At 61.3% G+C, this 53589-nt stretch carries 48 protein-coding genes and 1 pseudogene; 26 read left to right on the top strand and 23 right to left on the bottom strand.

Going from position 1 to position 53589, the window contains the following annotated elements:
- Positions 1–252 precede the first annotated feature (252 nt).
- Positions 253–1629, bottom strand: a complete 1377-nt coding sequence (locus HGO40_RS19565; RefSeq protein WP_250964361.1) for a glutamine synthetase family protein — start codon at positions 1627–1629, stop codon at positions 253–255.
- A 278-nt stretch (positions 1630–1907) separates the two neighbouring features.
- On the opposite strand from HGO40_RS19565, the gene HGO40_RS19560 reads away from it, so the two are divergent.
- From HGO40_RS19560 to HGO40_RS19525, 8 genes and pseudogenes are all read left to right on the top strand, one after another.
- The gene (locus HGO40_RS19560; RefSeq protein WP_250964360.1) at positions 1908–2684 is read left to right on the top strand and encodes a gamma-glutamyl-gamma-aminobutyrate hydrolase family protein; all 777 of its coding nucleotides are present in this window, start codon (positions 1908–1910) and stop codon (positions 2682–2684) included.
- A gap of 40 nt (positions 2685–2724) precedes the next feature.
- Positions 2725–4083, top strand: coding sequence for a glutamine synthetase family protein (locus tag HGO40_RS19555; protein ID WP_250964359.1), 1359 nt, complete (start codon positions 2725–2727; stop codon positions 4081–4083).
- Between the two features lie 58 nt (positions 4084–4141).
- Positions 4142–5506 carry an aspartate aminotransferase family protein gene (locus tag HGO40_RS19550; protein WP_250964358.1) on the top strand — a complete coding sequence of 455 codons (1365 nt, stop codon included), beginning with the start codon at positions 4142–4144 and terminating at the stop codon, positions 5504–5506.
- 197 nt (positions 5507–5703) lie between these two features.
- Positions 5704–6801 (top strand): polyamine ABC transporter substrate-binding protein, encoded by a 1098-nt coding sequence (locus tag HGO40_RS19545; RefSeq protein ID WP_250964363.1) that lies wholly within the window; start codon positions 5704–5706, stop codon positions 6799–6801.
- A gap of 186 nt (positions 6802–6987) precedes the next feature.
- A pseudogene (locus tag HGO40_RS19540) lies at positions 6988–8085 on the top strand (polyamine ABC transporter substrate-binding protein).
- A 60-nt stretch (positions 8086–8145) separates the two neighbouring features.
- Positions 8146–9288, top strand: a complete 1143-nt coding sequence (locus HGO40_RS19535; RefSeq protein ID WP_122567462.1) for an ABC transporter ATP-binding protein — start codon at positions 8146–8148, stop codon at positions 9286–9288.
- Positions 9285–10205 carry an ABC transporter permease subunit gene (locus HGO40_RS19530; protein WP_250964357.1) on the top strand — a complete coding sequence of 307 codons (921 nt, stop codon included), beginning with the start codon at positions 9285–9287 and terminating at the stop codon, positions 10203–10205. Before HGO40_RS19535 ends, HGO40_RS19530 begins: the two co-directional genes overlap by 4 nt.
- Positions 10202–11089 (top strand): ABC transporter permease subunit, encoded by an 888-nt coding sequence (locus HGO40_RS19525; protein ID WP_250964356.1) that lies wholly within the window; start codon positions 10202–10204, stop codon positions 11087–11089. The genes HGO40_RS19530 and HGO40_RS19525 overlap by 4 nt, the downstream gene beginning before the upstream one ends.
- 487 nt (positions 11090–11576) lie before the next feature.
- Here the strand turns inward: HGO40_RS19525 and HGO40_RS19520 are convergent, their stop codons facing one another.
- Both HGO40_RS19520 and HGO40_RS19515 read right to left on the bottom strand, forming a co-directional pair.
- A complete protein-coding gene (locus HGO40_RS19520) occupies positions 11577–11918 on the bottom strand; it encodes a carboxymuconolactone decarboxylase family protein (RefSeq protein ID WP_250964355.1) in 342 nt (113 codons plus the stop codon).
- A 103-nt stretch (positions 11919–12021) separates the two neighbouring features.
- Complete coding sequence (locus tag HGO40_RS19515; RefSeq protein WP_250964354.1) at positions 12022–14427, bottom strand: penicillin acylase family protein; 2406 nt, start codon at positions 14425–14427, stop codon at positions 12022–12024.
- Between the two features lie 254 nt (positions 14428–14681).
- On the opposite strand from HGO40_RS19515, the gene HGO40_RS19510 reads away from it, so the two are divergent.
- From HGO40_RS19510 to HGO40_RS19500, 3 genes are read left to right on the top strand one after another with little or no spacing between them, the layout of a single operon-like run.
- Complete coding sequence (locus tag HGO40_RS19510; protein ID WP_250964353.1) at positions 14682–15398, top strand: hypothetical protein; 717 nt, start codon at positions 14682–14684, stop codon at positions 15396–15398.
- Positions 15391–16380, top strand: coding sequence for a KpsF/GutQ family sugar-phosphate isomerase (locus HGO40_RS19505; RefSeq protein ID WP_250964352.1), 990 nt, complete (start codon positions 15391–15393; stop codon positions 16378–16380). Before HGO40_RS19510 ends, HGO40_RS19505 begins: the two co-directional genes overlap by 8 nt.
- A 28-nt stretch (positions 16381–16408) precedes the next feature.
- A complete protein-coding gene (locus HGO40_RS19500; RefSeq protein WP_250964351.1) occupies positions 16409–17425 on the top strand; it encodes an AEC family transporter in 1017 nt (338 codons plus the stop codon).
- A 29-nt stretch (positions 17426–17454) separates the two neighbouring features.
- Here HGO40_RS19500 and HGO40_RS19495 read toward each other — a convergent pair whose 3' ends face one another.
- Entirely contained in the window at positions 17455–18030 is a 576-nt protein-coding gene (locus HGO40_RS19495; RefSeq protein WP_250964350.1) for a DUF6436 domain-containing protein, read from the bottom strand.
- A gap of 108 nt (positions 18031–18138) precedes the next feature.
- On the opposite strand from HGO40_RS19495, the gene bipL reads away from it, so the two are divergent.
- The gene (gene bipL / locus HGO40_RS19490) at positions 18139–19086 is read left to right on the top strand and encodes a phospholipase BipL (RefSeq protein ID WP_250964349.1); all 948 of its coding nucleotides are present in this window, start codon (positions 18139–18141) and stop codon (positions 19084–19086) included.
- Between the two features lie 131 nt (positions 19087–19217).
- On the opposite strand, the gene HGO40_RS19485 is transcribed toward bipL, so the two are convergent.
- Complete coding sequence (locus HGO40_RS19485; RefSeq protein ID WP_250964348.1) at positions 19218–19961, bottom strand: DUF2059 domain-containing protein; 744 nt, start codon at positions 19959–19961, stop codon at positions 19218–19220.
- A 152-nt stretch (positions 19962–20113) separates the two neighbouring features.
- Here HGO40_RS19485 and HGO40_RS19480 point away from each other — a divergent pair, with 152 nt between their 5' ends.
- Together HGO40_RS19480 and HGO40_RS19475 are read left to right on the top strand one after the other, a co-directional pair.
- The gene (locus HGO40_RS19480; protein WP_250964347.1) at positions 20114–20746 is read left to right on the top strand and encodes a 2OG-Fe(II) oxygenase; all 633 of its coding nucleotides are present in this window, start codon (positions 20114–20116) and stop codon (positions 20744–20746) included.
- Between the two features lie 2 nt (positions 20747–20748).
- The gene (locus tag HGO40_RS19475) at positions 20749–21240 is read left to right on the top strand and encodes a 2-thiouracil desulfurase family protein (protein ID WP_250964346.1); all 492 of its coding nucleotides are present in this window, start codon (positions 20749–20751) and stop codon (positions 21238–21240) included.
- Positions 21241–21467: 227 nt separating this feature from the next.
- Here the strand turns inward: HGO40_RS19475 and HGO40_RS19470 are convergent, their stop codons facing one another.
- Positions 21468–22841 carry a GTPase/DUF3482 domain-containing protein gene (locus HGO40_RS19470; protein WP_250964345.1) on the bottom strand — a complete coding sequence of 458 codons (1374 nt, stop codon included), beginning with the start codon at positions 22839–22841 and terminating at the stop codon, positions 21468–21470.
- Complete coding sequence (locus HGO40_RS19465; protein WP_250964344.1) at positions 22834–24201, bottom strand: DUF2868 domain-containing protein; 1368 nt, start codon at positions 24199–24201, stop codon at positions 22834–22836. Before HGO40_RS19465 ends, HGO40_RS19470 begins: the two co-directional genes overlap by 8 nt.
- Before the next feature lie 86 nt (positions 24202–24287).
- Here HGO40_RS19465 and HGO40_RS19460 point away from each other — a divergent pair, with 86 nt between their 5' ends.
- The gene (locus HGO40_RS19460) at positions 24288–24800 is read left to right on the top strand and encodes a dihydrofolate reductase (RefSeq protein WP_250964343.1); all 513 of its coding nucleotides are present in this window, start codon (positions 24288–24290) and stop codon (positions 24798–24800) included.
- 119 nt (positions 24801–24919) lie between these two features.
- Here HGO40_RS19460 and HGO40_RS19455 read toward each other — a convergent pair whose 3' ends face one another.
- A complete protein-coding gene (locus HGO40_RS19455; protein ID WP_250964342.1) occupies positions 24920–26311 on the bottom strand; it encodes an L-cystine transporter in 1392 nt (463 codons plus the stop codon).
- 242 nt (positions 26312–26553) lie between these two features.
- On the opposite strand from HGO40_RS19455, the gene HGO40_RS19450 reads away from it, so the two are divergent.
- Complete coding sequence (locus HGO40_RS19450) at positions 26554–27609, top strand: HAD family hydrolase (RefSeq protein WP_250964341.1); 1056 nt, start codon at positions 26554–26556, stop codon at positions 27607–27609.
- Positions 27610–27967: 358 nt separating this feature from the next.
- On the opposite strand, the gene ilvD is transcribed toward HGO40_RS19450, so the two are convergent.
- From ilvD to HGO40_RS19430, 4 genes are all read right to left on the bottom strand, one after another.
- Positions 27968–29809 carry a dihydroxy-acid dehydratase gene (gene ilvD, locus HGO40_RS19445; protein WP_250964340.1) on the bottom strand — a complete coding sequence of 614 codons (1842 nt, stop codon included), beginning with the start codon at positions 29807–29809 and terminating at the stop codon, positions 27968–27970.
- Between the two features lie 268 nt (positions 29810–30077).
- The gene (locus HGO40_RS19440) at positions 30078–31283 is read right to left on the bottom strand and encodes an MFS transporter (protein ID WP_250964339.1); all 1206 of its coding nucleotides are present in this window, start codon (positions 31281–31283) and stop codon (positions 30078–30080) included.
- Between the two features lie 205 nt (positions 31284–31488).
- Positions 31489–32685 (bottom strand): class I SAM-dependent rRNA methyltransferase, encoded by a 1197-nt coding sequence (locus HGO40_RS19435; protein ID WP_250964338.1) that lies wholly within the window; start codon positions 32683–32685, stop codon positions 31489–31491.
- A gap of 231 nt (positions 32686–32916) precedes the next feature.
- Positions 32917–33456: a type 1 glutamine amidotransferase domain-containing protein gene (locus HGO40_RS19430; RefSeq protein WP_250964337.1), complete on the bottom strand. Its 540-nt coding sequence runs from the start codon at positions 33454–33456 to the stop codon at positions 32917–32919.
- Between the two features lie 233 nt (positions 33457–33689).
- On the opposite strand from HGO40_RS19430, the gene HGO40_RS19425 reads away from it, so the two are divergent.
- From HGO40_RS19425 to HGO40_RS19415, 3 genes are read left to right on the top strand one after another with little or no spacing between them, the layout of a single operon-like run.
- A complete protein-coding gene (locus tag HGO40_RS19425; RefSeq protein ID WP_250964362.1) occupies positions 33690–34505 on the top strand; it encodes an HDOD domain-containing protein in 816 nt (271 codons plus the stop codon).
- A 30-nt stretch (positions 34506–34535) separates the two neighbouring features.
- The gene (mutM, locus tag HGO40_RS19420) at positions 34536–35348 is read left to right on the top strand and encodes a bifunctional DNA-formamidopyrimidine glycosylase/DNA-(apurinic or apyrimidinic site) lyase (protein ID WP_250964336.1); all 813 of its coding nucleotides are present in this window, start codon (positions 34536–34538) and stop codon (positions 35346–35348) included.
- Positions 35349–35402: 54 nt separating this feature from the next.
- Entirely contained in the window at positions 35403–35723 is a 321-nt protein-coding gene (locus HGO40_RS19415; protein ID WP_250964335.1) for a multidrug transporter, read from the top strand.
- Between the two features lie 163 nt (positions 35724–35886).
- On the opposite strand, the gene HGO40_RS19410 is transcribed toward HGO40_RS19415, so the two are convergent.
- The 5 genes from HGO40_RS19410 to HGO40_RS19390 form a co-directional block, all read right to left on the bottom strand.
- Positions 35887–36138 carry a YfhL family 4Fe-4S dicluster ferredoxin gene (locus HGO40_RS19410; RefSeq protein ID WP_003195146.1) on the bottom strand — a complete coding sequence of 84 codons (252 nt, stop codon included), beginning with the start codon at positions 36136–36138 and terminating at the stop codon, positions 35887–35889.
- A 133-nt stretch (positions 36139–36271) separates the two neighbouring features.
- Positions 36272–36751: a pantetheine-phosphate adenylyltransferase gene (gene coaD, locus HGO40_RS19405; protein ID WP_250964334.1), complete on the bottom strand. Its 480-nt coding sequence runs from the start codon at positions 36749–36751 to the stop codon at positions 36272–36274.
- Between the two features lie 178 nt (positions 36752–36929).
- On the bottom strand, positions 36930–38525 hold the full coding sequence (locus HGO40_RS19400; protein ID WP_250964333.1) for a GMC family oxidoreductase: 1596 nt from the start codon (positions 38523–38525) through the stop codon (positions 36930–36932).
- A gap of 149 nt (positions 38526–38674) precedes the next feature.
- On the bottom strand, positions 38675–39220 hold the full coding sequence (locus HGO40_RS19395; protein ID WP_250964332.1) for a twin-arginine translocation pathway signal protein: 546 nt from the start codon (positions 39218–39220) through the stop codon (positions 38675–38677).
- 27 nt (positions 39221–39247) lie between these two features.
- Positions 39248–40678 (bottom strand): coniferyl aldehyde dehydrogenase, encoded by a 1431-nt coding sequence (locus tag HGO40_RS19390; protein WP_250964331.1) that lies wholly within the window; start codon positions 40676–40678, stop codon positions 39248–39250.
- 147 nt (positions 40679–40825) lie between these two features.
- On the opposite strand from HGO40_RS19390, the gene HGO40_RS19385 reads away from it, so the two are divergent.
- Together HGO40_RS19385 and HGO40_RS19380 are read left to right on the top strand one after the other, a co-directional pair.
- Complete coding sequence (locus HGO40_RS19385; RefSeq protein WP_250964330.1) at positions 40826–41497, top strand: TetR/AcrR family transcriptional regulator; 672 nt, start codon at positions 40826–40828, stop codon at positions 41495–41497.
- 34 nt (positions 41498–41531) lie between these two features.
- A complete protein-coding gene (locus HGO40_RS19380) occupies positions 41532–42386 on the top strand; it encodes a sulfurtransferase (protein WP_250964329.1) in 855 nt (284 codons plus the stop codon).
- A 160-nt stretch (positions 42387–42546) separates the two neighbouring features.
- On the opposite strand, the gene HGO40_RS19375 is transcribed toward HGO40_RS19380, so the two are convergent.
- The 4 genes from HGO40_RS19375 to HGO40_RS19360 are packed head-to-tail and all read right to left on the bottom strand — an operon-like array spanning position 42547 to position 47026.
- Positions 42547–43545, bottom strand: coding sequence for a hydrolase (locus HGO40_RS19375; RefSeq protein ID WP_250964328.1), 999 nt, complete (start codon positions 43543–43545; stop codon positions 42547–42549).
- Positions 43546–43576: 31 nt separating this feature from the next.
- On the bottom strand, positions 43577–44188 hold the full coding sequence (gene rsmD / locus HGO40_RS19370; RefSeq protein ID WP_122567412.1) for a 16S rRNA (guanine(966)-N(2))-methyltransferase RsmD: 612 nt from the start codon (positions 44186–44188) through the stop codon (positions 43577–43579).
- On the bottom strand, positions 44188–45678 hold the full coding sequence (locus HGO40_RS19365; protein WP_250964327.1) for a M16 family metallopeptidase: 1491 nt from the start codon (positions 45676–45678) through the stop codon (positions 44188–44190). Before HGO40_RS19365 ends, rsmD begins: the two co-directional genes overlap by 1 nt.
- Positions 45671–47026 (bottom strand): M16 family metallopeptidase, encoded by a 1356-nt coding sequence (locus HGO40_RS19360; RefSeq protein ID WP_250964326.1) that lies wholly within the window; start codon positions 47024–47026, stop codon positions 45671–45673. The genes HGO40_RS19365 and HGO40_RS19360 overlap by 8 nt, the downstream gene beginning before the upstream one ends.
- Before the next feature lie 344 nt (positions 47027–47370).
- Between HGO40_RS19360 and ftsY the strand changes: the two genes are divergently transcribed.
- The 4 genes from ftsY (at position 47371) to rpoH (ending at position 51464) form a co-directional block, all read left to right on the top strand.
- The gene (gene ftsY, locus HGO40_RS19355) at positions 47371–48810 is read left to right on the top strand and encodes a signal recognition particle-docking protein FtsY (RefSeq protein WP_250964325.1); all 1440 of its coding nucleotides are present in this window, start codon (positions 47371–47373) and stop codon (positions 48808–48810) included.
- On the top strand, positions 48807–49478 hold the full coding sequence (gene ftsE, locus HGO40_RS19350) for a cell division ATP-binding protein FtsE (RefSeq protein WP_060740190.1): 672 nt from the start codon (positions 48807–48809) through the stop codon (positions 49476–49478). The genes ftsY and ftsE overlap by 4 nt, the downstream gene beginning before the upstream one ends.
- A complete protein-coding gene (ftsX, locus tag HGO40_RS19345) occupies positions 49475–50497 on the top strand; it encodes a permease-like cell division protein FtsX (protein WP_250964324.1) in 1023 nt (340 codons plus the stop codon). Before ftsE ends, ftsX begins: the two co-directional genes overlap by 4 nt.
- A gap of 112 nt (positions 50498–50609) precedes the next feature.
- Positions 50610–51464 (top strand): RNA polymerase sigma factor RpoH, encoded by an 855-nt coding sequence (gene rpoH / locus HGO40_RS19340; RefSeq protein WP_003177476.1) that lies wholly within the window; start codon positions 50610–50612, stop codon positions 51462–51464.
- A gap of 195 nt (positions 51465–51659) precedes the next feature.
- Here the strand turns inward: rpoH and mtgA are convergent, their stop codons facing one another.
- On the bottom strand, positions 51660–52382 hold the full coding sequence (mtgA, locus tag HGO40_RS19335) for a monofunctional biosynthetic peptidoglycan transglycosylase (protein ID WP_250964323.1): 723 nt from the start codon (positions 52380–52382) through the stop codon (positions 51660–51662).
- Between the two features lie 73 nt (positions 52383–52455).
- On the opposite strand from mtgA, the gene HGO40_RS19330 reads away from it, so the two are divergent.
- Complete coding sequence (locus HGO40_RS19330) at positions 52456–52827, top strand: DUF423 domain-containing protein (RefSeq protein WP_250964322.1); 372 nt, start codon at positions 52456–52458, stop codon at positions 52825–52827.
- A gap of 9 nt (positions 52828–52836) precedes the next feature.
- Here HGO40_RS19330 and HGO40_RS19325 read toward each other — a convergent pair.
- Positions 52837–53589: SGNH hydrolase domain-containing protein (locus HGO40_RS19325; protein ID WP_284739170.1), on the bottom strand; the 753-nt coding region annotated here is incomplete at its 5' end.

Here is a 53589-nt window from a genome sequence, read left to right as displayed (position 1 = left end):
GCCTGGCTCGGGGGCGGCGACAGGGGCGACCGCGCCCGGAGCACGTGGTGGGGGTAGGTTGCGGGGGCGGGTGGGGCTGCGAAGCAGCCCCGAAACCAGCCGCCGCCGTGGTTCAGGTTGACCGCTTCAGCATTTTTGGGGCTGCTGCGCAGCCCAGCGGGAGCAAGCTCCCTCGCCACAATGTTCGGCGGCAGACATAAAAAAACGCCGCAGGCCATAAGGCCTGCGGCGTTTCTTTTTGACCGCAACCGCTTACACGGTATGCAGGTACCAGTTGTACTCAAGGTCGGAGATGGAGTGTTCGAACTCCTCCAGCTCGCTTTCCTTGCAGGCCACAAAGATATCGATGTATTTCGGGTCGATGTACTTGGCCATGACTTCGCTGTCGTCCAGCTCACGCAGGGCATCGCGCAAGTTGTTCGGCAGGCTTTGCTCGTTCTGCTCGTAGCTGTTGCCTTCCACCGGCGCACCGGGCGCGATCTTGTTGACCAGGCCATGGTGCACGCCCGCCAGCACGGCGGCCATCAGCAGGTAGGGGTTGGCATCGGCGCCGGCGACGCGGTGTTCCAGGCGTACGGCATCGGCCGAGCCGGTGGGTACGCGCAAGGCCACGGTGCGGTTGTCCAGGCCCCAGGTCGGCGAGTTCGGCACGTAGAACTGTGCGCCGAAACGACGGTAGGAGTTGACGTTCGGGCAGAGGAAAGCCATCTGCGCGGGCAGGGGCTCGAGCACACCGCCGATCGCGTGACGCAGTGCGGCGTTCTGCTCGGGATCCTCGCTGGCAAAGATATTCTTGCCGTCTTTATCCAGAATCGAAATGTGGACGTGCAAACCATTGCCTGCCTGGCCCGGATACGGCTTGGCCATGAAGGTGGTGTCCATTTCATGGTCGTAGGCGATGTTCTTGATCAGGCGCTTGAGCAGGACCGCGTAGTCGCACGCCTTGATCGGATCGGCCACGTGGTGCAGGTTCACTTCGAACTGCGCCGGGGCACTTTCCTTGACGATGGCGTCGGCGGGAATGCCTTGCTCCTTGGCCCCTTCCAGAATGTCCTGGAGGCAATCGACGTATTCGTCGAGGTCATCGAGCAGGTAGACCTGGGGCGAATGCGGGCGTTTGCCGGAAATCGGCGAGCGGGGCGGTTGTGGGCGTCCATTCACGTTCTCCTGGTCGATCAGGTAGAACTCCAGCTCGAATGCGGCGCAGATGGTCAGGCCCAGTTCATCGAACTTGGTCACGACCTGGCGCAGGACTTCACGCGGGTCGGCGAAGAAAGGTTCGCCTTCGAGTTCGTGCATGGTCATCAACAGTTGCGCGGTAGGGCGCTTCTGCCAAGGCTCATTGCACAGGGTGTCAGGGATTGGATAGCAGATCCGGTCGGCATCACCGATGTCCAGGCCCAGGCCGGTGCTTTCCACCGTAGAGCCATTGATATCCAGAGCAAATAGAGAGGCCGGCAGGTTGATGCCTTTCTCGTAAACCTTGTGGAGGCTGGTGCGTTCTATGCGCTTGCCGCGCACCACACCATTCATATCCGCAATCAGAAGGTCAACGTACAGAACCTCAGGATGTTCCTTAAGGAACGCGTTCGCTTCGTTAAGCTGAACGGCACGCGGGGGTACCGACATGATGCAACACCTTTGTTGTTAAAAATATCAATCATTGATCTCTTCGAAAGCCAGTCAACCCGAACGGCATGCCGAAGTCAAGCAGGGCCTTTTTTGCCCTAAAAAAGCACCTGCGAGGCTTTTTTGGGGCAATTTAAGGCGTTTTTTTCCCTTTAGGGGCCTTGGCGCCCGCAGGCTTGAGCGGGCCGTGTTGTATTTTTTACGGGGGTGTTGTGTAAAAAAATGAACAAGGCTAAGCTCGATTCAAACCCATAACAGCAATAATACCGGGGTGCTTCATGTCTCGCCTGCCGTTAATCGGCGTCACCACCTGCTCCAAGCAGATCGGTCTGCATGCTTATCACACCAGTGGCGATAAATATTCCCGGGCTGTCGCGACAGCCGCCAAGGGCTTGCCAGTGCTGCTTCCGTCCTTGGCGGATCTGTTCCAACCGTCCGATATTCTGGACGCCCTGGACGGTATTCTCTTTACCGGCTCTCCTTCCAATGTAGAACCTTTTCACTACCAGGGCCCAGCCAGTGCGCCAGGCACTGCCCATGATCCTGCACGGGACGCCACTACCCTGCCGCTGATCCGCGCCGCTGTCGAGGCGGGCATCCCGGTGCTGGGCATTTGCCGTGGTTTCCAGGAGATGAACGTAGCCTTTGGCGGCAGCCTGCATCAGAAAGTTCATGAAGTCGGAACCTTCATCGATCATCGTGAAGACGAGACTCAAGCGGTGGAGGTCCAATACGGTCCTGCCCATGCCGTGCATATCCAGCCCGGCGGTGTACTGGCAGGCCTGGGATTGCCTCAATCGATAGAGGTCAACTCGATCCACAGCCAGGGTATCGAGCGCCTGGCGCCAGGGCTGCGGGCCGAAGCAGTGGCGCCGGATGGCTTGATCGAGGCGGTTTCGGTGTCAGAAGGCAAGGCTTTTGCTTTAGGTGTGCAATGGCACCCCGAATGGGAGGTAAGCTCTAACCCGTACTACCTTGCGATTTTCCAGGCATTTGGCGATGCCTGCCGAGCAAGGGCAACACAACGCGACGCGGATGCGTCAAACAACGCCTGACGATTAATAGCAGTCAGGAAACTCACGCCTAGAGGCATTTATGAGTAACAACCTCGACCAGCTCACCGATTGGTTGAAAGACCACAAGATCACAGAAGTCGAATGCATGATTGGCGACCTGACCGGTATCACCCGGGGCAAGATCTCGCCGACCAACAAGTTCATCGCCGAAAAAGGCATGCGCCTGCCCGAGAGCGTGCTGCTCCAGACCGTGACGGGCGACTATGTCGAAGACGACATCTATTACGAACTGCTCGACCCGGCTGATATCGACATGATCTGCCGCCCGGACGAGAACGCCGTGTTCCTTGTGCCTTGGGCCATCGAGCCCACCGCCCAGGTCATCCACGACGCCTACGACAAGCAGGGCAACCCCATCGAGCTGTCACCGCGCAACGTGCTCAAGAAAGTGCTCAAGCTCTACGCCGACAAAGGCTGGCAGCCCATCGTCGCGCCGGAAATGGAGTTCTACCTGACCAAGCGCAGCGACGACCCGGACTTCCCGCTGCAGCCGCCCATTGGCCGCTCCGGCCGCCCGGAGACCGGTCGCCAGTCCTTCTCGATCGAAGCGGCCAACGAATTCGACCCACTGTTCGAAGACGTCTACGACTGGTGCGAATTGCAGGAGCTGGACCTCGATACCCTGATCCACGAGGACGGCACGGCGCAGATGGAAATCAACTTCCGTCACGGCGATGCCCTGTCCCTGGCCGACCAGATCCTGGTGTTCAAGCGCACCATGCGCGAGGCGGCACTCAAGCACGACGTGGCCGCCACCTTCATGGCCAAGCCCATGACCGGCGAGCCGGGCAGTGCGATGCACCTGCACCAGAGCATCATCGACAAGGAAACCGGCAAGAACGTCTTCTCCAATGAAGACGGGACCATGAGCGATCTGTTCCTGCACCACATCGGTGGCCTGCAGAAATTCATCCCCGAGCTGTTGCCGCTGTTCGCTCCCAACGTCAACTCGTTCCGCCGCTTCCTGCCGGATACGTCGGCGCCGGTGAACGAGGAGTGGGGCGAAGAGAACCGCACCGTGGGCCTGCGCGTGCCAGATGCCGGGCCGCAGAACCGTCGGGTGGAAAACCGCTTGCCGGGCGCCGACGCCCACCCGTACCTGGCGATTGCCGCCAGCCTGCTGTGTGGCTTCATCGGCATGGTCGAAGGCATCAGCCCGAGCGCGCCGGTGGTGGGCCGCGGCTACGAACGCCGCAACCTGCGTTTGCCGTTGACCATCGAAGACGCCCTGGAACGCATGGAAAACAGCACCACTATCGAGAAATACCTGGGCAAGAAATTCATCACAGGCTACGTCGCGGTCAAGCGGGCCGAGCATGAAAACTTCAAGCGCGTCATCAGTTCGTGGGAGCGGGAATTCCTGCTCTTTGCCGTCTGAAGCGCCGGGCGGGGCTGCTTCAGGCAGCTTCGCCCTCACCGATTACAGGAGAATTCGCATGACCCGCAATAACCCGCAAACCCGTGAATGGCAGGCCCTGAGCAACGATCATCACCTGGCGCCGTTCAGCGACTTCAAGCAGCTCAAAGAGAAAGGCCCGCGCATCATCACCCACGCCAAGGGCGTCTACCTTTGGGACAGTGAAGGCAACAAGATCCTCGACGGCATGGCTGGCCTCTGGTGCGTGGCCGTCGGTTACGGTCGCGAGGAGCTGGCCGATGCCGCCAGCCAACAGATGCGCGAACTGCCGTACTACAACCTGTTCTTCCAGACGGCCCACCCGCCGGTGCTGGAACTGTCCAAAGCCATCGCCGACATCGCCCCTGAAGGCATGAACCACGTGTTCTTCACCGGCTCCGGCTCCGAGGGCAACGACACCATGCTGCGTATGGTCCGCCACTATTGGGCGATCAAGGGCCAGCCAAACAAAAAAGTCATCATCAGCCGCAAGAACGGTTATCACGGCTCGACCGTCGCGGGCGCGAGCCTGGGCGGCATGACTTATATGCACGAGCAGGGCGACCTGCCGATCCCGGGCATTGTCCACATTGCCCAGCCTTACTGGTTCGGTGAAGGCGGCGACATGAGCCCCGAAGAGTTCGGCGTGTGGGCGGCCAACCAGTTGGAAGAAATGATCCTGGAGATCGGCGTGGACAACGTCGGTGCGTTCATCGCCGAGCCGATCCAGGGCGCCGGTGGCGTGATCGTGCCGCCGGACAGTTACTGGCCCCGCATGAAGGAAATCCTCGCCAAGTACGACATCCTGTTCGTGGCCGACGAAGTGATCTGTGGCTTCGGCCGCACCGGTGAGTGGTTCGGTACCGACCATTACGGGTTGAAACCGCACATGATGACCATCGCCAAGGGCCTGACGTCCGGCTACATCCCCATGGGTGGGCTGATCGTGCGCGACGACGTGGTCGCGGTGCTCAACGAAGGCGGCGACTTCAACCACGGCTTTACCTACTCCGGTCACCCGGTGGCCGCGGCGGTGGCCCTGGAAAACATCCGCATCCTGCGCGACGAGAAGATCATCGAGCGTGTCTACAGCGAAACGGCACCTTATTTGCAGCAACGCTTAAGGGAACTGAACGATCATCCGTTGGTGGGTGAAGTACGGGGGGTCGGTTTGCTGGGGGCGATCGAACTGGTCCAGGACAAGGCCACGCGCAAGCGCTACGAAGGCAAGGGCGTGGGCATGATCTGCCGGCAGTTCTGCTTCGATAACGGACTGATCATGCGCGCGGTGGGCGACACCATGATCATTGCGCCGCCGCTGGTAATCAGCAAGGCCGAGATCGATGAGTTGGTGACCAAGGCGCGGCAGTGCCTGGACCTGACCCTCAGTGCGTTGCAAGGCTAAGTGCTAGGCTCTGAGCGAGGTGCCTGCGAGGGCCTCGCCCAGCGTGAACAAAAGGCTGGGCTTGTGTTGAAAGCCTGGCCTGTAACTTGCCAGACTACCGCCTGTTCAAGTTGCCAGAGAGCCGGCTACTGAACTGTGGCTAAGAAGAATAACTGGAGCACTTTTTCATGAAGGCATTAGGCATGAAGACATTAGGTATGAAGATAGCTGGCAAGACCCTCCTCGCCATGTCCCTGATGGGCATGATGGCGGGCGCCGTCCAGGCGGACGACAAAGTGCTGCACGTCTATAACTGGTCCGACTACATTGCGCCGGACACCGTTGCCAAGTTCGAGAAGGAAACGGGGATCAAAGTCGTCTACGACGTGTTCGACAGCAACGAAACCCTGGAAGCCAAGTTGCTGGCTGGCAAATCCGGTTATGACATCGTGGTGCCGTCGAACAACTTCCTGGCCAAGCAGATCAAGGCCGGCGTCTACCAGGAGCTGGACAAGTCCAAGCTGCCGAACTGGAAGAACCTGGACACCGACCTGCTCAAGGCCGTCGGCGATGCCAGCGACCAGGGCAACAAACATGCCTTCCCCTACATGTGGGGCACCATCGGCATCGGTTATAACCCCGAGAAGGTCAAGGCCGCATTGGGCGTCGACAAGATCGATTCCTGGGACGTCCTGCTCAAGCCCGAGAACATCGCCAAGCTCAAGAGCTGCGGCGTGAGCTTCCTCGATTCGCCAACCGAAATGATTCCGGTGGCCCTGCATTACCTCGGTTATCCGACCGACAGCCAAGACAAGAAGCAACTGGCCGAGGCCGAGGCGCTGTTCCTCAAGTTGCGTCCATCGATCGGTTACTTCCACTCGTCCAAATACATTTCCGACCTGGCCAACGGCAACATCTGCGTCGCCGTGGGTTACTCGGGTGATATCGAGCAATCCAAGAGCCGCGCTGCCGAAGCTGGCGGCAAAGTGAAAGTGGCCTACACCATTCCGAAGGAAGGTGCCGGTTCGTTCTATGACATGGTCGCCATTCCCAAGGATGCCGAAAACGTCGAGGCCGCTTATAAGTGGATGAACTTCATCATGCAGCCGGAAGTCATGGCGGAGATCACCGACAACGTGCGTTTCCCTAACGGCAACAAGGCCGCCACCGCTCTGGTGGACAAGGAAATCTCCGGTGACCCGAGCATCTATCCATCGGACGAAGTGAAGGCCAAGCTGTACGCCATCGCCGACCTGCCAGCCGCGACCCAGCGGATCCTGACCCGCAGCTGGACCAAGATCAAATCCGGTAAATAAGCCGGCCTGAAGCACCCTCCTGTTGTCGCGGCCAGCGCGGCGGCGGCAACAGGAACCCATAAATAACTAAAAGTTTTGCGGGATCGGTTTATCGAGGGTAAGTTGCGCGCCGGTTTTGTTGCAGGGCCCCAGCAAGGGTCACGTAACGGGGGCAACTTGGGCCCAACTATTTAAGAGGACCTCCACGTGCCAGTCTTTTCTTTGTTACGCAACGCCTTGCTGGTGGGCGCCGGCCTGACGCTCGCCGTCAGTGCCCAGGCTGCCTCCACTGTGCATATTTATAATTGGTCGGACTACATCGGCGGGACCACCCTGGCGGATTTCGAAAAAGCCACGGGCATCAAGCCGGTGTATGACGTGTTTGACTCCAACGAACCCCTGGAAGGCAAGTTGCTGGCCGGGCGCACCGGTTACGACGTGGTCGTGCCGTCCAACCACTTCCTCGGCAAGCAGATCAAGGCCGGGGCGTTCCAGAAGCTCGACAAGACGCAGTTGCCCAACTACGCCAACCTCGACCCGGTGCTGCTCAAGCGCCTGGAAAAGAACGACCCGGGCAACCAGTACGCGGTGCCTTACCTGTGGGGCACCAACGGCATCGGCTATAACGTCGAGAAAATCAAGGCAGTCCTGGGTGTCGCCTAGATCGATTCGTGGGCCATGCTGTTCGTACCGGAAAACATCAAGAAGCGGTCCAGCTGCGGCGTTTCGTTCCTCGAGTCGGGTGACGAGATGATCCCGGCGATGCTCAACTACCTGGGCTTGAACCCCAACAGCGAAGACCCTGAAGACTACAAGAAGGCCGAGGCTCAACTCCTCAAGATCCGGCCTTACGTGACCTACTTCAATTCCTCCAAATACATCTCCGACCTGGCCAACGGCGAGATCTGCGTGGCCGCCGGTTTTTCCGGGGACATCTTCCAGGCCCGCGATCGTGCCAGCGAAGCCGGCAAGGGCGTCGACATCGCCTACGTGATTCCCAAGGAAGGCGGCAACCTCTGGTTCGACATGCTGGCGATTCCCCGTGATGCCGGCAACGTCAAGCAAGCCCATGCCTTCATCAACTATGTGCTCAAGCCTGAGGTCATCGCCCAGGTCAGCGACGTTGTCGGTTATGCCAACCCGAACCCCAAGGCTGGCGAACTGATGGACCAGAAAGTACGCACCGATGAAGCGGTTTATCCACCGCAAGCGGTCGTCGACAAGCTCTACGTCAACTCCGAGTTGCCGCCCAAGATCCAACGACTCATGACCCGCAGCTGGACCAAGGTCAAGTCGGGTAAATAAACGTCAACACTCTTGTTCGCCTCCGTGGGGCGAACTGCAAATTCTGTGGGAGTTTCGTAAATGGCAGTTGCCTCCGGCGCCTATAAGAAAGCCCTCGAGGGCGACCAGACACCCAAGCAGGTGCTGGTCAAAATCGACCGGGTCACGAAGAAGTTCGACGAGACGATTGCCGTGGACGATGTGTCCCTGGAAATCAAGAAAGGCGAGATCTTCGCCTTGCTCGGCGGTTCGGGATCGGGCAAATCCACTTTGCTGCGCATGCTGGCCGGTTTCGAGCGGCCCACCGAGGGGCGGATTTTCCTCGACGGCGTGGACATCACCGACATGCCGCCCTACGAGCGGCCGATCAACATGATGTTCCAGTCCTACGCCTTGTTCCCCCACATGACCGTGGCGCAGAACATCGCCTTCGGCCTGCAACAGGACAAGATTCCGAAAGCCGAGATCGATGCCCGCGTGGCGGAGATGCTCAAGCTGGTGCAGATGAGCCAGTACGCCAAGCGCAAGCCGCACCAACTGTCCGGCGGCCAGCGCCAGCGGGTGGCCTTGGCCCGTTCCCTGGCCAAGCGGCCCAAGCTGTTGCTGCTCGACGAGCCGATGGGCGCCCTGGACAAGAAGCTGCGTTCGCAAATGCAGCTTGAGTTGGTGGAGATCATCGAGCGGGTCGGCGTGACCTGCGTCATGGTGACCCACGACCAGGAAGAGGCCATGACCATGGCCGAGCGCATTGCGATCATGCACTTGGGCTGGATCGCCCAGATCGGCAGCCCGATCGACATCTACGAAACCCCGACCAGCCGGCTGGTCTGCGAGTTCATCGGCAACGTCAACATCTTCGAGACCGAAGTGGTGGACGACGCCGAAGGCCATGCGGTGCTGACCTGCAAGGACCTGGACCGCAACATCTACGTGGGCCACGGCATCAGCACCTCGGTGCAGGACAAGTCCGTGACCTACGCCATTCGCCCGGAAAAACTGCTGGTCACCTCCGAGCAGCCGACCTGCGAGCACAACTGGTCCAGCGGCAAGGTCCATGACATCGCCTATTTGGGCGGTCACTCGGTGTTCTATGTCGAGCTGCCGAGCGGCAAGCTCGTGCAATCCTTCGTCGCCAACGCCGAACGCCGTGGCCAGCGCCCGACCTGGGGCGACCAGGTGTTCGTCTGGTGGGAAGACGACAGCGGCGTGGTGCTTCGCTCATGAACATGCGCAAACTCAAACGCCGACTCGATCGAATAACGCCCGGTGGCCGCCAACTGGTCATCGGGGTGCCTTTCATCTGGCTGTTCCTGTTCTTCATGCTGCCGTTCTTCATCGTCCTGAAGATCAGCTTCGCCGAAGCCGACGTGGCCATTCCGCCCTACACCGAGATCTACAGCTACGTCGACCAGAAGCTGCAGGTGCTGCTCAACCTCGCCAACTACGTGATGCTGAGCGAGGACGAGTTGTACATCGCCGCCTACCTCGGCTCGCTGAAGATGGCCTTGATCAGCACGGTCCTGTGCCTGCTGATCGGTTACCCGATGGCCTACGGCATCGCCAATGCCCGCAAAGAGATGCAGACGGTGCTGGTGCTGCTGATCATGATGCCGACCTGGACCGCGATCCTGATCCGCGTCTATGCGTGGATGGGCATCCTCAGCAACAACGGCTTGCTCAACGGCTTTCTGATGAGCATGGGTTGGATCAGCGAGCCTCTGCAGTTCCTCAACACCAACCTGGCGGTGTATATCGGGGTCGTCTACTCCTATCTGCCGTTCATGATCCTGCCGTTGTACGCCAACCTGGTCAAACACGACCAAAGCCTGCTGGAGGCCGCCTCCGACCTGGGTTCGAGCACCTTCAACAGCTTCTGGAAAATCACCGTGCCGCTGTCCAAGAACGGCATCATCGCAGGCTGCATGCTGGTGTTCATCCCCGTGGTGGGTGAGTTCGTGATCCCGGAACTGCTGGGTGGCCCGGAAACCCTGATGAGCGGCAAAGTGCTGTGGCAGGAATTCTTCAATCACCGAGACTGGCCGGTGGCGTCCGCCCTGGCGGTGGTGATGCTGGCGATCCTGATCGTGCCCATCATCCTGTTCAACCGCAGTCAGGCCAAAGAAATGGAGGGCAAGGAATGAAGCGCTTCAGTTTTTCAAGCCTGATGCTGGTGCTGGGTTTGCTGTTCATCTACGCGCCGATGCTGATTTTGGTGATCTACTCGTTCAACGCCTCGAAACTGGTGACGGTGTGGGGCGGCTGGTCGGTCAAGTGGTACGTCGGTCTGCTGGACAACAGCCAGTTGATGGGCTCGGTAATGCGCTCGCTGGAAATCGCCTGCTACACGGCGATTGCCGCGGTGGCCCTGGGGACGCTGGCGGCCTTCGTGCTGACCCGCATCACCCACTTCAAGGGCCGCACGCTGTTCGGCGGCCTGGTCACCGCGCCGCTGGTGATGCCGGAAGTGATCACCGGCCTGTCGCTGTTGCTGCTGTTCGTGGCCATGGCGCAGATGATCGGCTGGCCCCAGGAGCGTGGCATTGTCACGATCTGGATCGCCCACACCACGTTCTGCGCGGCCTATGTGGCGGTGGTGGTTGCGGCACGCTTGCGTGAGCTGGACCTGTCCATCGAAGCGGCGGCCATGGACCTCGGTGCGCGGCCGTGGAAGGTATTCTTCCTGATCACCATCCCGATGATCGCGCCGTCACTGGCGGCGGGGGGCATGATGTCCTTTGCGTTGTCCCTGGACGCCCTGGTGCTGGCGAGCTTCGTTTCCGGTCCTGGTTCGACGACCTTGCCGATGGAAGTGTTCTCGGCCGTGCGCTTGGGGGTGAAACCGGAAATCAACGCCGTGGCGAGCCTGATCCTGCTGGCGGTGTCGCTGGTGACCTTCCTGGTCTGGTACTTCAGCCGCCGCGCCGAAGAAAATCGCAAGCGCGCGATCCAGCAAGCCATCGAAGAAAGCGCCGCCGATTCCTGGAAACAACCGGAAGTCCGCCGGGCCGAGACCGCGCCGGTCTGACCCGACGCTGGGCCTGCATGTGGGAGCGAGCCTGCTCGCGAAAGCGGTGTGACAGCCAGCGAAGATGCTGAATGTCAGATCGCCATCGCGAGCAGGCTCGCTCCCACAGGTGTTTTTGTCGCCTGCAAATCCATGGTCAAACGCAGTTCCCCTTGTGGGAGCGAGCCTGCTCGCGAAGACGGCAGTACATTCAACACTTATGTTGGCTGATACACCGCCATCGCGAGCAAGCTCGCTCCCACAGGTGTTTTTTGTCGCCTGCAAACCGTGGTCGAACGCAGTTCCCATTGTGGGAGCGAGCCTGCTCGCGAAGACGGCAGTACATTCAACACTTATGTTGGCTGATACACCGCTTTCGCGAGCAAGCTCGCTCCCACAGGTGTTTTTTGTCGCTTGCAGAACCGTGGATCGAACACAGATCCCTTGTGGGAGCGAGCTTGCTCCGGGCGGCGATCCGACGATAGCGGACTGTGCGGTTATTCGCCCGTCACTTCTTCAACGCGTCATGAGCCTCCAGCGCTCGCAGCGAGTAGATGTACGCCGCGCCCGCGTTCAGGGACACCGCGGTGGCCAGGGTGGCGGCGATTTCTTCGCGGGTGGCGCCGGCCTTGATGGCGGCGTCGGTGTGTACGCCGATGCAGCCGTCACAGCGGGTGGTGATGGCCACGGCGATGGAGATCAGTTCCCGGGTCTTGGCATCGAGCACATTGTTCTCGGCCGCGGCTTCGTCCAGGGCCATGTAGGCCTTGACCATCTTCGGATTGCTTTTGCCCAGGGCACCAAAGGCGCTCTTGATGGTGGGCAGCAGCTCGGACCAGGTATTGAACATAGCGTTGACTCCTGTGGAAGAGGCGGGCAAGTGTGCCCTTGTAGTCTTGACCATCCATGACGATCAAGCCCGGTTAACGATAAAAAAGTCCTGCACGCCCGATTCAGGGCGCCCGGGCCGGCAACAGCTTCAAGGTGCCATGGGTGTTGGCCGTCACTTCCTCCTCTGCCAGGTGCGCCTGGTGATACAGCCCCTCGATGTACGCCTCGGCCTGATCCTCGTAATGCTTGTCGACCGGCACGCCGCTCTGGCCAACGGGATTGATGGTGACACTGTGGCCCGGGTCGGCGAAGTCGATGATGCGCCGAGTCGAAGGCCCGTAGGTCACCGGCCACGGCGCCGGGCCGATCCGGGCGGAGAGATTGTTGGGCACTTCATGGGTGCCGGGCGCGGCGAACGGGCCAACGTTGAAGATCCGGTCCAGCGGCTTTTGCAGGCCCAGCGGGTGGCCGTGGGTCAGGGTGTGGGCCTTGCCCCATTGCCATTGCGTGGCGTCTTCGCCGAGGGTGGCCTTCAGATGGGCGAGGCTCTTGTCCCAGGCCTTTTTAACGGTGTCGGCACGGGTCTCGGTGCCGAGTGTCGTGCGGTCATCCCACCACGGTGAGTCTTCGGAGGCTGCCAGGCGTGGCAGGGCCGCGTCGATCACCCGGGTCGACAGGGCCGTTTCGAAGAACCCGTCGCCCAGTTCATCGTGCAGGGCGGCATCGGCCAGGTTGAACAGGAACTGGTTGAACAGCGTGGCGCTGATGGAGTCCAGGGGGTAATCGCCCGGCCATTGGGCCAATTGTTCCACCCATTTGCGTTGCTGCGGGTCACTGACCACCTCACGCAGCACCGGCAACAGCGGCGCAAGTAGGCGAGGGCCGTAGGCGGTGGTGGTGCCCAACTGCAGTTTCTGGGTGCTTTCCAGATCCCACTTCGCCTGCTTGTCGCTGAGCTGGTGGTTGAGTTGCTGGCCACGGTCGGCAAGGTTGTAGTAGCCGGGGATCTCGATGCCGCTGGCCGGCACCGGTTGGAAATTGGCCGAGACGATGTAACCCCGCGCCGGATTTTCTTCCTGCGGGTTGCTGCTGAACGGATAAAAACCTTCCTTTTCCGCCTCCGGGCTGCTGCCATCGAGAATGAAGCCTGGCTTCACGCCGGCGGGGCGCTTGGGCAATTGCGCGGCGGCCCACCAGCCGATATCCCCCATGGCATTGGCCCAGACCCCGTTCAGCCCCGGTGCGTGGATCTTGGCCGAAGCGCCGCGGGCCTTGGCGAGGGTGTCGGCGCGGTTGAGCTGGTAGAAGGCGTCGAGGATCGGATTGCGACTTTCCAGGAACCCCCTCCACATGGCGACCGGGGTCTTGCCGGCGTTGGCGCCGAGGGCATCGTTGACGATCGGACCGTGGGGCGACTGGCGCAGCACCAGCGTCACCGGCGCCTGGCCCTTGACCGCGATCTGCTGCTCGCTGCGGGTCATGTCCACCCATTTATCGCGATACCAGACCTGCTCGGGATTGTCCGGGTTGACCTTCTCGGCGATCAGGTCCAGGTCGTCGTTCTGGAACATGGTGACGCTCCAGCCGAAATCCTTGTTCATGCCCAGCGTCGCAAACGGCATCAGTGCCTGGTAATGCCCGTAGAGCTCGAAGCCGGGAGCCGACAAGTGTGCCTCGTACCACACCGACGGCGTGGAAAAACGAATGTGCGGGTCGCCCGCCAGCAACGGCTTGCCGCGGCGGGTACGGCTGCCGGCGACCGCCCAGGCGTTACTGCCTTCGAACTGCGGCAAGCCATTGTCGGCCAGGGCTTGCTCGCTCAGGCGGGCCAGGGCGTTGAGGTCTTTCCAGTCGGCGGCGGCCAGGGGCAGGCCAGCCTTGCGTCCTTCAGCCAGCACGCCCTGGGGCTGCCAGTCGAGGTCGAAAATATTCAGGTAGTTGGCACCCAGCACATCGCGCACATAGGTCAGCAGGGGTTCGGTGCGAAAGGCCGCGGCGAAGCTGTAGGCCATGTAGCCGGTGATGCTCACGGTGTCTTCGACGGTGAACGGGCGCTTGGGAATGCCCAGCACGTCGAACTCCACGGGACGGGTGTGGCTGTCCTGGTAGGCGTTGATCCCGTCCAGGTAAGCCTGCATGGCGACCCAGGCCGGGGATTGCGGGTCCTGCTCGGTGATGTAGGTCGCGGCACGCTCGCGGATACGCAGGCTGCGCATCAGCTTGTCGGTGTCCAGCAGCTTCGGCCCCCGCACCTCGGCCAGCTCGCCCCGGGCGAGGCGGCGCATGATCTCCATCTGGAACAGCCGGTCCTGGGCATGGACATAACCGAGGGCGCGGTGCAGGGCGGCTTCGTTCTCGGCGCGAATATGCGGCTCACCGCGTTCGTCGTAGCGCACCGTCACCGAGCCCAGCAGCCCTTGCACCTGCATCGTGCCTTGGCGGGTGGGCTGCTTGCTGTAGAGATAGCCGCCCGCGACGATGATCGTGGTGACGATCAATGAGAGGAAGGCGATGAGGGTGCGTTTCATAAAAGTCCTTTTCCTAAATACCGATGGGTATCGATAAACAGCGTAGGGCATTGATCTTGAAAAAATAATAACCCGGCCCGCGACTTGATTCCTACTAAAACAAATTGAGTGTAAGAAGCTTCCTTCGATGTTTTGGGAATTTAACTACAAGAATTCCGTTGCTGGGTGTGAGGGCGAAGCCTATAAAAGATACGGGTGGTTAAATGTTTCATTCAGGTTGAGATGGATCTCGAAAAAGCCGTATGGAGGTGGGTGTGTCCGGACTCATGGAGTATGTTTCTCAAAAAGTAACAGGCGCAGAACTGGTGAGTGATCCGTTCAGTTTTTTTGAAGTAAAGGACTTTGTTCCAGCAGAGTTGTACAGGGAGTTTATCTCCAGCTTGCCAGCGTTGGATTTATACAAGCCGTTGATGCATAAAAGCACCTTGAAAAATGGGAGTTCGACGCGTTTTGAATTGCCTTTGTCTCTAGAAGGAATTTCGATTGATCTTGGTAAGGTTTTTTCGAGGTCCAAAGTTGCTATTGATGTTGTTGAGCTTCTTTGCAGTGAACCATTCAAGCGTCTTTTGCTGGGAAAGTTTGGCTCTGATCTTGATGTGACACCTTATCCGCATTTGTATAAAGATTTTGCCGGTTTTGATTTGCCTCCGCATACGGATATTGTTGAAAAGGCAATGACATTTGGATGGTATTTGCCAGAAAGTGCGGATTATAAAGAATCAGGGCTTGGTCTGTTTGTAAAAAGTGAAGGCGGCTTTGAAGAATTCAGAAGAATTCCTTATGAGCCTAATGTAGCGTTTGCTTTTTTGAGATCAGACGATAGCTGGCATGGCGCTACACACCATCCCAGTGTTTCTTATGAGAGAAATAGTCTTTTCGTGACATTTTATCGAAGAAGTCATTACAGGGATGGCGCACTGTTGGTCAATGATCCAAATGTCGACCGTAAGGAGATAAGAATCCATGAATGATAAATCGTTGTCAGAAATGGGGTCTGACAGGCATCTACTAACCTTGGGGAGAGAGGTGTTAATCAGTGAGGGTCGGGCATTGATAAAACTTTCCGATGAGTTGGAGGGTAACGGTTTTGTCGATGTGGTTCGACTTATATTGGCCTGCAAGGGACACGTGGTGATTTTTGGTGTTGGAAAAAGTGGCCATGTCGGTAAGAAAATTGCGGCAAGTCTAGCATCTACGGGGACACCGAGCTTTTTTATACACCCATCCGAGGCTAAGCATGGGGACTTGGGCATGATTACGGCGCATGACCTCGCAGTACTAATATCCTATAGCGGTAGAAGTGAGGAGGTTTTGTCTCTGCTTCCATATCTTCATGATCTGGGTGTGAATACCGTAGCGTTGACAAATTTTTCAAACTCGGAATTGGCATGTAAAACAAATGCGCATGTGGCGTTGAAAGTTGATAGGGAAGCCTGTCCGTATAATCTTGCGCCAACCGTGAGTTCTAGCGCCACATTAGGTGTCGGAGATGCCATTGCTATGGTGCTGATGAAAATCAAGCGCTTCACGAAGGAAGAGTTCTCAAGGAATCATCCCGCCGGAAATCTAGGCAAGGTGCTGACGGTGAAAGTTCGTGACGTGATGGTGAGGGGGGATAAAGTCCCTGCGCTATCGCCTGATACATTGTTCTTGGATGCGGTTAGTTATATGGCGAATAAGCGCCTTGGATTTGTCGTCGTGGTAGATACCTTCTCTCGGCCTTTGGGAGTGTTTACAGATGGAGATATGGTTCGAGTGTTCAAGGGGAATGATAGTGTTGCTGGTCTTAAAATTTCGGATGTTATGGAGGTTAATTTAAGATGCGTGCATGAGAGCGAGCTGATTGCAGACTGTATAGGTATTGAGGTGTCTGCAATTTTGGTCGTTGACCACAAGGGAAAACTTTTAGGTGTTTCGCACAAGCATGATCTTGTCGCGTCTATTGCTTTGTAAGTTATCGGAAGAATGATGGCTTTTGGGTGTGTTCGTTCGTTTGGCTGTTGCTGAACGGCAGGGTGGACTACTTATGTTGATGTTGTCGCTGAGCTCAACGTTGTCAATATTTGTTTTGATATTGTTAGGTTGTTTGCTTTCGTTTGCTGGTCTCGTGCGTCGCGGTGCTGATGAAGTACTGAGTGACTATGTTTTTTATGTTGCGCTCCCCGTAGAGATTTTTTTGACGACGCTGAGGTCCGACTACACGCCAGACGTCAATGTAGATGCTTATGTCCAGGCGTATGGTTTGGGTATCTTTGTATTGTGGATCATGATTTATATCGTGTATAAAGTTTGCCTGAGGAAAAGTCTGGTGGAGGTGGGTTTAAATTTTATTGCTGTTGGGCAAACCAATACTGCTTTTTTGGCAGTGCCTATCTTCATATTGCTGTTGGGTGATTCGGCTTTGGTTGTGCCAATAATTATTTTTCAGTCCGTTGTTCTTACTAGCATTGCGGTATTTGTCATGGAGATTTCCTCTTTTTCGCAAATTGGATCTTTGAGCGCATTTCTAAAGAAAGCCCTGCTGGTCGTGTTCAAAAATCCATTGATCATTTCCGCGCTGACGGGGTCGCTCATTTCGCAAATTAAGCTCTCGCACATGATCGATACAGATTTTTTTATCATCGAGAGCATGGATATGATTGCTGATACCGCGGCGCCTATTGCACTAATAGCATTGGGTGCTTCGTTCTTTGCTGGTCGCGTAACGTCAACCATGAGAAGCGACTGTAATGAGATAGTGCTGGGTGTGTTTATAAAAAATTTTTTGCATCCCGCGATTTCTTTCGTGGTGGGGCAGTACATTTTTGGACTGTCTGGCTTGCTGTTGTTCGCACTGATACTGATATCGGCAATGCCTTCTCCAAAAAATACCTTTATCTTTGCGCAAGCCTATGGTGTGTCGGTGCAGAAGTTTAATTTAATATTGTTGGCTACCACGGGGGTTTCTTTTTTTGTAGTCAATGTGGCTGGCTATTTTTTTCTTCCTTATGTGACATGAAGTTTGATTCGGCTTTTTTCAGCCGTTCTTCATTTCGACATTGACCATGGACAATAACAACCCACCGCCATCGTATGCGTCGCATTGACCGCCCGACCGCTGCTCAACGCTTCAAGAATCGGCTCGATGAAGCTGTTGCTCGAATTACAGGTCAGGCCTTCGCTGTAGGGGCCGAAATACGCGAGCTGGCCGCTGCGATCCCAGATCGCCACGGCCGGGCTGGCGGGGATCTGGCTGGAGCCGGGCAGGCTTGGGAGCGGCTTGAGGTTGTTCAGGGTGGCCGGTAACTGACCCTGGCTGCCGGGCTTTTGTACCGCATAGAACTCGACGCCTTGCGGTACGTATTTATCCACCAGTTCGGAAAGGTGCTGCTGATTGCCGACGTTGCACGGGCACGCCGGGTCCCAGAAATGCACCAGGCGGATCGCGCCGGGGCCGGCCAGGTCGGCGGGCAGGCGCAGAGGGTCGCCGGAAAATATCGCGGTGTGTTGGCTGAAGGCCCGCAGGAAACGGCCCTGGAACCAGTCGTAGGCCACCCACAATACGACGGCGCATCCGAGGGCGAGCAGGCTGGCAAGCAAGGTCGTGCGGTGGGGCGGGCGCATGGAGTCGATCCTCTGAAGCCGCGTAGCTTGCCATGCTTGCCGCGACAGATGAATATCGCAGGCCTGTAAAGTCTGTTTCGCGCGCTGCGCCCATGCCTGGAAATCTTGATGCCTGCCACTTTCGATCCCGATCACCTGCGTGCCAGCCTGCAACCGTTGGCCCAGTGGCAAGCCCTGTCCGAGCAGGCCCAGGCCTACCAGCGGTTCTATGGGCTGGATTTCCCCCAGCGCAGTGTGCGCAAGGGATTAGGGCGCTTCGAGGTGGGCGGGTATGAAGTGGTCAGCCAGGTCTGGTGGCCGGAAAAAGCCGTGGCGACGTTGTTTGTGTTCCACGGTTACTACGATCACATGGGGCTGTACCGGCACTTGATCGAGTGGGCTCTGGAGCAGCAATTCGCGGTGATTGCTTGCGACTTGCCGGGCCACGGCCTGTCCAGCGGCGAACGCGCCAGCATCGGGGATTTCGCCGAGTACCAGGCCACCTTGCAGGGCCTGTTGGCCGAGGCCGCGACGCTGGACCTGCCGCATCCCTGGCACTTGTGTGGGCAAAGCACTGGCGGCGCCATCGTGGTCGATCATGTGCTCAACCACGGCGCGCAGAGCCCGGCCCAGGGTCAGGTCATCCTGCTGTCGCCCCTGGTGCGGCCGCGGGCCTGGGGCTGGTCGCGCCTGAGTTATTACCTGCTCAAGCCCTTCGTGACCGGCATCGCCCGGCGTTTCAGCGAGAACTCCACCGACCCGCAGTTCCTGCCTTTCTTGCAAGCCGACCCGTTGCAACCGCTGCGCCTGCCCACCGCCTGGGTGGGGGCATTGGGGCAATGGATCAAGCGTATCGAAGCCGCCCCGAGCAGCCCGCGCCAGCCCTTGATCGTGCAGGGGCAGGCGGACATGACGGTGGACTGGGTGCACAACCTGAACGTGCTGCGCAGCAAGTTCGACCGGCCGCAGGTGTTGATGTTGCCTGAGGGGCGGCATCACTTGGCGAACGAGGCGCTGGCGATGCGGCAGGAGATGTTTGGGTTCTTGACGAAGCGGATGAGCAGAGTCAGGCGGTGACTGATTAATTGCCTTCGCGAGCAAGCCCGCTCCCACAGGGTCTTGAGTGAACTTAGGTTCTACGACCGTCGCAAACCCCTGTGGGAGCGGGCTTGCTCGCGAAAGCGGTATAGCCGGCGCTGAAGATCTATCTACTGCCCGAGATCCTGCCCCACCGCCAACCCTGCCCGAATCGCCGCCAGGGCCGCCTGATAATAAGCCTGGCCCTCGGTCGATTCGGCGAAGGTGGCGAATTCTTCCAGCTCGGTATCCGTCAGGTCACGGTAGACGTACAGCAGCGTGTTGTTCAGGTCCGAGCCAATCTGTTCCATCAGTCGCTGGCGCTGGCCGTTGAGCATGCCCTGGGCCTGGCCGGCACCCAAGAGTCCCGGGATCATCGAACTCAGGCTGTCGGCCGCCACGCCGGCGATCGCCAGGCTGACTTCGGCGCCGGCTTCGCGGGCGGGGAGGGCCTGGGCCAGGTGGCCGATGATCAACAGGCGGTTGTCGCTGGCTTGCATCTTCGGCAGGCCCTTGGCGTTTTTTGCCAATTGGTCGCGCCGGGTCGCCAGCAATTCGGCCGCCACGACCTTGCGGCCCAGGGGCGACTGGAAAAAGGCCAGGGCCGGGTTCGGGTCGCGAAGCTTGCTGCGTATTTGCGCCTCGGCCCGCTGGTCCATGGCCTGGGGGGCGAAACGTTGATTGCTGTTGTTGACCAGCGCCTGGAACACCGCCGGCGGCAGGCTGCTCTGGTAGCGTTGCTGGGCGGCGCTCAAGGCATCGTTGAAATGCGCCCGCTGTTCCGGCCAGCCGGCGACCTTGTACAACTGGTCGTAGCTGTCTGCCCAGGCGGGCAAAACGCAGAACATCAACAGTGAGAAAAGCAAACGGCGCATAGGGACTCCTGTCAGCAGCCGACTATTCTCCGTGGGGTGTGGGATCTTGTCGAGAATTCGTATCAAGTTCGTACGGCGGTGCTCTTGGAGGTAAAGAACCGACGCAGCGAACCGCTGCGTGGCGCTGTCGGTTTTGCAGGCGCCGGCATACTATGCGCGCCATGCAAATACCTTCTGATCACCCGCTGCTGTTACGTATCGTCGACGACCTGGCCGAGCGCGGCTGGTCGCAGCAGAACCTCTTCCTGCCGGACGCGCTCACCCGCACCCTGGCGGCCGAATGCCGCCAGCGTGCCGCCGAGGGTGAGCTGGCCCCGGCGGCGGTCGGACGCGGGCCCTTCTCGGAGATTCGCGAAGGGATCCGGGGTGATCGCATCCAGTGGATCGAACCTGGCCAGGCGCAAGCCTGCGACCAATACCTGACGCTGATGGACAGCCTGCGAGAGGCGATGAATCGCGGGTTGTTCCTGGGCCTGGAAGACTTCGAAAGTCACTTTGCCCTGTATCCACCCGGCGCGTTCTACCTCAAGCATGTCGACCGCTTTCGCGACGACGACCGGCGGATGGTGTCGGCGGTGCTTTATCTCAACGACGATTGGTTGCCGGAACACGGCGGCCAGTTGCGCATGTACCTGGAGGACGGCGTGGAGCGTGACGTGGTGCCCATCGGCGGTTGCCTGGTAGTGTTCCTGTCGGGAGACATCCCCCACGAAGTGCTACCGGCCACCCGGGATCGCCTGTCCTTGACCGGTTGGTTCCGCCGTCGCGGCAACGAGTTGTTCTGAATATGGAAAAGATCCTGGTCAGCCGCTGCCTGCTCGGCCATCGCGTGCGCTACGACGGCGGTGCCAGCGGGCCGTTCGATCAACTCCAGCAGTGGCTTGATCAAGGCCGGGTCGTACCGCTGTGCCCGGAAGTCGCTGGCGGCTTGCCCACCCCGCGTGCGGCAGCGGAGATTCCTGGGGGGCAGGGCGGGCAAGTGCTTGACGGTCAGGCCGCGGTGATCACCACCGATGGCGAAGATGTGAGCGCGCAATTTCTGTCAGGCGCGTATCAAGCGCTGGAACAGGTGCGAGTACATGGCATCCGCATCGCGGTGCTCAAGGCCAACAGCCCGTCGTGCGGCAACCTGCTGACCTATGACGGGACGTTCAGCGGTGTGAAAGTCAGCGGCGAAGGGGTGACGGCGGCGTTGCTCAAGCGCCATGGCGTGCGGGTGTTCAATGAGTTGGAGTTGCCTGAAGCGGCGGCGGCCCTGAAGGCCTTGAGCAACGACTGATTGCCCAGGCGTTGATTGCTTTTGTGGCGAGGGAGCTTGCTCCCGCTGGGCTGCGAAGCGGTCCTGAAACCTGACACCCCGGTGTGTCAGGCCAATCGCGTTCCGGCATTTTGGGGCCGCTTCGCAGCCCAGCGGGAGCAAGCTCCCTCGCCACAGGTGTTAACCATGTCCCCGGACCAAACAGTTTTGTGTACTGCCAAAGGGTACTTGGCCAGACCTTGTGTCGCTCAGAGCTGCGCGGCCAACTGCTCGATCTGCTCCTGCCGCTCCGCCTGGCTCAACCGCGGCTGGGGATTGAGGGATGACCATTGCGGATGCGCCCGGGCCTTGTTCAGGGCTTCGGGCAGCTTGCCCTCTCGCCAGGTCTTGTCCTGGGGCGTGGCGATGCGGATGCTGTCCAGCGCCGCGTGGCCGCGCAGGTTGAGGGCTTGCAGCAACTGTCCTTGGCGCAGGGCCAGCAGGCGCAGCACGCTGTCGTCGACCGTCAGCTCCCGTTGCCCCTTGAGTTTGCCCATCAGCCGGTTGCCGTAGCTGCGGGCGGTTTGCAGGGTGCCGCCGACAATCGCCCCAGCCAGGGCGGCGGCGCCTAGGGTCAGGCCACCTACCAGCAAGTCCACCCCGGCACCGGCCGCCGCGCCCGCCGCGATCCCGCCGCCGACGCGTACACCCAGTTGCTTGAGGGTTTCGGGGGTGAACAGGTCATCGCCCCAGCGCCCGTCGAGCAGCGGCAGGTCGCTGGCGGCGGCGTCCTGGGGGCGGAACGCGTAGAGCTTGAGCAGGGCTTCGACACAACGCTGTTCGCGTTGACGCACCGCGTTGCGCAACTCGCCAATGGCCTGGCGTTCCAGTTCGGTATCGCTGGCGACGCTGCGTCGGCAGGCGGCGCAGTCGATCAGCAGTTCGGCGATCAAGCGCGCCGCGCTCTGCTGGCGGGCCAGGCGTTGGGCCTGTTGGTCGGCGACCAGTCGCTCCAGTTGCCCACGGGCGCTTTCCAGCAACAACGCGAGGCTTTCATACAGGCGTCGCTCGCCGTCCTCGGGCGGGGCGACGCTGTCAAAGCGTACCAGGGCGTGCAACCCCAATCGCGCCAGGGCTTCGCGCCAGTCGGGTTCGCGATGCTGGGCGCTGCTGACGAAATTCAGCACCGGCAGCAGCGGTTTGCCACAACTGGCGAGGACTTCCAATTCATCGCGGTACTTGGCCAGCACCGGTTCCCGGGCATCGATCACATACAAACCGGCGTCGCTGGCGAGCAATTGCCGCAGCACCTTGGCTTCCTGTTCGAAGCGTTGTCGCGCCTCGCTACCCTCGAGGAAGCGAGCCAGGCGCGCCGGGCCGTCGAGGCGTTCGCCAGGACGCTCCAGGCGCTCGAGGTAATCGAGCAGGGCGATGGCGTCTTCCAGGCCCGGCGTGTCGTACAGCTCCAGCAACGCTTCACCGTCCACCGACAGGCGCGCACCTTCGACATGCCGGGTGGTGCTTGGGCGGTGGGACACCTCGCCGAAGCCGACGTCGCGGGTCAAGGTCCGCAGCAACGAGGTCTTGCCCACGTTGGTGTGGCCGACCACGGCCAGTTTCAGCGGCTTCACGGGGTCAGTCATGACCGCTCTCCAGCCAGTTCAAGGGCATGCAATCGGCAAAGGGCAACTGCAGCTGTTGCAGCGCGGTGTGCCAGTCGCCCAGGCGCTCGGCGTCCAGCGCTTCGCCGGGCGGCGCCTGCAACAGCCAGACGCGGGTGGCGCTGGCGCTGCGGGCCAGCTCGGCGATCAGCGCCAGGCTGCCACGGTCCGGCGAGCGACGTGGGTCGCAGGCAATCGCCAGGCGTGCCGGCGGAAAACGCGACAGCTGTTCGAGGAGTTTGTGGCGTGACTCGCGGCTGTCGAGGATGCCGGCGCTCTTCACGGTCTCGGGCAGCTTGGGCGGCCAGGGCCGATCATCCAGTTCGATCGCCACCAACAGCGCGCCGTCGCTGTCCATCGCACTGACGGCACTTTCGACTCGATGCAAATGCGCGGGAGCGGCGTCGTTGACGCCCAGGCGTTCGCTGCTGGGCATTAAGCGCTCACGTAGCTGTGCGTAGCCGGGCAGGTTCAAGTCCAGGCGCAGCGTGGCGCGACCGCGTCGCCAGCGCCATAGGCACAGCAACGCCAGGCCCAGGCGCGGCAGCACGCCATAGGCCAGCAGCACGCCGACCAGCCAGGCGGCCCAGGCCTGGCGGGCGCTTTCGATGTTCAGCGCGGCGTCGCCACTGGCGCGGATCATGTCCTCGGTCGGCACGCTGAAGCCCAGCAGTGCCGGCAGCGTGCCGAGGGCCTGGGTCATGGCGACGAAGGTTTCGCTGCCCAGCAGGGTGGTTTCCCAGACGAAGCCATAACGCCGGGTCGCCATCAGCAGCAGGACAATGACCAGCGCGCTGAGCATCGCCAGCAGCCACAGGCCATTGACCAACACACCGAGGGCCCAGCGATTGAGTTTGTGCCGTTGCAACAACAGCAGCAGGGCTGGCGCCAGTTGGGCGGCCTTGGCGTCGCGGGCGAGTTTTTCGCTGAGCCACAGCCACAGGCGTCCCAGTGCGGCACCTTGCTCACCGGCAAAGACCAGGCCCATGGCCCAAGCGATGAGCAGCACCAGATTCAACCCCAACAGGCTGCCCAAGGCCCAGAACACATTGACCGGTGCCTGGCCGTCACCGAGGGCGGCCAACCCGAGGCCGGCGCCGCTGATGACGGCGAGCAGCGCCAAGGCGATCAGCGCCAGGCGCGCCCCTTGCAGCCAATGGCGCAGGGCTTGCGTGAGGCCATCGCGCTCGGCCAGCCAACGGGCGCGCTGATGGATGCGGGCGGATAGATCGCCGCCTGACGCACGGGCCAGGCGATTGGCTTCCTGGTCTTGGAGCGGGCCGGCGTGCTCTTCACGCAGGCGGATCGTCTCGGTCAACCAGAGGTTCTGCAGTACTGTCACGGGGGCTTCCGTTGCTCGAATGAGGGTTGAGCATAACCGCTGTGATGCCTGTCGGGGTACGCCGGGCCTCTGGTATCCTCGCGGCCATGAACAAAACTCTCCCCCTAAGCCTGATCGCAGCCCTCGGTGAAAACCGTGTGATCGGCGTCGACAACAGCATGCCCTGGCACCTGCCGGGGGATTTCAAATACTTCAAGGCCACCACCTTGGGCAAGCCGATCATCATGGGGCGCAAGACCTGGGATTCCCTCGGTCGACCGCTGCCGGGGCGGCTGAACATCGTCGTCAGTCGCCAGCCGGCTCTGGTGCTGGAAGGTGCCGAGGTGTTTTCCACCTTGGAAGCAGCCGTGGCGCGGGCCGAGGCCTGGGCGCTGGAGCAGGGTGTCGACGAATTGATGTTGATCGGCGGCGCCCAGCTCTATGCCCAGGCCCTGGAGCAGGCGGATCGGCTGTACCTGACCCGCGTGGCGCTGAGCCCTGAGGGAGATGCGTGGTTTCCTGAGTTCGATTCGAGCCAGTGGCAGCGGGTCTCGAACCAGCCGAACCCGGCTGAAGGCGACAAGCCGGCCTACAGCTTTGAGGTGTGGGAAAAGCGTTAAAAGCATCGCGAGCAAGCTCGCTCCCACAATGGATTTCTGGCGAACACAGAATCTGTGATCACTGCCGATCCCTGTGGGAGCGAGCTTGCTCGCAATAGCTATCCATCAGGCGCCACCCATCAAGCGTGCACCAACTCCCCATGCTCCTGGGCATCAAGCAATGCCTTGTCCGTCTGCTGCATCACCTGGCTGGTGATCGCCCCGGCGGTGATCGAGCCGCTGACGTTCAACGCCGTACGGCCCATGTCGATCAAGGGCTCGACGGAAATCAGCAAGGCCACCAGCGACACCGGCAAGCCCATGGCCGGTAGCACGATCAGCGCGGCGAACGTCGCGCCGCCACCGACCCCGGCCACCCCGGCCGAACTTAACGTCACGATCGCCACCAGTGTCGCGATCCAGACCGGGTCCAGCGGGTTGATGCCTACGGTCGGTGCGACCATCACCGCCAGCATGGCCGGGTAAAGGCCGGCACAACCGTTCTGGCCGATGGTGGCGCCGAACGAGGCGCTGAAGCTGGCAATCGCCCGGGGAATGCCGAGGCGGCTGGTCTGGGCTTCGATGCTCAACGGGATAGTGGCCGCGCTGGAGCGGCTGGTGAAAGCGAAGGTCAACACTGGCCAGATCTTGCGGAAGAAGCGCAATGGGTTGATGCCGGCAGCGGACACCAGTAGGCCATGGACCACGAACATCAGGCCCAGCCCCAGGTACGACACCACGACGAAGCTGCCGAGCTTGATGATGTCCTGCAGGTTGGAACCGGCCACGACTTTGGTCATCAGCGCCAGCACACCGTATGGCGTCAGCTTCATCACCAGGCGCACCAGGCGCGTCACCCAGCTTTGCAGGGTGTCGATCGCGTTGATCACTTTCTGGCCTTTCTCCACGTCATCCTTGAGCAACTGCAACGCCGCGACGCCGAGGAACGCGGCGAAGATCACCACGCTGATGATCGACGTCGGCTTGGCCCGCGCCAGGTCGGCAAAGGGGTTCTGCGGAATGAACGAAAGCAGCAGTTGCGGGATGTTCAGGTCGGCGACCTTGCCGGCGTAGTCGCTCTGGATCACTTGCAGGCGCGCCAGCTCCTGGGTTCCGGCCACCAGGCCTTCGGCGGTGAGGCCGAACAGGTTGGTCAGGCCGATGCCGATCAGCGCGGCGATGGCGGTGGTGAACAGCAGCGTGCCAATGGTCAGGAAGCTGATCTTGCCCAGGGACGAGGCGTTATGCAGGCGGGCCACGGCGCTGAGGATTGAGGCGAAGACCAGTGGGATCACGATCATCTGCAGCAACTGCACGTAACCGTTGCCCACCAGGTCGAACCAGCCGATAGAGGCCTTGAGCACCGGATTGCCGGTGCCATAAATCGTGTGCAGGGCGATACCGAACATCACGCCCAGCACCAGCGCCAGCAGCACTTTCTTGGCCAGGCTCCAGGTGCGGTGACGGGTTTGCGCCAGGCCGAACAGCAAGGCGAGGAACACCAGCAGGTGGAGGATCAGCGGCAGATTCATCAAAAGAGACTCCGATAAGACGGGCCAGTCGCCCGAAGCCGCGACTGTGAGCCGGGAAGCCTAACAGCCTGATATCTAATGATTTAATACTAAAAAGGCATGTTGATTGTCGTTTATGGAATAAGGACTTGGCGTTTGCGGGTATGTCGCTGGCGTGATCAGGACGCAAGCGGTCGCGGCTGGGCGAGGACTGTCATACGCATTTGTTAGCGTCGAGTTCTTTGATCCCGGGAGAAATGCCGATGAAGCTCGCACCTCGTTTTCTCGCTGTCGCCTTGAGTCTTGGCCTCGTCGGCCAGGCACTTGCCACCGAACTCAAGCACTGGCCAGCGGAGCAGGCCAAGGCCTTGGACGCGATGATCGCCGCCAACGCCAACAAGGGTAACTACGCGGTGTTCGACATGGACAACACCAGTTACCGCTATGACCTTGAGGAATCGTTGCTGCCGTTCATGGAGAACAAGGGCCTCATCACCCGGGAAACCCTCGACCCGTCCTTGAAGCTGATGCCGTTCAAGGACACGGCCGACCATAAGGAAAGCCTGTTCAGCTATTACTACCGTTTGTGCGAAGTGGACGACATGGTCTGTTACCCGTGGGTGGCCCAGGTGTTCTCGGGCTTCACGCTCAAGGAACTCAAGGGCTATGTCGATGAGCTGATGGCGTCCGGCAAGCCGGTGCCGACCACTTATTACGATGGCGACAAGGTGGTCCAGTACAACGTCAATCCACCGAAGATCTTCACCGGCCAGGCCGAGCTGTACAACAAGCTGATGGAAAACGGCATCGAGGTCTATGTCATGACCGCTGCTTCCGAAGAATTGGTGCGCATGGTCGCCGCGGACCCGAAATACGGCTACAACCTCAAGCCGCAGAACGTGATCGGCGTGACCACGCTGCTCAAGGACCGCAAGACCGGCGAGCTGACTACCGCGCGCAAGCAGATCACCAACGGCAAATATGACGAGAAAGCCAACCTTGGCCTGGAGTACACGCCGTACCTGTGGACCCCGGCAACCTGGATGGCCGGCAAGCACGCGGCGATCCTGACGTACATCGACGAATGGAAAAAACCGGTGCTGGTGGCGGGTGACACACCGACCAGTGACGGCTACATGTTGTTCCACGATGTGGACGTGGCCAAGGGCGGGATTCATCTGTGGGTCAACCGCAAGGACAAGTACATGACCCAGATCAACGGCATGATGGCCAAGCACGCCGCGGCCCAAGCCAAGGAAGGGTTGCCAGTGACGGCGGACAAGAACTGGGTGATCGTCAAGCCTGAAGATATCCAGTAATCCCCCAGGTTCTGGAAAAATGCACAAACCTGTGGGAGCGAGCCTGCTCGCGATTGCGGTGTGTCAGCCAGCAAAAATGTTGCTGATCCGCCGCTATCGCGAGCAAGCTCGCTCCCACAGGGATCATCAGAGATTCGAAAGGGGATGAACCCGTGGCGAGGGAGCTTGCTCCCGCTGGGCTGCGCAGCAGCCCCAAGGTCGTCAGCCCACGCATTGAGGTGAGGGACGAATTATGGGGGCCGCTTCGCGACCCAGCGGGAGCAAGCTCCCTCGCCACAAAAGATGACTTGGCTCAAAGGGTCGAACTGAAGCCCAAAAAAATGCCCCGCACTTGGCGGGGCTTTTTTATGGGTAGCGCTTACAGGCCGTCAAGCATCGCCTTGTTACGCACCGCGCCCTTGTCGGCGCTGGTGGCGAGCAGGGCGTAGGCCTTGAGGGCCGTGGTGACTTTGCGTGGACGCACTTCCACCGGTTTCCAGCCCTTGTTGTCTTGTTCTATGCGGCGCCCGGCCAGTTCTTCGTCGCTGATCAACAGGTTGATCGAGCGGTTCGGAATGTCGATCAGGACCTTGTCGCCATCGCGCACCAGGCCGATGGCGCCGCCCGCCGCCGCTTCCGGCGAAGCGTGGCCGATGGACAGGCCCGAGGTGCCACCGGAGAAGCGGCCATCGGTCAGCAAGGCGCAGGCTTTGCCCAGGCCCTTGGACTTCAGGTAGGACGTTGGGTAGAGCATTTCCTGCATGCCCGGGCCGCCTTTCGGACCTTCGTAGCGAATGATCACGATGTCGCCGGCCTTCACTTCGTCAGCGAGGATGCCGCGCACGGCGCTGTCCTGGCTTTCGAAAATCTTCGCGTTGCCTTCGAACACATGGATCGACTCGTCGACGCCGGCGGTTTTCACCACGCAGCCGTCCAGGGCGATGTTGCCGTACAGCACGGCCAGGCCGCCTTCCTGGGAATAGGCGTGTTCGACGCTGCGGATGCAGCCGTTTTCACGGTCGTCGTCCAGGGTTTCCCAACGGGTCGACTGGCTGAACGCGGTTTGCGTCGGGATGCCCGCCGGGCCGGCCGTGAAGAAGTGATGCACGGCCTCGTCGGTGGTCTGGGTGATGTCCCACTTGGCGATGGCCTCGGCCATGGTCTTGCTGTGCACGGTCGGCAGGTCGGTGTGCAGCAGGCCGCCACGGGCCAGGGAACCGAGGATGCTGAAGATCCCGCCGGCACGGTGCACGTCTTCCATGTGGTACTTCTGGATGTTCGGCGCGACCTTGCACAGCTGCGGTACGTGACGGGACAGACGGTCGATGTCGCGCAGGTCGAAATCGATCTCGGCTTCCTGGGCCGCGGCCAGCAAGTGCAGGATGGTGTTGGTGGAACCGCCCATGGCGATGTCCAGGGTCATGGCGTTTTCGAACGCCTTGAAGTTGGCGATGTTGCGCGGCAACACCGACTCGTCGTTCTCGCCGTAGTAGCGCTTGCACAGCTCGACGATGGTCCGGCCGGCCTGCAGGAACAACTGTTCGCGGTCGCTGTGGGTCGCCAGGGTCGAACCGTTGCCCGGCAGAGCCAGGCCCAGGGCTTCGGTCAGGCAGTTCATCGAGTTGGCGGTGAACATGCCGGAGCACGAACCGCAGGTCGGGCAAGCGCTGCGCTCATACTCGGCAACCTTCTCGTCAGAAGCGCTGGAGTCGGCGGCGATCACCATGGCGTCGACCAGATCGAGGCCGTGGCTGGCGAGCTTGGTCTTGCCGGCTTCCATCGGACCGCCGGAGACGAAGATCACCGGGATGTTCAGGCGCAGGGCGGCCATAAGCATGCCGGGGGTGATCTTGTCGCAGTTGGAAATGCACACGATGGCATCGGCACAGTGGGCGTTGACCATGTACTCGACCGAGTCGGCGATGATCTCGCGGCTCGGCAGCGAATAAAGCATGCCGTCGTGGCCCATGGCGATGCCGTCGTCCACGGCGATGGTGTTGAATTCCTTGGCAACGCCGCCGACGCGTTCGATTTCCCGGGCAACCAGTTGGCCGAGATCCTTGAGGTGCACGTGGCCCGGTACGAACTGGGTGAAGGAGTTGGCAATGGCGATGATCGGCGTCTTGAAGTCGTCATCCTTCATCCCCGTGGCGCGCCACAAGGCACGGGCGCCGGCCAGGTTGCGGCCATGGGTGGATGTGTTCGAGCGGTAATCAGGCATGGAGCACTCCGGGCGGCTAATCAGGTACTTATCAGGTATCAATGGGGAAGTGAGCTTCTGTCGACGTCTGGAGCACCCGGGTTTGGCCGTGTGTCCGGAAGTGGCCGATGACTTTGCAGGATCGCTGCGCGCCTCGGCATGAGCTCATAAACCCGCCGGGGATGAATGGCGATGAATGCCACGATTCTACACCGCTGGCGCCAGGATGAAATGACGCAAAGCGCTGATCGGGCGCCAATGTCGTGCGCGGGATGACGACTGGCAGGGTTCAGCCGGCTAACAGCCCCCTATCGCGCTGCCGGACCAGGGCATTGAGTGCCAGCCCCAGCAGGCTGAGCAGGATCAGGCAGAGGGCGAGGGCCAGCTGTAAGTCCAGCGGGGTGAGGCTGATCACGGCACTGGTTAGCCCGCCGACAATAAAGATCAGTACGCTACCGGCCGAGGCGGACGTGCCGGCCTGCGCCGGAAATAGCGTCATTGCTTGGTTGTTGGCTGCCGCCCTGGCGATGGTCGTTCCGGCGGTGCAAACGATCATCGGCGCTAACAGGGTAGTGATCGACAAGCCTAGGTAATTGGTGAGCCCCAGCATCAGGAGGCCTGCGGCAAGGATCAGGCCCAACCCCGTGACGATTTGCGCCTGTGGATCGATTCGATTGCTCAGCACGGACGCCACCGCGCCCCCGCCGATATAGGCCAGACCGTAGCCCAGCAGTACCAGCGAAAAAGCCTCGGGCGATAAGTGCAACTGGTCGATCAGGACCAGCGGTGAAATGACGATGAACGAAAAGTGGCAGGAAAAAGCCAGCGCCGAGGTTAACCAATAAGCGACGAAACTGAAGTCACCGAAGACCTTTCGATAGGATGCGATGATATTGAAACGCCTGGGTTGACTGCCGGCTGGGGGGTATTCAAGCAAATGACAGGCGCTTGCGAATACGCCAATTGCCAGGGCAATGAACACCAGGAAGCTGCCGCGCCAGCCCATCCAGCTTTGCAGCCCGGTGCCAGCCAGGGGCGAAACGGAAATGAAAATCCCGCCGCAGGTGACCAGCAAGACTCGCAATCGCTGTTGTTCCTGTCCGGTGAACAGGTCTTGGATCAGCGCTTGGGACAGCACGAAACAACCGCACCCCAAAGCCTGGACGACACGGAAGAAGAGAAAGGACCAGTAACTGTCGGCGAGTACGCAACCTGTTGCTCCAACCGCTGAAACGGCGATCCCGATCAACAGCAGGTTTTTTCGTCCCATAACGTCGGAAAGCGGACCGATCAGCAGTTGCGAAAGGGCGATGCCCACCGCGAACAGGCTGACAGACAGGGCGATATCGGATGATGGGCTCTGAAAGTGTTCGGACAGTGCAGGGAACGAGGGCAGCACGACATCGATTGGAAAGACGCCGAGCAGTGTCAGCGTCAGCAACAAGCCGACGGTGGCCGGTTTGCGGGCTGCCAAGCGGTTTTGCGGATCAGTCATGAGGCGTTCCAAGGCGTACCTGAGGGTCGCTTTCAATCCTAATGCGTCATGTCCGCCAGTCACGGGGAGATTGAGTAGGACGGTTCTGGAAATTGCGTGGGGGGCTCCTACAGACTTATTCAGGCGCGCAAAAAAAATCGCAGCCAAGGCTGCGATCTGGGGGCCATTAGGGGGCACAGCGCTACGGCACTGGCCCCGCCAGGCCTCAGCTGTTGGGCAACAACCGGCAGGTGATGCTCTTGATGTAGCGGGTTTCGGCGATGGCCGGGTGTACCGGGTGGTCGGGTCCCTGGCCGCCGCGTTCGAGCAGTTGGATGTTGCGGTCCAGGTGACGGGCGCTGGTCAGCAGGATGTTTTGCAGGTCGTCTTCGGGCAGGTGCATCGAGCACGATGCGCTGACCAGGATGCCGTCCTTGCTGAGCAGGCGCATGGCCTGCTCGTTGAGGCGGCGATAGGCGCCTTCGCCGTTCTTCAGGTCTTTCTTGCGCTTGATGAAGGCCGGTGGGTCGGCGACGATCACGTCGAAACGCTCTTCGCTGGCCTTGAGTTCCTTCAGGGCTTCGAAGACGTCGCCTTCGATGCAGGTCAGCTTTTCTGCGAAGCCGTTCAGCGCGGCGTTGCGCTCGACACCATCGAGGGCGAAGGCCGAGGCGTCGACGCAGAACACTTCGCTGGCGCCGAACGCCGCGGCTTGCACGCCCCAGCCGCCGATGTAGCTGAACAGGTCCAGCACGCGCTTGCCCTTGGCGTACGGGGCCAGGCGTGCGCGGTTCATGCGGTGGTCGTAGAACCAGCCGGGTTTCTGGCCTTCCATCACGGGCGCTTCGAACTTCACGCCGTTCTCTTCCAGGGCCACCCACTCCGGCACCAAGCCGAACACGGTCTCGACGTAGCGGTTCAGACCTTCGGCGTCACGAGCGGCGGAGTCGTTCTTGAACAGGATGCCGCTGGGCTTGAGCACTTGGGTCAGGGCGGCGATCACGTCGTCCTTGTGGGCTTCCATGGTGGCCGAGGCGATCTGCACCACCAGGATGTCGCCGAAACGGTCGACCACCAGGCCTGGCAACAGGTCGGAGTCGCCGTAGACCAGGCGATAGAACGGCTTGTCGAACAGCCGCTCGCGCAGGGACAACGCCACGTTGAGGCGATGTACCAGCAGGGATTTGTCCAGCGGCAGCTTCACGTCACGGGACAGCAGCCGGGCGCAGATCAGGTTGTTGGGGCTCATCGCAACGATGCCCAACGGCTTGCCGCCGGCGGCTTCGAGGATGGCCTGGTCGCCGGCCTTGAAGCCGTGCAGGGGCGTGGCGGCTACATCGATTTCGTTGCTGTAGACCCACAGGTGGCCGGCGCGCAGGCGACGGTCGGCGTTGGCTTTGAGGCGCAGGCTAGGCAGGGACATGACGTCGCTCCGGAAAAAAGAGCGGGAGTATACCGTGTTGCAACCTTGGCGGGGCTTGCGGTGGACATGTGGTGAGCAAGCACCCTCTCGCTTGGCCGTAGGAGCTGTGTAGGAGCTGTCGAGTGAAACGAGGCTGCGATCTTTCCCCAGACACTTGAGTCGCGAGCGAAAGATCAAAATCAAAAGATCGCAGGCTTCGCCAGCTCCTACAGAGCGAGAGCGCAGCAGGCTTCAAGCGGACAACGCGTTGAGCAACTCGCGGTTAAAGGCCGGGATGTCATCAGGCTGGCGGCTGCTGATCAACGTGCCGTCCTTGACCACTTCCTGGTCGACCCAGTTCGCCCCGGCGTTGACCAGGTCATCCTTGAGGGTCTTGTAGCTGGTCATGGTCTTGCCCTTGACCAGCCCGCTCGATACCAGCAGCCAGCCGCCATGGCAAATCACCGCGATGGGCTTTCTCGCCGCCTCGAAGCCTTTCACCAGCTTCTGGGCGTCGGGGTCGATGCGGATGGTATCGGAGTTCTGTACGCCACCGGGCAGCACCACGGCGTCGTACTGTTCGACATTGGCGGCCTTGAAGGTCAGGTCGATCGGGAAGTCGTCGGCCGGCTGGTCGTGGTTCCATCCTTTGACCTGGCCTTCGCGGGCCGAAACGATGTCCACCTGGACGCCGGCCTGTTCCAGCGCCTGTTGGGGGCCGGTCAGTTCGGCTTGTTCAAAACCGTCGGTCACCAGAATGGCGACACGTTTATTGTTCAGGGAGCCAGGCATGAAAAAATCTCCTCAAGCTGAGTGGCTGGGTTGCCGACTAAAGCCTGTATGCAGGCTCGGCTGTCGGCCCTGTAAAGTCCGAAGCCGATGCCTGAAGGAAAGTTCCGCCGATCTTCCTTGCGGTGTATCGGATCCATCTTTAAGGGTTAGAATCCCCGCCTGACCCAGAGTGTGTACTCATGTCCAAAGAGCTTACTGCCGAACAGATCCAACAGTCCTTGCAAGGCATCAGCGTGCCGCCCCAGCCGCAGATCATGGTGGATCTGCAGATGGAGCAGTACATGCCCGACCCGGACCTGGAGACCATCGCCAAACTGATTTCCCAGGACCCGGGCCTTTCCGGGGCCTTGCTCAAGATCGTCAACTCGCCGTACTACGGCCTGCGCAACAAGATCACCTCGATCCAGCGCGCGGTGAACCTGCTGGGCAGCCGTTCGATCATCAACCTGATCAATGCGCAGTCGATCAAGGGCGAGCTGCACGATGATGCCATCGTCACCCTGAACCGCTTCTGGGATACGGCCCAGGACGTGGCGATGACCTGCCTGACCCTGGCCAAGCGCGTTGGCCTGGAAAACGGTGACGAGGCTTATGCCTTGGGGCTGTTCCACGATTGTGGCGTGCCGTTGATGCTCAAGCAGTTTCCCAACTACATGAGCGTGCTGGAAGAGGCCTACGCCAGTGCCAGCGCCGAGTGCCGGGTGGTAGACACCGAGAACCGCGTGTTCAACACCAACCATGCGGTGGTCGGTTACTACACGTCCAAATCCTGGCGCCTGCCGGATCACGTCAGCCAGGCCATTGCCAACCACCACAATGCCCTGGCGGTGTTAAGCGACGAGTCTTCACGCAACAACAGTCCGCTGAAAAACCTGCTGGCGATCCTGAAGATGTCCGAGAACATCTGTGCCTCCCACCGGGTACTCGGCAACCAGGCCGAAGACCACGAGTGGGAGAGCGTCGGGGGCCTGGTGCTCGACTACATCGGTTTGTCGGAATACGACTTCCAGACCCAGAAACAGGAAATTCGCGACCTCGCCTCTCGTTGAGCGCGCGGCGTCGCCTGATGCGAGAACACCATGCCAGAACTGCCGGAAGTCGAACCCACCCGCCGCGGCATCGCGCCCCATCTTGAAGGCCAGCGGGTCAGTCGCGTGGTGGTCCGTGACCGCCGCCTGCGCTGGCCGATCCCGGAAGATCTCGACGTGCGGCTCTCGGGCCAGCGCATCGTGCAGGTGGAGCGGCGGGCCAAGTACCTGTTGATCAACGCCGAGGTCGGCACGTTGATCAGCCACCTGGGCATGTCCGGCAACTTGCGCCTGGTGGAGGTCGGCATGCCCGCCCTCAAGCATGAGCACGTGGACATCGAGCTGGAGTCCGGCCTGGCCTTGCGCTACACCGACCCCCGGCGTTTTGGCGCGATGCTCTGGAGCCTCGACCCGCTCAATCACGAGCTGTTGATTCGCCTCGGTCCCGAGCCGTTGACCGACCTGTTCGATGGCGAGCGGTTGTTCCAGCTATCGCGAGGGCGCTCCATGGCGGTCAAGCCGTTCTTCATGGACAACGCGGTGGTGGTGGGCGTGGGCAATATCTACGCGACCGAGGCGCTGTTCGCCGCCGGAATCGACCCGCGCCGGGCCGCCGGAGGCATTTCCCGGGCGCGTTACCTGAAGCTGGCGATCGAGATCAAGCGCATCCTCGCCCATGCCATCGAGCGCGGCGGCACCACGTTGCGGGATTTCATCGGTGGGGATGGCCAGCCCGGCTATTTCCAGCAGGAACTGTTTGTCTACGGCCGCGGCGGGGAGTTGTGCAAGGTCTGCGGCACGGGGCTGCGGGAAATTCGCCTGGGCCAGCGCGCCAGCGTCTGGTGCCCTCGCTGCCAGAGCTGATCGGTCCTACGGTCTATAGTCAGTATTCATACTGTTTTAGCCGAAGGATCGACCATGAATCTGCTTCGACCTGTCGTTCTCGCGCTGCTGCTGAGTGTCGGTTTGCCTGCCCAGGCCAACAGCGGCAGCGGCGACCCGCGCTACACCATCCAGAATCCGCCGGCCTTCGCCATGATCGGCGACCTGCTGATCGCCCGCCCACTGCTGCTCGCCGCCACGGTGATCGGGGCGGGGGCGTTCGTGGTGTCGTTGCCCTTTACCGCGCTGGGCGGTGGGGTCGGCGATGCGGGGAAGGCGCTGGTGGTGGACCCGGCGAAAGCCACGTTTGTGCGATGCCTGGGGTGTGTGGGGGAGGGGTTTGAGCGGCAGGAGTAATTGTCAGCATCTGCATTTGTGGTGTGGCTGCTGGCCCTTTCGCGAGCAGGCTCGCTCCCACAGGGATCTATTGAGTTCACACAATCTGTGTCCTAAGCAAATCCCTTGTGGGAGCGAGCCTGCTCGCGAAGAGGCCGGCAAAGACGCTACAAAACCACCTGGCTCAAGCCTTGCCAGTGATCTTGCGATATTTCTCCATCAACTGCTCTTCCGTCTCCGGATGAGCCTCGTCCAGCGGGATGCAATCCACTGGGCAAACCTGCTGGCACTGGGGTTCGTCGTAATGGCCGACGCACTGGGTGCACAGGTTCGGGTCGATGACGTAGATTTCCTCGCCTTGGGAAATGGCGGCGTTCGGGCACTCGGGTTCGCAGACGTCGCAATTGATGCAGTCGTCGGTGATGATCAGGGACATGCAGGCTCCTGCCGGGGCGTTGGGCCCGGGCATCTGAAAACGTATGGGCGCAATTGTGCCGCATTGACGAGCGCAGTGCACGCGGGCGCGATGGACTGCGCTGTGCTGCGAGGCGGCTCGCAGCATCCGCCAGCTATTTCTTGAAGCGCAGGGTCAGTGCATCGGCCACGGCCGGGTGGACGAACTTGGTGATATCACCGCCCAACGCCGCAATTTCCCGTACCAGGGTCGAGGAAATGAACGAGTAGCGCTCCGACGGCGTCAGGAACAGGCTTTCGACGTCCGGTGCCAATTGGCGGTTCATGTTGGCCAATTGGAACTCGTACTCGAAGTCCGAGACCGCGCGCAGGCCGCGAAGGAACACGTTGGCGTCCTTTTCCTTGGCAAAGTGGGCCAGAAGCGTCGAGAAGCCGACCACTTCCACGTTGGGCAGGTGCTTGGTGACCTCGCGGGCCAGTTCCACACGTTGTTCCAGCGGAAACAGCGGGTTTTTCTTCGGGCTGGCTGCCACGGCAATGATCACATGGTCGAACAGGCGCGCGGCGCGTTCGACCAGATCGCCATGGCCCTTGGTAATAGGGTCGAAGGTACCTGGGTACAACACTCGGTTCATCGCGTCGTCCTGGCGGGAGTCCGTTGGGGAGTCGGATGGTATCGCAGCCTTCTCGGTCGGCCAAGTCGGCTGTTGCGTAAGAAAGCACTATAGACGCTGCGAATAACCCGGATATTCAGACGTTCGGTAAGCCTGTGGCGAGGGAGCAAGCTCCCTCGCCACGGTTTCAATACAGGGTTCATGGGTTTTCCAGGCGTTCGGCCAGGGCCGTCGCCAGTTGTGCGGTCAGCCCGTACACCGACAACTGCGGGTTGGCGCCGATGCTGGTGGGGAACAGCGAGCCGTCATGGATCGACAGGTTGCCCAGTTGGTGATGGCGGCCCAGGCTGTCGGCGACGGCGGTTTTCGGGTCTTCGCCCATGGCGCAGCCACCCATCACGTGGGCACTGCCCAGGCGCGTGCGATACAAGGCCAGGTCGAGCCCGTCGATCAACGCGCGGGCTTCGGCCAGGGTCTTCACGTAGTGGGCATCGCTATGGGCGGGCATGACCGCCTTGGCGCCGCCGGCGAATTGTATTTCGGCCATGCTGTGGAAAGCCCGGCGCAGGCCATCCCAGGTATATGGCGAAACGGGGTAGTCGAGCACGGGCGTGCCGTCGCTGCGCAACTCGACGCGGCCACCGGGACTGTCCGGGTGAAACCCGTCGCGCAACAGCGCCAGCATGGCGTGGGTATGGGGCAGTCGGGACATGTGCACGGCGTTCTCGGCGCCGAACCCGCCCAATAACGTGGTGGCGAGGGCCGGGTGCAGGGGCGGGACTTCGAGCTTGTAGGCCATCTTGCCGGTGGTCCCGTCCTGCCATTGGAAATGATCCGAATAAATCGATTGCGGCGCGCCGTAGAACGGATTGATGACCTCGTCGAATTGCCCGACGGACATGTTCACCAAGTGCAGGAAGGTACGCTTGCCCACGCGTTCGTGCGGGTCTGGCGCCTCGGAGCGCAGCAGCAGGCCCGGGCTGTTGATGCCACCACCCGCCAGCACGTAGTGCCGCGCCTTGACGGTGATGCGCCGCCCGGTCGGCGCCCCGCAACGTTCGTCCATGGCGTGGCATTCGAGACCGACGACGGCGTCGTTCTTGATCGTCAGGCGCTCGGCCCGCGCCAGGTAAAGCAGCGCGCCGCCCTTGTCCAGCGTGGCCGGGATGGTGGTGACCAGCATCGACTGCTTGGCGTTGGTCGGGCAGCCCATGCCGCAATAACCCAGGTTCCAGCAACCGCGGACGTTGCGCGGGATGACGTGCCAGGCGTAGCCCAGTTGTTCACAGCCGTTGCGGATCACGTCGTTGTTGGCGTTGGGCGGAACGAGCCACGGCGCCACGCCCAGGCGTTGTTCCATCTGCGCAAACCAGGGTGCCATGTCAGCGCGGCCGTGGCCCTTGACGTTGTGCTCGGCGGCCCAATGGTCGAGGGTCTGGTCGGGCGTGCGGAAGCTGGAGGTCCAATTGATCAGCGTCGTGCCACCGACGGCCCGGCCCTGGAGAATGATAATGGCGCCGTCCTTGCTCATGCGCCCGAGGCCTTCCTGGTACAGGCTGCTGTAGGCCTGGTCTTCGAGCAGCTTGAAATCATGGCTGGGCTTGAGCGGCCCTTCCTCGATCAGCAACACACGGTAGCCGGCGGCACTGAGGATTTCCGCCGTGGTCCCGCCACCGGCACCGCTGCCGACGATGGCCACGTCCGCTTCCAGGGTCAGGTCTTCGGTCAGCTGCGCGCCGTTGTAGGTGGTCCAGCCACGGGCGAGGCCTTCGCGGAAGGGATCGGGTACGGGCATGTTCGGGGCTCTCTTATTGTTATGTGTCGACGATGAGGAACCCTGTGGGAGCGAGCTTGCTCGCGATTGCGGTGTGTCAGTCGACAAAAATGCTGCTGATCCGACGCCATCGCGAGCAAGCTCGCTCCCACAGGGTGCAACTTGGTTTTTCAGACCGTTGGCGGTCCTGGGTACCCGCAACGCGCCCAGGACTCGGGGCGGCTGTACCAGGCCATCATCACCAGTTGCAGCAATGAACTGTGGCCTTGTCTCAGCAGGTCCAGTGAACTGTTTTCCCACCGGGCGAGGAACTGGCGGATGTCATCGGCGCTGGCGTTCTCCCATGAGCCCCAGACCCCAGTCAGTGGTCCACGGGTAATGCCCAGGGTGAGCACATCGAACAGCTGATGCGTGAGCTTGAGCATGGCGGGGGACAAGTGGGCCAGGCCGTTGTCCAGGCTTTTCAGGGTTTCGTCAGTGGCGGCAGGGACTTGTTCGACGGTCACTGCGCCCTCCAGCATCACGGGGATGACGCTGCGTAGAAATGGCAGGTCGCTGTCGCGCAGGGCGATCAAGCCCGCGGCCGGTTGGCTTGGCGAGCAACCGCTCAGGCTGATGCCGAGCCCGACGGTGGCCAGGAAGGCGCTGGCGCCGAGGCTGAATTTCAGCAGGCCGCGCCGTGACAGCGCGGGGGTATCGATGAGGCTTGGGTTCATTATTGTTATTACCCGGCAAGAGACGCGTCAGCGGACAAACAGCTTCTGGATCAGTTTCTGCAACGGCTTGCCATAGGGTGGATAAATCAGCTTCGCCGCGTTGAATCGCTGTTTGGTCAGCACGCCCTTGGCCTTGCTGAAGGTCAGGAAACCCTCATGCCCGTGGTAGTGCCCCATTCCCGAGGGCCCGATGCCGCCGAATGGCATGTCATCCTGGGCGACATGCAGCAACGTGTCGTTCAGGCAGACGCCGCCGGAATGGGTTTCGTGGAGCACGCGATGCTGTTCGGCCTTGTTGTAGCCGAAGTAGTAGAGCGCCAGCGGGCGGGGTCGCTGATTGATGTAGGCAAACGCCTGGTCCAGATTGTCATAGGGCACGATGGGCAGCAGCGGGCCGAAGATCTCGTCCTGCATGACGGTCATCTCATCGTTGACGTTGAGCAGCAGGCTGTGGGCCATGCGGCGACCCTGGCCTTGCTCGAACAGCTCGATCAGCAACGCGCCTTTGCTGGTGGCGTCGCCGATGTAGCCGTTGAGCCGCGCCAGTTGTCGTTCGTTGATGACGGCGGTGTAGTCCGGGTTGTCCGCCAGGGTCGGATAAAACCCGCGAACCGCCTCGCGATACGCCTCGACGAATTCGCCGACGCGGTTCTGCGGCACTAGCACATAGTCCGGGGCGACACAGGTTTGCCCGGCATTCAGGGTTTTGCCGAAGGCAATGCGTTCGGCGGCGTCCTTGATCGGCACATCGACCGACACGATGGCCGGCGATTTCCCACCCAGCTCAAGGGTGACCGGCGTCAGGTTTTCCGCCGCGGCGCGCATGACATGCTTGCCAATGCTGGTGGCGCCGGTGAACAACAGGTGATCGAAGGGCAACTTGGAAAACGCCATGCCCACCTCCGCCTCGCCCAGCACCACGCACACCAGGTCCTGGGGGAAGACCCGGGCCAGCAATTGCTTGAGCAGCAAACCGGTCGCCGGTGTCGATTCGCTGAGCTTGAGCATCACCCGGTTGCCCGCCGCCAATGCCCCTACCAGCGGCCCGATGGCGAGGAACAGTGGGTAATTCCACGGGACGATGACCCCGACCACGCCCAACGGCTGATAGATCACTTTGGCGGACGCCGGTTGAAAGGCCATACCCACTTTGCGCCGGGAGGGTTTCATCCAGCCCTGGAGATGACGGCTGGCGTAATGAATGCCATGCAGGCTCGGCATCAGCTCGGCCAACAGTGTTTCGTCGGCGCTGCGGTGGCTGAAATCCTGGCTGATGGCGTCGATCAAGGCTTGGCGTTCGTTGCTTAATACCTCCCGCAGTGCCTTGAGCCATTGGCGGCGCTGTACGGCCGGTGGCATCGGGTGGGCGGCGTAGGCCTGGCGCTGGGCATCGAAGCGCGACCGCAGCTCGTCCAGTTGTTGTTGAGACTCGTGCAGGTAGGCCACGTCGGCAGGCATCGTCAGGCACCAGATATTATTAGAGTGGATGTTTTTTAGAGCTTGTACTCTAGAAAGTCAATGGCATCCTTAGCGGCTTTGGGTTTTTCCTGTGGCGGATAGGTCGTAAGATGCCTTCAATGCCTTCGTCGAATTAAAGCCCAAACCATGGCCCCACGAATGAAAACCAGCGAGCGCATCGTGCAAAACAGCCTCGAGCTGTTCAACCAGCAAGGCGAGCGCAGCGTCAGCACCAACCACCTCGCCGCCCATATGGACATGTCCCCGGGCAATCTCTATTACCACTTCCCCAACAAGCAGGCGATCATCGCCGTGCTGTTCAGTGAGTATGAGAACCTGGTGGACAGTTTCCTGCGACCGCCCCAGGGCCGGGCGGCCACAGTGGATGACAAACGCTTTTACCTGCAGGAACTGCTGGCGGCCATGTGGCGGTATCGCTTCCTGCACCGGGACCTGGAGCATCTGCTCGACAGCGATCCGGACCTGGCGGCCCGCTATCGTCGGTTTTCCCAGCGCTGCCTGATCCACGGCACCGCGATCTACGAGGGATTCGTTGCCGCCGGTATCCTGAAGATGGACCGGGTGCAGATCGAATCCCTGACCCTCAACGGCTGGATCATCCTCACGTCCTGGGTGCGGTTCTTGTGCACCACGCGGGAAAATTTCAGCCACCTGAGCGAGCAGGCCATCAAGCGCGGCGTCTATCAGGTGCTGGTGCTGGAGGCCGGTTTCGTGACCGACCAGGCCCGCGAGGAGGTGGATGCACTGTTCAAGGAATATTACGTCCCGCTGGCCCAGACCCTGGAGGACCGGCAGTAGGAATCGATCCCCGATTCAGTCACAGGAGCTCACCATGCCCATCGCGCAACTCATCAGCCCCCAAGCCCTCGAACAGCGGCGATCCCAGCCCGGGCTGGTGATCCTCGATTGCCGTTTCGCCCTGGAAGACCCGGATTACGGTCAGCGCAGTTATGCCGAGGGCCACATTGCCGGGGCGTCGTTCGCAGACCTTGAGCGCGACTTGAGTGGAACGGTGACCAAGGGCGTGACCGGGCGTCATCCGTTGCCCGAGCCCGAGGCGTTGATCGAGCGTCTCAAGACTTGGGGGCTGGATAACGACAGCGAGGTCGTGCTGTACGACGACGGTCCCGGCGCCTATGCCGCGCGGGCCTGGTGGTTGCTGGCCTGGCTGGGCAAGCGCGACGGCGTGTACATCCTCGACGGTGGGCTCAAGGCCTGGCATGCCGCGGGCTTGCCCCTGAGTCTTGATCCGCCGCAGAACGGTCGTGGGACCTTCAGCGGTGCACTGGACGCGAGTTTGTTGATCGATGCGCAAGCCCTGCAACAACGCCTTGGCGAGCCGGCCATGACCTTGCTGGATGCCCGGGCATTGCCGCGCTTCAAGGGCGAAGTCGAGCCAATCGACCCGATAGCCGGGCATATCCCGGGCGCCCAGTGCGCAGCGTTCACCGACAACCTGGGCGCCGATGGCCGCTTCCTGCCGGCCGAACAGCTCAAGCAACGCTTCGCCGAAAAACTGGGCGAGCGTTCGCCCACCGAACTGGTGGCGTACTGCGGCTCCGGCGTGACGGCGTGTCATAACCTGTTTGCCTTGTGCCTGGCAGGCTATCCCTTGGGACGGCTGTACGCCGGCTCGTGGAGTGAATGGATCAATGATCCCCAGCGGGGCGTGGCGAAGGGCGAATAACAGACACCTGGAATCAATAGGGGTGAACCCCCAAAAACTGTGGGAGCGAGCTTGCTCGCGATTGCGGTGTATCAGTCAACTTCAATGTCGCTGATCCACCGCTATCGCGAGCAAGCTCGCTCCCACAGGGGATTTGTGTGGGCTACAAACCTTGCCACGTTCAGCCGCGCTCCAGGCTGGCCAGCCAATGGGGAATCCGCCGCTCCAGGTAATACCCGGGGCGTCGCAAGGTTCCGTCGACAAACCCCACATGCCCACCCCGGGCATGCAATTCAATCCGGGTCGAGGCCGATAATTCGCCCGGTTCGGGCAGGCTGTGGGGGAATACAAAAGGATCGTCGGCGGCCTGGATGACCAGGGTCGGCGTGCTGATACCTGCCATGAAATAGCGGCTGGAGGCGCGGCGGTAGTAATCCGCTGCGTCGGAGAACCCATGCAGCGGCGCCGTTACCCGGCCGTCAAAGTCCCAGAAGGTGCGCATGTTCTCCAGCGGACCCAGCGCCGCCCGGGTCGCCAGGCCTTCGTGACGCCCGTCGTGCTGGAACTGGCGTTGCTTGTTGCGCACATAGGCCACCAGTTGCCGCATGAAATGGGCCTGGTAGAGCTTGGAAAAACCCTGGCCGATGCGATCGGCGCACTGGGCGAGGCGAAACGGTACCGAGACCGCCACCGCCCCTTGCAACTGGCTGTCGCCGGCGGTTTCTCCCAGGTGCTTGAGCATCACATTGCCGCCCAACGAATAGCCCACCGCAAACAGCGGCGCCAAGGGCCGTCGGGCGCGCAAGTGGGCGATGGCGGCGGCCAGGTCTTCACTGGCGCCCGAGTGATAGCTGCGGGGCAACAGGTTCGGCTCCCCCGAGCAGCCGCGCCAGTTCAACGCCGCACTGGCCCAGCCCTGGCGACCGAGCGCCTGCTGCAACCCGACCACGTAGGGCGAATTGGAAGAGCCGGTCAGCCCGTGCAGCACCAGCACCAAGGGGGCCTCGGCGCTGTGGGGGCCATGCCAGTCGAGGTCGAGGAAATCACCGTCTTCCAACCACAAGCGCTCGCGTTGGCGCGCGATGTGGGTGGTCGGGCGCCACAAGGGGCCCCACAAGGTTTGCAGGTGCGGATTGCCAAGGCCCGTAGCAGGGACGAAACGTTCAGGTGCGGCGGACATCATTATTATTCTCGATGTACGGGTCAGCCGTTCAGCCCATGTCCTTTGTCAAACGCTGCCACAACGCGTAATACACCCGTCCGGATTTCTGCTCGCGGTGCAAGCGCCAGTTGCCCGGCAAGCCCAGGGTGGACGGGGCGGTCTCGCTTTCAGTGTAGACCCAGGCATCCTCGGCCAGCCACTGGCGTTCTTCGAGCAAGGCGCAGACCGTCGGCAACAGGTTCTGGTTGAACGGCGGGTCGAGGAATACCAGGTCGAAAGGTGTTGCCGGTTGGCTGTCGAGGTATCGCAGCGCATCGGCGGTTTGCACCTGGCCGACGGTGCAGCGCAGGGTGCCCAGGTGCTCCTTCAGGCTGGAGACCGCCAGATTGCTGGCGTCCAGGGCCTGGCCCATGGCGGCGCCGCGGGACAAGGCTTCGAGGAACAGCGCGCCGCTGCCGGCGAACGGGTCGAGCACCCGGGCACCCGCCACGTAGGGCGCGAGCCAGTTGAACAGGGTTTCCCGCACGCGGTCCGGGGTCGGGCGCAAGCCCGGGGCATCCGGAAAGCTCAGGCGCCGGCTGCGCCATTCGCCGCCGATGATGCGCAACTGGTTCACACCGTTGTGCACGGGTTTCTTGCTGGAATTGGATGGGCGGGCCATTAGTGCTCCGGAACCCCGAGCGGCTGCTCGGCAGGTTTGTCAGTGGGGGGCGGCAACGGCTTTTGCGGCACGCTCGGGCCGGCAGTGACGATAACCATCTTGTCGGTGCTCAGGTGTTTGTTCAGCGCGGCCTTGACCTGCTCGACGGTCAGTTCCTGGGACTGGCGCATGAAGTCCTCCAGGTAGCTCAGCGGCAAGTCGTAGAACCCCATGGCGCCGAGCTGGCCGACGATGTCGGCGTTGCTGGCGGTGGACAGCGGGAAGCTACCGGCCAGCTCGCGCTTGGCGTCATCGAGTTCTTTTTGGGTCGGACCGTTCTTGAGGTAGTCGGCGAACACGTCCTGCACCAGTTTCAAAGTGCCTTCGCTCATCTCTGCACGGGTTTGCAAATTGATCATGAACGGGCCGCGGGCCTGCATCGCCGTGAAACCGGAGTACACGCCGTAGGTCAGGCCGCGCTTTTCGCGAACTTCAGTCATCAACCGCGTGCCGAAGCCACCGCCGCCGAGGATCTGGTTGCCCAGGGACACGGCGGCATAGTCCGGATCGTCGCGGTCGATGCCCAGTTGCGCGAGCATCAGGTTGGTCTGCTTGGACGGAAACTCGATGTGACCGATGCTCGCCTTCGGCTCCACCGGTGGCGGGGTTTTCGCCAGGGCCGGGCCTTTGGGCAGCGCGGTGGAAACCTGGTTGGCAATCGCTTCTGCTTCGGCGCGGGACAAGTCCCCCACCAGTGCGATCACGGCGTTGCCGGCGGCATAGGCCTTGGCGTGGAACGCCCGGGCCTGGGCCAGGGTGATCGGTGGAATGCTCTCGGCGGTGCCGTCGCTGGAGTGGGCATAAGGATGCTCGCCGTACAGGCGTTTCATCAGTTCCAGGCCCGCCAGTTTGCCGGGGTTCTGCTTCTGGTACTCGAAGCCGGCCAGCATCTGATTCTTGATACGGGCAAAGGAGTCGGCGGGGAAGGTCGGTTTGCCGACGACTTCGGCGAACAGCTTCAAGGCAGGCTCACGTTTGTCGACCACGCTGAGGCTGCGCAGGGACGCCACGGCCATGTCCCGGTAGGCACCGTTGCCGAAGTCCGCGCCGAGGCTTTCGAAGCCTTGGGCGATGGCGCTGACATCCTTGCCGGCCACGCCTTCGTTGAGCATGGCGTTGGTCAGCAGGGCGAGGCCAGGGGCGTCGCCGTCCTGGCTGCTGCCGGCGGCGAAGGTCAGGCGCAGGTCGAACATCGGCAATTCCCGGGCTTCGACGAACAGCACCTTGGCGCCGTCGGCGGTTTGCCAGGTTTGCACGTCGAGCTGGCGCCGGCTGGGCGCCTTGTCGTTCAGTTCAGCCAAGGATTGCAGCTTGTTGCCGGACTTGGCCTTGTCCAAGGCCTGGCTGGCGTTGGAGTCGCTGGACGGCGTCAGGTAAAAGGCCAGGGCGCAGGCCAGGGCGATCGACACCAGGCCGATCGGCACCAGGCGCGATGATTTTCGCTCACTCATGAGCTTTCTCCTCGGGCAGGATGTGCGCAACGCTTAGACGCGAGCGGGTGAAATACAGCTGGGCTGCCTTCTGGATGTCCTGCGGGGTCACGCTTTGCAGTTCGGCGAGTTCGGTGTCCATCAGCTTCCAGGACAAACCGACGGTTTCCAGCTGGCCGATGGCGGTGGCCTGGCTGGTGATCGATTCGCGCTCATACACCAGGCCGGCGATGACCTGGGCGCGCACGCGTTCCAGTTCCTCGGCGGGCGGGGCGGTGGTTTTCAACTGTTCGAGCAAGCGCCACAGGCCGGCTTCGGCCTGGGCCAGGGTTTTGTTTTTCTGCGTGTTGGGCGTTGCCGACAAGGTGAACAGCGTGTCGCCACGGGTGAAGGCGTCGTAGCTCGACGAACCGCCGGACACCAATTCTTCGCCGCGCTCCAGCTGGGTCGGGATCCGACCGCTGTAGCCGCCGTCCAGCAAGGCCGAAATCAGCCGCAGGGCATTGACCGACGCCTTGTCTGTCGTGGTGGCGATGCTGGGCACGTTGAAAGCCAGCATCACGCTGGGCAGTTGGGTCTGCACATGCAGGGTGATCTGGCGCTCGCCGGGTTCGGCCAGCTCCAAGGGGATTTTCGCGACCGGCACCGCGCGCCGGGCAATCGGGCCGAAATAACGCTGGGCCAGGGACTTGACCTCATCCGGCGTGACGTCGCCAACCACCACCAGGGTCGCGTTGTTCGGGGTGTACCAGGATTGGTACCAGTGACGCAGCTCTTCGACGGTCATCCGGTCCAGGTCGGCCATCCAGCCGATGGTCGGCGTGTGGTAGCCGCTGGCCGGGTAAGCCATGGCCTTGAAGCGCTCGTAGGCCTTGGACATGGGCTTGTCGTCGGTGCGCATGCGCCGCTCTTCCTTGATCACCTCGATCTCGCGGCTGAATTCCTCCGGCGGCAGGCGCAGGCTGGCCATGCGATCGGCTTCCAATTCGAAGGCCACGCCCAGGCGGTCACGGGCCAGCACCTGGTAGTAGGCGGTGAAGTCATCGCTGGTAAAGGCGTTCTCTTCGGCGCCCAGGTCGCGCAGGATCAGCGACGCTTCGCCGGGGCCGACTTTTTCACTGCCCTTGAACATCATGTGTTCGAGGGCGTGGGACAAACCGGTCTGGCCTGGCGTTTCGTAGCTCGATCCCACCTTGTACCAGACCTGGGACACCACCACCGGCGCGCGATGGTCTTCGCGCACGACGACCTTCAGGCCGTTGTCGAGGGTGAATTCATGGGTGGGTTGTGGGTCGGCAGCCAAGGCTGAAAAGGGCAGACAAACTGTGCTGAGCAGCAGGCCTGCGGCGCGGCGGGCAAGAGCATTCATTCGTGTTTAAACCTGTTGGGTTGCCCGCTAGGTCTTAGCGTCGGCGGGCGAGAGGGTGCTAGGATACTGATCCGTTTTACTGGCGGCCACGCCTATCGGGCCTTTTATCGGCCCGGGGTTGTCTGGGTTCTACGGAGAAACGCTGGGTTTGCTCGTTGATCCCGGCGTTTTCGCCGATGATGCCGTACCAGTCCTTCGAAAAAATCGACTTTGAGGCGTCCTGGGGACGCTTCGACAAAATGTTGCGCGTGAACAAGCTGGATGAAACGCAGTCTGTTCAGCATCGAATATTTATCACCGAGGCGCCCTCGTGGCGCGTCGCTACCGTGAGATAGCCGTCCTCCATGTTTGGTTCCAACGACGACAAGAAGACCCCAGCTGCGGCTGGCGAGAAAAAAAGCCTGTTCGGATGGCTGCGCAAGAAGCCGCAGGAAACCGTCGGCGAACAGCCAGACGCGCTGCCTGAGCCCGCCGCCGAGACAGTGGCCGAAGAGGCCGCGCCCATCGTCCTGCCGATCGCCGAGCCGGTGCTGCAGCCGGTCGAGCCGGAGCCTGAAGCCGCGCCTGAGCCAGTGGCCGAACAGCCGCTGACCCCGCCGGCCGGGCAAACCCCTTGGCTGACCTTGCCGGTGGCGGAAGAGCCGGTCGCACTGGTCGAGGACGAGGTTGCGCATACCCCGCCACCGATTCCGGCAACGACGCAACCTGTTGAGAAGCCGGTCGAGGCGCCGGTTGCCGACGCGCCAGCGTCCGTCATTACGCCCGCCGCGCCTCAACCCGTTCCTGAGCCAGAGCCTGCGCCGGCTGAGGTTCCGACTCCGGCCGAGCCGCCACGCACGGCCGAAGAAAACAAGGTCGGCTTCTTCGCCCGCCTCAAGCAGGGCCTGTCCAAGACCAGCGCCAGCATCGGCGAAGGCATGGCCAGCCTGTTCCTGGGCAAGAAAGTCATCGATGACGAATTGCTGGAAGACATCGAAACCCGCCTGCTGACCGCCGATGTCGGTGTCGAGGCCACGTCGGTGATCATCCAGAGCCTGACCCAGAAGGTCGCGCGCAAGCAGCTGACCGACGCCGATGCCCTGTACAAATCCCTGCAAGGCGAGCTGACCAGCCTGCTCAAGCCGGTGGAAAAACCCCTGGTCGTTGCCTCGCAGAACAAGCCGTTCGTGATCCTGGTCGTTGGCGTCAACGGCGCCGGCAAGACCACCACCATCGGCAAGCTGGCCAAGAAGCTGCAGCTCGAAGGCAAGAAAGTCATGCTGGCCGCGGGCGACACCTTCCGCGCCGCCGCGGTCGAACAGCTGCAAGTGTGGGGCGAGCGCAACAAGATCCCGGTGATCGCCCAGCACACCGGTGCCGACTCCGCCTCGGTGATCTTCGACGCTGTACAAGCGGCCAAGGCCCGTGGCATCGATGTGCTGATCGCCGACACCGCCGGTCGCCTGCACACCAAAGACAACCTGATGGAAGAATTGAAAAAGGTGCGCCGGGTGATCGGCAAGCTCGACGCTGACGCGCCCCACGAAGTGCTGCTGGTGCTGGACGCCGGTACCGGTCAGAACGCCATCAACCAGGCCAAGCAATTCAACCAGACCGTCGAACTGACCGGGCTGGCCTTGACCAAGCTCGACGGCACGGCCAAGGGCGGGGTGATTTTCGCCCTGGCCAAGCAGTTCGGCCTGCCCATTCGCTACATCGGCGTGGGCGAAGGCATCGACGATTTGCGCACCTTTGAAGCCGAGCCCTTTGTCCAGGCACTGTTTGCCGAGCGGGAGCATTCATGATTCGTTTCGAACAGGTCGGTAAACGCTATCCGAACGGTCACGTCGGCTTGCATGAGCTGAGCTTTCGGGTCCGTCGGGGCGAGTTTCTGTTTGTCACCGGCCATTCCGGCGCCGGTAAAAGTACCCTGCTGCGCCTGTTGCTGGCGATGGAACGACCGTCCACTGGCAAACTGCTGCTGGCCGGCCAGGACCTGAGCACCATCAGCAATGCCCAGATCCCCTATCTGCGGCGGCAGATCGGCGTGGTGTTCCAGAATCACCAATTACTGTTCGACCGCACGGTGTTCAACAACGTGGCGTTGCCGTTGCAGATCCTCGGCTTGTCCAAGGCCGAGATCATCAAACGCGTGGATTCGGCCCTGGAGCGCGTGGCCCTGTCGGACAAGACCGACCTGTACCCAGGCGACCTGTCCACCGGCCAGCAACAGCGCGTCGGCATCGCCCGCGCCATCGTCCATCGCCCGGCCTTGCTGCTGGCGGACGAACCCACCGGTAACCTCGATCCGCGCCTGGCGGCGGAAATCATGGGTGTGTTCGAAGACATCAACCGCCTGGGCACCAGCGTGCTGATCGCCAGTCACGACCTGGCCCTGATCGCACGCATGCGTCACCGCATGCTCACCTTGCAACGCGGTCGACTGATCGGTGACGGGGAGGCCGGCGCATGAGTGCTACTCGCAGCCCGAAAGTGGCCGAACGCGTGGCCCCGAAGGCCTCCGATCCGCAGCCGCAAAAGAAAAAGCGCGACGATGACGACGGCCCGGACTTCGCCACGCTGCTGCGCGCCTGGATCGAAAGCCATCGCGCCAGTTTGCTGGACAGCCTGCGGCGCCTGGGCAAGCAGCCCATCGGCAGCTTCTTTACCTGCATGGTGATGGCGGTTGCCTTGAGCCTGCCCATGGGGCTGTCATTATTGCTAAATAATGTGGAGCGCCTCGGCGGTTCCTGGCAGCGCGCCGCTCAGGTTTCCCTGTACCTGCAGATGGACGCCAGCCCTGGTGAAGGCCAGGCGTTGCGTGAGCAAATCAAGGCCATGCCAGGCGTGTCCGATGCCGAATACATCGGGCGCGAGCAGGCGCTTGAAGAGTTCCAACAGCAGTCCGGCCTGGGCGATGCCCTCAAGGAATTGCCGGAGAATCCGCTGCCAGGCGTGGTGCTGGTGACGCCGAACGAGGTCGACAAGCCGGCCCTTGAAGCATTAAGACAAAGACTTTCCGAGTTGCCGAAGGTACAACAGGCGCAACTTGATCTAGTCTGGGTCGAGCGTCTGGCGGCGATCCTCAAGCTGGGCGACCGGTTTGTCTTCGGTCTGACAGTGCTGCTGGTTTCTGCATTACTTTTGGTGATAGGCAATACCATTCGTCTTCATATTGAAAACCGCCGCACCGAGATAGAAGTGATTAAACTCGTCGGCGGTACGGACAGTTATGTACGCAGGCCCTTCCTTTATATGGGGGCGCTGTATGGCTTCGGTGCCGGCATTCTGTCTTGGGGCGTATTGGCGTTTGGCCTGGACTGGCTGAACGATGCGGTAGTGGGGCTGGCCGGTTTGTACGGCAGTGATTTCTCGCTGGCCGGAGTGCCAGTCGCCGACGGTCTGTCGCTCTTGCTTGGCGCGGTGCTGTTGGGTTATATCGGTGCATGGATTGCGGTCGCACGCCACTTGCGTGAGCTTGCGCCAAAATAGTGTTTTTTGCGCGTATTGACCTTTCGGTTTTTGTGGGAACTTGTCCTACGGTTCCCGGTCAATTTTCGCAGTGCTGAACTGCACGAGTTATGTAAGTTGGAGGTTTTTTCGTATGACCACTTCTTTGCAACCTGCTTATGCTCTGGTCCCGGGTGCGAACCTGGAGGCCTATGTGCACACGGTCAACAGCATCCCGCTGCTGACCCCCGAGCAGGAGCGTGAACTGGCCGAGAGTCTCTACTATGAGCAGGATCTTGAGGCGGCTCGGCAGATGGTGCTCGCCCACCTGCGTTTTGTCGTACATATCGCCCGCAGCTATTCCGGCTACGGGCTGGCCCAGGCCGACCTGATCCAGGAAGGCAACGTTGGCCTGATGAAGGCGGTCAAGCGTTTCAACCCGGAAATGGGTGTACGCCTGGTGTCGTTTGCCGTGCACTGGATCAAGGCGGAAATCCACGAGTTCATCTTGCGTAACTGGCGCATCGTGAAAGTCGCGACCACCAAGGCCCAGCGCAAACTGTTCTTCAACCTGCGCAGCCAGAAGAAGCGTCTGGCCTGGCTGAACAACGAGGAAGTCCATCGCGTTGCCGAAAGCCTGGGCGTGGAGCCTCGGGAAGTGCGCGAGATGGAAAGCCGCCTGACCGGCCATGACATGGCCTTCGACCCGGCCGCTGAAGCGGACGACGACAGCGCTTTCCAATCGCCGGCCAACTACCTGGAAGACCACCGCTACGACCCGGCGCGTCAACTGGAAGACGCCGACTGGAGCGACAACTCCAACACCAACCTGCACGAAGCACTGGAAGTGCTGGACGAGCGCAGCCGCGACATCCTCTACCAGCGCTGGCTGGCCGAGGAAAAAGCCACGCTGCACGACCTGGCGCAGAAGTACAACGTGTCGGCCGAGCGGATTCGCCAGCTTGAGAAGAGCGCGATGAACAAGCTCAAGGTCTCGATCGCGGCTTGACCTGCGATAGCGACAATAAAAAACGCCCCGATCAGTGATGATCGGGGCGTTTTTGTTTGTGCGCGGTGTTGGATTCGACCCGGGTCCCTTGTGGGAGCGAGCTTGCTCGCGATGGCGGTGGGTCAGTCGACATCTCTACTGAGTGCTCAATTGTCATCGCGAGCAAGCTCGCTGCCACAGGGGTATTCAGTGCGGCTACTGCGCCCAAGGCGCCCGCCGCGCCCGATCGAGCTCCAGCAAATAACCGGCGCCCCCCAACTGGCTCATCTGCTGGCGAATCCAACCCGCCCGCCGTAGCACGTAGGGGCTCGGCCGGCTTGCGCTCCATTTTCGCGGGTTGGGCAACACCGCCGCCAACAGGCTGGCCTGTTGCCGGGACAATGCACCCGCGCCCACGCGAAAGTGATGCCGCGCCGCCGCTTCCGCTCCAAACACGCCGTCGTCCCACTCCACGCTATTGAGGTACACCTCGAGGATCCGCTGCTTGGGCCAGAACACTTCGATCAGTGCGGTGAACCAGGCCTCCAGGCCTTTGCGCAGCCAGCTGCGGCCCGACCACAGGAACAGGTTTTTCGAGACTTGTTGGCTGAGGGTGCTGGCGCCGCGAATCGAACCGCCACGGCCATTGTGGGCGAAGGCGGCCTGGATCGCACCGATGTCGAAGCCCCAGTGTTCGGGGAATTTCTGGTCTTCGCCAGCAATTACCGCAACCTTGAGGCTGTCGGATATCTGCTCCCAAGGTTGCCAGTCGCGCTGCAGGTCGATCGGCTCGCCGTTGAACCAGGATTCAACCTTGCGCTCGATCATCAGCGCGGTGAACGGTGTCGGCACCACGCGAAACAGCAGCACAAGCACAACGCTGCCGACGGCGAACCAGAGCAGGGCTTTAAGGAATCGTCGAAACAATGTACGCAGCATAGAGATGGCTTGGCCGAACCCGTCGAGCGGGCCATTATACAGACCCTGCCCACCGAGTCTGACTGGAGTTCCCATGTTGCGTAGCTTTCTGATGCTGGCGGCTTTTTTCGGCTTCACCGGCGTCGCCTTGGGAGCATTTGCCGCCCATGGCCTGAAAAACCGCCTGAGCGCCGATTACCTGGCGATTTTCCACACCGGCGTCACCTACCAGTTGGTCCACACCCTGGCGTTGCTGGGCGTTGCGCTGCTGGCCACGCATATTCCCGGTCGCATCGTCACCTGGGCCGGGATTTCATTTGTGGTTGGCATCCTGTTGTTCTCCGGCAGCCTGTACCTGTTGACACTCACGGGTATCAGCAAGCTGGGCATTATCACCCCGTTCGGCGGCGTAGCGTTCCTGATCGGCTGGTTGTGCCTGGGCCTTGCCGCCTGGCGCCTGAATTGACGGTAGAGGTCAGCTGGCGTTCTTCCAGCCATTGAGCAACGTTTGTGTGAAGGACGGCGCAAGGACGCGGTTGCCGTGCCCGCTCAAGTGATCGGCATCGCGGAAGAGTGGTTTATCATCGTCGTAGGCAGAACAGGTTGCGCCTGGGCACAACAGGGGGAGCGGGTCCCAGACAAGCAGCGTCGGATACTGGCCGGTCAAATGATCGAGCAGGGTCATTTGCGCCGTTCGCAGTTGCTCGATGTGTTGCCGCGCAATGGTGAATCCCGGGGTGCAGATGGGATTCATCCGGTTGAACCAGTCCGAACAGCGATAGGGCGGCGCCTTGAACAGAGGCATGGGCGCATTGATCAGTACCCGCACCTTGGCGGTCATCAAGCGTGTCAGCACCGCTTCGGCGGCAATCCGGGCGCCTTCAATCTGTTCGGACGTCAGCTCGGAAAGGGCTTCCCCCCATGCTTCCTCTTCGCTGCGAGCCCAGTTGCGCCCAGCCAGCTCCGGCATTCGCAGCGACGCCAGGAACACAATGTCACCGGGTCTTGCCCGTGCTTCGATGTCGCTCAGGGCCTTTTCCCGAGCTCGGGCGCAGGCACCTTGCGGATCGGGCGCCATGAGGCTGACCACCGCGCAGCCGCCGCGTTCATATTCCCGAACTTTGAAGCCGAGTTGCCGTGATGCGAGGCTGAGCATGGTGCGATAGGCCGCCGCGTGAGAGTCGCCGATCACGAACAATTGGCGGCCCTGCAAGGGTGGGTTCTGGGC

Origin of the sequence: Pseudomonas sp. CG7, from assembly GCF_023701885.1 — a bacterium.
Classification (GTDB): domain Bacteria; phylum Pseudomonadota; class Gammaproteobacteria; order Pseudomonadales; family Pseudomonadaceae; genus Aquipseudomonas; species Aquipseudomonas zanjanensis.
This window is presented reverse-complemented; position numbering and strand designations above follow the sequence as displayed.

Excerpts from the sequence above, each read along its gene's own strand:
- HGO40_RS19565 (WP_250964361.1), bottom strand. The coding sequence starts at position 1,629 with ATGTCGGTACCCCCGCGTGCCGTTCAGCTTAACGAAGCGAACGCGTTC.
- HGO40_RS19560 (WP_250964360.1), top strand. The coding sequence starts at position 1,908 with ATGTCTCGCCTGCCGTTAATCGGCGTCACCACCTGCTCCAAGCAGATC.
- HGO40_RS19555 (WP_250964359.1), top strand. The coding sequence starts at position 2,725 with ATGAGTAACAACCTCGACCAGCTCACCGATTGGTTGAAAGACCACAAG.
- HGO40_RS19550 (WP_250964358.1), top strand. The coding sequence starts at position 4,142 with ATGACCCGCAATAACCCGCAAACCCGTGAATGGCAGGCCCTGAGCAAC.
- HGO40_RS19545 (WP_250964363.1), top strand. The coding sequence starts at position 5,704 with ATGAAGATAGCTGGCAAGACCCTCCTCGCCATGTCCCTGATGGGCATG.
- HGO40_RS19535 (WP_122567462.1), top strand. The coding sequence starts at position 8,146 with ATGGCAGTTGCCTCCGGCGCCTATAAGAAAGCCCTCGAGGGCGACCAG.
- HGO40_RS19530 (WP_250964357.1), top strand. The coding sequence starts at position 9,285 with ATGAACATGCGCAAACTCAAACGCCGACTCGATCGAATAACGCCCGGT.
- HGO40_RS19525 (WP_250964356.1), top strand. The coding sequence starts at position 10,202 with ATGAAGCGCTTCAGTTTTTCAAGCCTGATGCTGGTGCTGGGTTTGCTG.
- HGO40_RS19520 (WP_250964355.1), bottom strand. The coding sequence starts at position 11,918 with ATGTTCAATACCTGGTCCGAGCTGCTGCCCACCATCAAGAGCGCCTTT.
- HGO40_RS19515 (WP_250964354.1), bottom strand. The coding sequence starts at position 14,427 with ATGAAACGCACCCTCATCGCCTTCCTCTCATTGATCGTCACCACGATC.
- HGO40_RS19505 (WP_250964352.1), top strand. The coding sequence starts at position 15,391 with ATGAATGATAAATCGTTGTCAGAAATGGGGTCTGACAGGCATCTACTA.
- HGO40_RS19495 (WP_250964350.1), bottom strand. The coding sequence starts at position 18,030 with ATGCGCCCGCCCCACCGCACGACCTTGCTTGCCAGCCTGCTCGCCCTC.
- bipL (WP_250964349.1), top strand. The coding sequence starts at position 18,139 with ATGCCTGCCACTTTCGATCCCGATCACCTGCGTGCCAGCCTGCAACCG.
- HGO40_RS19485 (WP_250964348.1), bottom strand. The coding sequence starts at position 19,961 with ATGCGCCGTTTGCTTTTCTCACTGTTGATGTTCTGCGTTTTGCCCGCC.
- HGO40_RS19480 (WP_250964347.1), top strand. The coding sequence starts at position 20,114 with ATGCGCGCCATGCAAATACCTTCTGATCACCCGCTGCTGTTACGTATC.
- HGO40_RS19475 (WP_250964346.1), top strand. The coding sequence starts at position 20,749 with ATGGAAAAGATCCTGGTCAGCCGCTGCCTGCTCGGCCATCGCGTGCGC.
- HGO40_RS19470 (WP_250964345.1), bottom strand. The coding sequence starts at position 22,841 with ATGACTGACCCCGTGAAGCCGCTGAAACTGGCCGTGGTCGGCCACACC.
- HGO40_RS19460 (WP_250964343.1), top strand. The coding sequence starts at position 24,288 with ATGAACAAAACTCTCCCCCTAAGCCTGATCGCAGCCCTCGGTGAAAAC.
- HGO40_RS19455 (WP_250964342.1), bottom strand. The coding sequence starts at position 26,311 with ATGAATCTGCCGCTGATCCTCCACCTGCTGGTGTTCCTCGCCTTGCTG.
- HGO40_RS19450 (WP_250964341.1), top strand. The coding sequence starts at position 26,554 with ATGAAGCTCGCACCTCGTTTTCTCGCTGTCGCCTTGAGTCTTGGCCTC.
- ilvD (WP_250964340.1), bottom strand. The coding sequence starts at position 29,809 with ATGCCTGATTACCGCTCGAACACATCCACCCATGGCCGCAACCTGGCC.
- HGO40_RS19440 (WP_250964339.1), bottom strand. The coding sequence starts at position 31,283 with ATGACTGATCCGCAAAACCGCTTGGCAGCCCGCAAACCGGCCACCGTC.
- HGO40_RS19435 (WP_250964338.1), bottom strand. The coding sequence starts at position 32,685 with ATGTCCCTGCCTAGCCTGCGCCTCAAAGCCAACGCCGACCGTCGCCTG.
- HGO40_RS19430 (WP_250964337.1), bottom strand. The coding sequence starts at position 33,456 with ATGCCTGGCTCCCTGAACAATAAACGTGTCGCCATTCTGGTGACCGAC.
- mutM (WP_250964336.1), top strand. The coding sequence starts at position 34,536 with ATGCCAGAACTGCCGGAAGTCGAACCCACCCGCCGCGGCATCGCGCCC.
- HGO40_RS19415 (WP_250964335.1), top strand. The coding sequence starts at position 35,403 with ATGAATCTGCTTCGACCTGTCGTTCTCGCGCTGCTGCTGAGTGTCGGT.
- HGO40_RS19410 (WP_003195146.1), bottom strand. The coding sequence starts at position 36,138 with ATGTCCCTGATCATCACCGACGACTGCATCAATTGCGACGTCTGCGAA.
- coaD (WP_250964334.1), bottom strand. The coding sequence starts at position 36,751 with ATGAACCGAGTGTTGTACCCAGGTACCTTCGACCCTATTACCAAGGGC.
- HGO40_RS19400 (WP_250964333.1), bottom strand. The coding sequence starts at position 38,525 with ATGCCCGTACCCGATCCCTTCCGCGAAGGCCTCGCCCGTGGCTGGACC.
- HGO40_RS19395 (WP_250964332.1), bottom strand. The coding sequence starts at position 39,220 with ATGAACCCAAGCCTCATCGATACCCCCGCGCTGTCACGGCGCGGCCTG.
- HGO40_RS19390 (WP_250964331.1), bottom strand. The coding sequence starts at position 40,678 with ATGCCTGCCGACGTGGCCTACCTGCACGAGTCTCAACAACAACTGGAC.
- HGO40_RS19385 (WP_250964330.1), top strand. The coding sequence starts at position 40,826 with ATGGCCCCACGAATGAAAACCAGCGAGCGCATCGTGCAAAACAGCCTC.
- HGO40_RS19380 (WP_250964329.1), top strand. The coding sequence starts at position 41,532 with ATGCCCATCGCGCAACTCATCAGCCCCCAAGCCCTCGAACAGCGGCGA.
- HGO40_RS19375 (WP_250964328.1), bottom strand. The coding sequence starts at position 43,545 with ATGTCCGCCGCACCTGAACGTTTCGTCCCTGCTACGGGCCTTGGCAAT.
- rsmD (WP_122567412.1), bottom strand. The coding sequence starts at position 44,188 with ATGGCCCGCCCATCCAATTCCAGCAAGAAACCCGTGCACAACGGTGTG.
- HGO40_RS19365 (WP_250964327.1), bottom strand. The coding sequence starts at position 45,678 with ATGAGTGAGCGAAAATCATCGCGCCTGGTGCCGATCGGCCTGGTGTCG.
- HGO40_RS19360 (WP_250964326.1), bottom strand. The coding sequence starts at position 47,026 with ATGAATGCTCTTGCCCGCCGCGCCGCAGGCCTGCTGCTCAGCACAGTT.
- ftsY (WP_250964325.1), top strand. The coding sequence starts at position 47,371 with ATGTTTGGTTCCAACGACGACAAGAAGACCCCAGCTGCGGCTGGCGAG.
- ftsE (WP_060740190.1), top strand. The coding sequence starts at position 48,807 with ATGATTCGTTTCGAACAGGTCGGTAAACGCTATCCGAACGGTCACGTC.
- ftsX (WP_250964324.1), top strand. The coding sequence starts at position 49,475 with ATGAGTGCTACTCGCAGCCCGAAAGTGGCCGAACGCGTGGCCCCGAAG.
- rpoH (WP_003177476.1), top strand. The coding sequence starts at position 50,610 with ATGACCACTTCTTTGCAACCTGCTTATGCTCTGGTCCCGGGTGCGAAC.
- mtgA (WP_250964323.1), bottom strand. The coding sequence starts at position 52,382 with ATGCTGCGTACATTGTTTCGACGATTCCTTAAAGCCCTGCTCTGGTTC.
- HGO40_RS19330 (WP_250964322.1), top strand. The coding sequence starts at position 52,456 with ATGTTGCGTAGCTTTCTGATGCTGGCGGCTTTTTTCGGCTTCACCGGC.